The sequence below is a fragment of the Catellatospora sp. KI3 genome (assembly GCF_029948125.1).
Lineage (GTDB): Bacteria > Actinomycetota > Actinomycetes > Mycobacteriales > Micromonosporaceae > Catellatospora.
This window is the reverse complement of the sequence record NZ_JASAMB010000002.1, coordinates 1-56429: the sequence shown is the minus strand read 5'-3', so window position 1 is coordinate 56429 and position 56429 is coordinate 1. Positions and strand designations below refer to the sequence as shown.

The window sequence follows — 56429 nt, the reverse complement described above, 5'->3', positions numbered from 1 at the left end:
CGTGCCACTGGCCGGGGGCCGCGCCCGGGAAGGACTGCGGCGGCCACGCGATCGGCTGCGGCGCCTGCTGGGGGTACGGCCAGGGCTGCGTCACCGGCTGACCGGGCGCCCCCGCGGCGCCCGGTCCCGACAGCGGCTGGCTCGGAAGCTGCTGGCCCGGAACCTGCTGGGTCGGGATCTGCTGGGTCGGATACTCCGGCGCGGCCGGCTGGCCGTAACCGGGCTGCCCGTACGGCTGCTGCGGATACACCGGCTGCCCGTAGCCCGGCTGCGGGTACGTCGGCTGCCCGTAGGGCTGCTGCGGGTACACCGGCTGGCCGTACGCGGGCGCCGCCGGTTCGGCCTGCTGCGGCGCCGGCGGCACGGCCGGGTCCTGCGGGACGTACTGGACGGGCACGACCGGCGCCTGGGCGGCGGCGATCACGGCGTTGGGAGTGGGCTCCTCCCCGTCCAGGGGCAGGTGCCGCGTTTCCGATTCGTCGGGGACGGGCGGTTGATACGAAGAAGTCGCGTCCTCGGGCTGCACGCCCGTGGACGCTACCGTGCGCGGTCAAGCAGCGATGATCAGCCGATCAGTTACTTCTTCGACACCAGGGCGCGGGCGAAGAAGCCCAGGTTGGCGGGGCGCTCGGCGAGCCGTCGCATGAGGTAGCCGTACCACTGCGTGCCGTAGGGAACGTAGACGCGGACGGTGTGCCCGAGGCGGGCCAGGCGCTGCTGCTCGTCGGGGCGGATGCCGTACAGCATCTGGAACTCGAACTGGCTCGGGGCGCGGTCGAACCAGCGCGCCCGGTCCTGCCCGATCGCGATCAGCCGCGGGTCGTGCGTGGCCAGCATCGGGTAGCCCTCGCCCGCCATCAGGATGTTCATGCACCGCACGTACGACTTGTCGACCTCCAGCGTCGCCTGGTACGCCACGTGCTCGGGCTCCTTGTACGCCCCCTTGCACAGGCGCACCCGCGACCCGGCGGTGGCCAGCTCCCGGCAGTCGCCCTCGGTGCGCCGCAGGTACGCCTGCAGCACCGCCCCGGTGGCCGGGTAGTCGCGGCGCAGCCGGGACAGGATGTCCAAAGTCGAGTCGGTGGTGGTGTGGTCCTCCATGTCGAGGGTGACCGTCGTACCCACCGCCGCCGCGGCCTCGCAGATCTCGCGCGCGTTGCGCTCGGCCAGCTGCTCGTCGAAGGCCTGCCCCAGCGCGGACAGCTTCAGGCTCACCTCGGCCGTGGCGATCGTCTGCGCCCCGGTCGGCGCCCGGTCGGTGGTCAGGCCCGCCCCGCCCAGCGCCTTCAGCAGCTCCAGGTACGCCTGCTTGGTGGCCTCGGCCTGCTCCGGGGTCAGCGTGTCCTCGCCGAGGTTGTCGAGCGTGACGCACAGCCCCTGGTCGGCGAGTTCCGCCGTGGTGTCGAGGGCCTCTGGGGTGCCGGTGCCGGCGACGAAGCGCTTGACCACATCACGGCTGACCGGAGCGGTCTCCACGAGCCGCTCCACCTTGTGGGAGCGAGCGGCGGCAAGGATCACGGAGCGAAGCATGAGGGCAGCGTAACTCCCCTGCGGCCACCGCTCCGCGCCGACCACCTGACTCTGTATACAAGAACACCCTTCTATGTCTTGCGGTTCGGCGCGGTGGCTGTGCCGATCGTCACTGCCCCGCGCCCGCGCGTCACGGACCGTGGCCGTTGCGAAAGGACTGTGCCCGACTCGGAGCGCATGCCTCGCCGCCGTTCCGCGACGGCCCGCCGACGGCCGGTCCGACCACCGTCCGTGGCGCCGCCATCGCCCGAGCGCACCAGCATGATCACGCTCCGTCACCCCCGTCGGACCCCGGCTTATGTTGACACTGCACAATCGGCGCGGGTGCTCTACCTTTGTCGGGTGAACTTCGATGCGTACGCCCGAACGGCTGTTGATCTCATCAACGCGCCGCTGGACGACCTCATCCAGCTCCGCGCCATGCTGCCCGGCCCGGACTGGATGTGCGAAGACGCCACCGACCGTGACCTGCAGGTCTTCCGCAAGGCGCAGCGGCGGCTGCGCGAGGTGTTCGAGCACGGCGCCGCGGGCCGCGAGCGCGAGGCCGTCAACGAGCTGAACTCGATGCTCGAGGCGCACCCGGTGCACCCGCGCATCTCCGGCCACGAGTCCGGCAACTGGCACATCCACGTGACCAGCCGCGGCTCGGCGGTCAGCGCCGAATACCTGGCCGGCGCCGTCTGGGGCCTGTCGGTGTGGCTGTGCGAGTACGGCAGCGCCCGCTTCGGCGTCTGCGCCGACGACCGCTGCGGCAACGTCTACCTGGACACCTCGTCCAACAACTGCCGCCGCTTCTGCTCCGAGCGCTGCGCCACCCGCTCGCATGTGGCGGCGCACCGCGCCCGCAAGAAGGCCGCCAGCGCCGCCGCCCCGGCGGCCCCCGTCGCCCGCCTCCCCCAGCCCGCCGAGCGGGCTGAGTCTCCGGCGCCCGCCTTCGCGGGCGCGGGCTCCCGTCCCTGAAGCCTGTCGGCGGTCACCGCCTGGGTGGTCACGCGGGGGTGGTGACGGCCGGGCTGAGGTGCTTGCGGGCGAACTCCAGTGACTCCGCCAGGTCGGCTTCGCGCTCGGCGCGGCTGCCGGCCTTGCGGGTCGCCACCTCCAGCGCCACCGAACCGGTGAAGCCGCGTCCGGCCAGCGAGCGCAGCAGCGCCCCGCACGGCTGCCCGCCCCGGCCGGGCACCAGGTGCTCGTCGCGGCCCTCACCGGTGCCGTCGCCGAGGTGGACGTGGGCCAGCCCGGCCCCCATCTCGTCGGCCATGATCATGGCGTTGGAGCGCGAGGCCGCGCAGTGCGACAGATCCAGCGTGTACGAGTCGTAGCCGGTCTCGGTCGGGTCCCAGCCCGGGGCGTACGGCACGAACTGGCGGCGGCCCATGCGCACCGGGTACATGTTCTCCACCGCGACCCGGATGCCGGTGTGCCGGTGCGCCAGGTCGCCCACGGTGTCGGCGAACTGCCGGGCGTAGTCGCGCTGCCAGGTGAACGGCGGGTGCACCACCACCGTCGGGGCGCTCAGCGTGTCGGCGAGCACCACCGCGCGCCGCAGCCGCTCCTTCGGGTCCGAGCTCCACACCCGCTGGGTGACCAGCAGGCACGGCGCGTGCACCGAGAGCACGGGCACGCCGTAGTGGCGGGACAGACCGCGCAGCGCCCCCGCGTCCTGGCTGACCGCGTCGGTCCACACCATCACCTCGACGCCGTCGTACCCCAAAGACGCGGCCAGCTCGAAGGCGGCCGCGGTCGGCTCGGGAAAAACGGACGAACTGGACAGCAGTACGGGAATGGACACGCTGTCCAGGGTAGCCCCGATCACCTGCCGGTGAGCTGATCCAAGCGGTCGAGGATGACCCCCTCGCGTAGCGCCCAGGGGCAGATCCGCAGCTCGTCGATGCCCAGACGGCGCATGGTGGCCTCCGCCACCACGGCACCGGCGAGCAGCTGATGCGCCCGGCTCGCGCTCACCCCGTCCAGTTCGGCCAGCGCCCCCGACGCCATCCGCTGGATGAAGCCCCGCACCTGGTGCAGGCCCTGGCGCGTCATCGCGCGCGGCGACCACAGGCCGTCGCCGCTGGGCGCCGCCCCGGCCAGCCGGGCCAGCGAGCGGAACGTCTTCGAGGTCGCCGCGGCCATCCCCCAGCCGCGCAGCGCGGCCAGCTCCCGGTGCTGCAACTGCTCGTCCACGTACGACTCCAGCTGCGCCAGCTCCGCCGGCGTCGGCGGGTCGTTGCGGAAGAACCGCCTGGTCAGGCGACCCGCGCCCAGTGGCAGCGACACGGCCAGGGCGGGCTCCTCGTCGAGCCCGGCCGCGATCTCCAGGGAGCCGCCGCCGATGTCGAGCACCAGCAGCCGCCCGGCCGACCAGTCGAACCAGCGTCGTACCGCGAAGAAGGTCATCCGGGCCTCGTCCTCGCCGGAGAGGACCCGCAGCTCGACGCCGGTCTCCTCGCGCACCCGGCGCAGCACCTCGGCCGAGTTCGTCGCGTCGCGCACCGCCGAGGTCGCGAACGCCATCAGCTCGTCGACCTCCAGCTCCTTCGCCGCCCGACTCGCCTCCGCGCACGCCTTCACCAGGGCGTCCGCCCCGCCCCGGGTCAGCTCCCCGGCCTCGCCCAGCTGCTCGGCCAGCCGCAGCCGCTCCTTCTGCGAGTGCGCGGGCCACGGATGCGCCCCCCGGTGCGCGTCGACCACCAGCAGATGGACCGTGTTACTCCCGACATCCAACACCCCGAGCCGCATGCGCCCACTGTGTCATGGCGCCCGCCTTCGCGGGCGCGGGCTTCCGTCCCGAAAGCCGACGGCAGCAGCGCGTCGCTGCATCGCTGCGCGATGTCCCGCTCCTTTACGGCAACCACCGGCGGACGGAAGCGGGCGCGGCGGGGACAGCGCCCGCGAGCGCCGCCGTACCCTGGACGGATGGAGCACGAGGGCGAGACCCCGCTGGACTTCCCGCGCGAATGGCTCGAGTTCGCCGATCCGGCCGACCCCAAGCACGTGATCCGGGCCGACCTGACCTGGCTGCTGTCCCGCTGGACCTGCGTGTTCGGCAGCGCGTGCCGGGGCATCATCGTCGGCCGCGAGCGGGAGGGCTGCTGCTCGCACGGCGCCTTCTTCACCGACAACGACGACGTCAAGCGGGTCAAGGCGGCGGTGAAGCGGCTGGACCGCAGCACCTGGCAGCACCACGTACGCGGGTTCGAGAAGTGGACCGAGCTCGACGAACTGCACGACGAGAAGCCCGCCCGGCGTACCGCCACCCAGGGCGAGCACGGCCCGTGCGTCTTCCTCAACGACGACGACTTCCCGGGCGGCGGCGGCTGCGCGCTGCACGCCCAGGCACTGCGCGACGGGGTGCACCCGCTGCGCTACAAGCCCGACGTGTGCTGGCAGCTGCCCATCCGGCGCGACCAGCAGTGGACCAAGCGCCCCGACGACACCAAGATCCTGGTCTCCTCGGTCGGCGAGTTCGACCGGCGCGGCTGGGGCGCGGGCGGCCACGAACTGCACTGGTGGTGCACCTCCTCCCCGGACGCGCACACCGGCACCGAGGCGATGTACCTCAGCTACGCCCCCGAGCTGACCGAGCTCATCGGCGAGCAGGCGTACGCCCGCCTCGCCGAGCTGTGCGCTCAGCGCGAGAAGCACGGCCTGGTCGCCGAGCACCCGGCCACCGTCGCCGCCCGCGCGCGGGGCAATGGGGTTGCCCCCGGCGCTAGCCTCGAAGCATGAACGACGAGACCCGCCACCGCCCCGCCCCCCTCGACGAGGAGCGCCTCGCGGCGCTCGACGACGTCACCGAGACGTCCCTGGACGCCTCGCCCGAGGCGTTCGCGGCGGCGGTCGACGACATCGTCGCGCTGCACGGGGACCTGCTCGCGCGGCTCGCCCAGTGAGCGAGGTGTACGTCCCGTCGTACGCCGACGTCATGGCGATCGCGGCCCGGCTCGGCGTCGCCGTGCGCGACCCCGGCCTGGTCGAGTCGGCGGTGGCCCGGCCCCGCAGCACGGTGTTCGGCGCCGACGCGTACCCGGACCTGTGGACCAAGGCGGCGGCGCTGCTGCAGTCGCTGGTGCGCAACCACCCGTTCGTGGACGGCAACAAGCGCATCGGCTGGATCGCGGCGACGGCGTTCCTGACCGTCAACGGCGCGGTGACCCGCCGCCGTCTAGCCGCACTGGACCAGAACACGGCGTACGACCTGGTCATCGCGGTCTCCACCGGCGAGCTACGCGAAATCGACCAGATCGCCGACGCCCTCCGCGACCTCTACTGACCCACCCCTGCGCCTTCGGCGCCCCGCCTTCTATTGACGCTGGCCTATCTAGAAGACGATTTCACGAGATCCGTCTTCTAGATAGGCCAGCGTCGATGCCAGGTGCGGCGGCACAGCACCGCCCTCACCAGCTCACGGCTCGAACTTGTAGCCCAGGCCCCGGACGGTGACCAGGTAGCGCGGGGTCGACGGCTCCGGCTCGATCTTCGAGCGCAGCCGCTTGACGTGCACGTCCAGCGTCTTCGTGTCGCCGACGTAGTCGGCGCCCCACACCCGGTCGATGAGCTGCCCGCGGGTCAGCACCCGCCCCGCGTTGCGCAGCAGCAGCTCCAGCAGCTCGAACTCCTTGAGCGGCAGCTGCACCGGCGTACCCTCGACGGTCACCACGTGCCGCTCGACGTCCATCCGCACCGGTCCGGCCGCCAGCGTGCCCCCGGCCACCTCGACCACGTCCCCGGCCTGGCGGCGCAGCACGGCCCGGATGCGGGCGACGAGCTCGCGCGGCGAGTACGGCTTGGTCACGTAGTCGTCGGCCCCGATCTCCAGACCGACCACCTTGTCGATCTCGCTGTCGCGCGCGGTGACCATGATGATCGGCACGTGCGAGCGCTGCCGCAGCTGGCGGCACACCTCGGTGCCCGACATCTCCGGCAGCATCAGGTCCAGCAGCACGATGTCGGCGCCGGTCCGGTCGAACTCGGTGAGCGCGGCGGTGCCGGTGGCGGCGACGGAGACCTCGAATCCCTCCTTGCGCAGCATGTACGACAGCGCGTCGGAGAACGACTCCTCGTCCTCCACGACCAGTACGCGGGACATCTGGCCCACCTTTCCGAAGGTTGGTCAGCCGGCCGGGGCCGGATGCACAGGGTTTGCAGGGGGTACGGCGGCAGTCAGGTCGGCGTCGGCGGGCTGCGGGAGCACCGCCTCCGGCGGGCGGGCAGGCAGGCGCAGCGTGAACGTGGAGCCGCCGCCCAGGCGGCTGCGCACGTCGACGCGCCCGCCGTGGTTGGTCGCGATGTGCTTGACGATGGCCAGGCCCAGGCCGGTGCCGCCGGTGGCGCGCGAGCGGGCCTGGTCGGCCCGGTAGAAGCGCTCGAAGACCCGGTCCAGGTCCTCCGGCCCGATGCCGATGCCCTGGTCGGAGACGCTGATGTCGACCCGGTCGCCCTCGGCCAGGGCGCTGACGATCACCGCCGCGCCCTCGTGGGAGTAGGCCACGGCGTTCTCGACCAGGTTGCCCAGCGCGGTGGCGAACTGCGAGTCGCTGCCGAAGATGGTCAGCCCGCGCGTACCCACCACGACCAGCTCGATCTTCTTCGACAGCGCGGTGGTACGGGCCCGGTCCAGCGCCTCGGCGATCACCGCGTCGACGGCGACCGGCTCCGGGTCGGGCAGCCGCTCGGCACCCTGCAGGCGCGACAGTTCCAGCAGCTCCGAGACCAGGCGGCCCAGCCGGGTGCTCTCCCGCTGGATCCGCTCGGCGAACCGGCGGCTGGCCGCAACGTCCTCGGCGGCCTGCGCGGCGGCGGCCACCGGATCGTCGCCCTCATCCTCGGTACGCGGCTCGGTCGCGTCCAGCAGCGCCTCGGCCAGCAGCTGCAGCGCCCCGATCGGGGTCTTCAGCTCGTGGCTGACGTTGGCGACGAAGTCGCGGCGCACCCGCTCGACCCGGTGCGCGTCGGTGACGTCGGCCGCCTCGACGCAGACCAGCCCGCCGCCCACCGCCACGGCGCGCAGGTGCACGCCCAGCGACTGCGACTCGGCCAGCTCGCGGCCGCGCGGCAGGTCCAGCTCGACCTCCCGCGGCACGCCGGTGTGGCGCACCTGCGCGGCGAGCGTACGCAGGATCGGGTGGGCGGTGATGGCCCCCGGGATGGCGCTGGCGCGCAGCAGCCCCATGGCGCGGGCACCACGGTTGGCCAGCACGACCTGGTCCCCGGCGTCAAGCAGCACCACCCCGACCCGCAGCGAGTCCAGGCTCTTGCGGCCCAGCCCGGCCAGCGGGTCGTTCGGCCGCGGCGCGCCCAGGCCGCTCGGGCCGAGCGTGTTGACCGCCGAAGCCCGGCGCCTGTTCGCGCGGTACTGCGCCCAGGCCAGTCCGGCCAGCAGGCCCAGCACGACGCCGACGGCGATCGCGATACCGATCGAACCGTCGCTCGAAGCCGCAGCCAGTGCCTTCACGATGCCGATCGTAGGTCAGAACTTCCGACTCACGTTCTGGTACAAAGATGGGCTAAACGGTTCTTAACCGGCATTGGTTGCACAGTGTTCACCAGTGCGCCCGTCCTCGTTCACCATTGTTCACCTTCAGGACGCGTAGGCGACCTACCTTGGGCGCACCACACCGGGACAGCCGTCCCGCCCCCACCTCAGGAAGTGACGCATGCGCGAGGAGTTCCGGGCAGACCTGCTCGAGGTCGGCCGCCTGCTGGTGTCGATGGCCGAAGCGGTCCGCACCGCCATGAGCGCCGCCACCACCGCCCTGCTCAGCGCCGACAAGGAAGGTGCGGAGCGGGTCGTCCGCCGCGACGAGGAGATCAACGCCCTGTTCAAGCAGGTCGAGGAGAAGGTGCTGCGCCTGCTCGCGCAGCAGGCCCCGGTCGCCTCCGACCTGCGCATGGTCATCACCTCCCTGCACATCGGCACCGACCTCGAGCGCATGGGCGACCTCGCCGAGCACGTCGCCAAGGCGGCCCTGCGGCGCTACCCGGCGGTCTGCGTACCGGCCGAGCTGGCCCCCACCTTCGGCCAGATGGCCAACATCGCCGACCGCATTGCGGGCAAGATCACACTGGTGCTCGCCTCACGCGACATCGAGCGCGCCGCCGAGCTGGAGCGCGACGACGACGCCATGGACGAGCTGGAGAAGGCGCTGTTCGCCACCCTCCTCGGCTCGGACTGGTCGCACGGCGTCGAAGCCGCGGTCGACGCGGCCCTGCTGGCCCGCTTCTACGAGCGGTACGCCGACCACGCCGTCAACGCCGGCCGCCACGTCATCTACCTCGTAACCGGCGAATCCTGACCGACCGCCCACTTTCACCCATCCGCCCGCCCGCACACCCGCCCCACCCCGCCTTCTATTGACACTGGCCTATCTGGAACACGATTCGACGAAATCCGTCTTCCAGATAGGCCAGTGTCAATGCTAAGTACCGGCCCAGCCGCAGCTCAGAAGCGAGCACCCCCGCGCGGACACGTTCATCGCCCAGGCCGACGCACTGGCGTCCTCCGGCAGCACGTCACCGTCTGCGCCGATGCGCCTCCATGATCGACCGGACCTCCGCGCGCACCCTGGCGGGCTCCCGCCGCAGACGAGCCGACGTGAAACGCACCACCGTGAACCCGAGAGCCGTCAGCGCGGCATCCCGCCGCAGATCCCGTTCCCGATCCGGCGCACTCGCGTGCGTCGCGGCCCCGTCCAGCTCGATGTTCACGCCGGACGACTCGTCCAGCGCGTCCAGGTACACCCAGCGCTTGCCGATCCGGACCGGCACCTGCCACCGCAGTCCGGCGAACTCCGGACCTGAGAACACATGATCATGCCCCCACAGCTCGAGCATGCTGCGGCATCCCGCGTCCAGCAGGGCGATCAGCCGTGCCAGGTGGCGCCGCCCCGCGATCCTCGGGAAGCGGTCGAACACCTCGCGAATCCGACCGACCGTCGTCAGCCGTGTCGCCACGGCCACGATCGCAGGTGCGCGCTTGGCGTCCCCGTCGAGCAGCGGCCAGCTGTCGATGATCGCCGACTCCACCCTCGTCACCGGGATGTGCCGCCGCATCAGCACCTCCGGCGGCTCGATGGCGAAATCCTCGCGCCGGTGCACCCGGACACCGGGTACGCCGCGCAGATGGCGCCGGTCGTCAGTCATGAGGTGCACCCACGTCAGAGAGGGCGGGACGGGCAGTCCCCAGATCCGCAGCGCTGACAGGTGACTGGCGGCGACGGGGCCGCGGGAGTACGCGAGCGCCGCCCGCACGAGCGCTTCGTGCTCGCCGAGCAGACCAGGATCGATCAGCGTACGCGGCAGAGGGCGCGCCAGCTGCCCGGCCGCCACGGCGTACTCGACCACGTGGGGCGGCACTTCCTGCGTGGCGTCGAGCCGGTGGCAGACGCCTTCGCCATACTCCATCAGCTTCCGCAGTCGTGGATTCACCCGCGGAGCGTGGAGCCGGGGCCCCGGCCGGCACCAACGACGACGCCCCGCCTGTGGACGACACGCGGAGTCATCCACAGGCGGGGCATCCACCTAGCATTGACGCTGGCCTATCCAGTGGACGGATTTCGAAGAATCGTCCTCTAGATAGGCCAGCGTCAATATAAGGCGGGGTGTGGGACGCGGCACGCGGGGCTGCCGGGTCACCGGCCAGGGCCGGGGTTACTTGATGGTGGCGCTGGTCAGGCCCGCTTGGATCTGGCGGTTGAAGGCGAGGTACACGATCAGGATCGGCAGCATCGCCAGCGTCATGCCCGCGAACAGCCGTGCCCAGTCGGTCTCGTACTTCGAGTTGTTGGCCAGGTTCAGCAGCCCCTGCGTGATGACGAAGCGCTCCTTGTCGAACCCGCTCTGCGGGAACATCAGCAGCTTCGGCAGCAGGAACTGGTTCCACTGCCCGATGACGTTGAACAGGCCCACGCTGATCAGACCCGGCTTCGCCATCGGCAGCATGATCCTGAAGAACAGCTTGGTGTGGCTGGCCCCGTCCACCATGCCCGCCTCGGCGATCGCCGTCGGCAGCGTACGGAAGAACGCGTGCATGAAGAACACCGTGAACGGCAGCGAGTAGGCGACGTACACCAGCACCAGGCCGCCGAAGGTGTTCAGCCCGATCCAGTCGACGAACGCCAGTCCGGTGACGTTCTGCAGGATCGCGGCGACGTTCTGCACGGTGCGGTACAGCGGCACCAGGCCGAGGAAGATCGGCATGGTGAGGCCGACGACGAACAGGTAGTAGATGATCCGGTTGCCCCAGAAGGAGTACCGGGCCAGCACGTACGCGACCATCGAGCCGAGCAGCATGGTCAGCGTGAGGCTGAACGTCATCACGATGATCGTGTTGAGGAAGTACTCGCCGATGTGGCCCTTGGTCCAGGCGCGGCCGAAGGCGTCGATGCTCCAGTCGGCGGGCAGCGACAGCGGCTTGGTGAGGATCTCCCGGTCGCTCTTGAACGACTGGATGACCGCCCAGCCGAGCGGGACCGTCACCATGAGCGCCCACACGATCATGAATCCGTGCGAGAAGACGCCGAGGACCTTGCCGCCGGTGTCGGCCTGCTTGGGGGCGGCGGCCGCCGGTGTCGGCGCGGGTGCGGTGTGCCGGGTGGTAGTCGTGGTCGTCATCACAGCCCCCTCAGAACTCGATCTTGTCGCGGCTGCGGGTGACCCGCAGCTGGATCATGGTGAACAGCAGCGTGAACAGGGCGAGCGCGATACCCATGGCGCAGGCGTAGCCGAACTTGTCCATCCGGCCGGCGCTGAACGCCGTGTAGTACATCCAGGTGCTCATGACCTCGCTGGCGTGGTTCGCCTGCACGCCCACACTGGGCAGGGCGAACGCCAGGAGGAAGAAGTCGAGCGCGGCGATGCCGAGGTAGACCCAGGCGACGGAGATCTGCTCGCGCAGCAGCGGCAGCGTGACCTGGAAGAACGACTGCACCCGGCTGGAGCCGTCCAGCAGCGCGGCCTCGTAGATGTCGCGCGGGATCGACTGCATACCGGCGGAGAAGAGCACCAGGTAGAAGCCGACGCCGCCCCACACCGCGACCGCGATGAGGCACCAGAGCACGACCGGCGAGTCGAGGGTGATGTCGTCGCCGATGGAGAGGCCCTTGAAGGGCCACGAGTCGGTCTCGCCCAGGAACAGCTTCGGGTGGTCGTGGTCGATCAGGCCGAGCTTGAGCAGCAGCGAGTTGAGCAGACCGGTGTCGGCGCTGCTCTCGAAGACGCGGCTCCAGATGATCGCGACGATGGCGATCGAGAGGACCTGCGGGAAGAAGAACACGATCTTGTAGAAGGCCGAGCCCCGGACACCCGTGACGCCCGCCGTCTTGCCGCTGCCGCCGACGTTCAGCATGAAGGCGAAGAACAGCGCGATGCCGATCGTGATGATCGGGTACACCGTCAGGATCACGACGTTGTGGAACAGTGCCCGCAGGAAGACCTCGTCCTTGAACAGGTCCGTGTAGTTGCCGAACCCCGCGTACGGGATGTCCGGCGAGAAGCCGTTCCAGTCGGTGAACGAGTAGCCGAACGTCTGGAGGTACGGCCAGATCACATAGACCAGGTAGAGCACTACCGGGGCAACTAGGAAGCCCGCGATGAACGGGAGCCTGCGGTGCCTCATGATCGCAGTCCTTCGGTCGAGCGATAGCGGAGAAGTAGGGCGGAGCCGGTGACCGGCTCCGCCCCGCAAAACATCAGGCGGTGCGCTTCTGCTTCTTGACGTTCGGGTCGGCCGCGATCTTGTCGGCCGCCTTCTGCATCGCGTCGGTGAACTCGGCGGAGCCGCCCTTGCCCGACATGAGGTTGCTGATCGCGCCCTCGAAGGCCTTGTACAGGTCGGGGTACCAGCCGCCGAACTTCGTGCTGACGATGTTCGCGCCGGCCTCGGCCAGCACCTTGTTCGCCGAGGTGAACTGCGACGAGCCGGTGAGGCCGTCCGCGGCGCCCTTGACGACCGGCAGCGACTTGGTCAGCTCGGCGAACTTGCGCGCGTTGTCCTTCGACAGCATCACGCGCAGGAACTCCAGGCCACCGGCCTTGTTCTTGCCGCCGGACGGCACGATCCAGCCCTCACCCGCGGCGGCACGCACGGTGCCGTACGGGCTCGCGTCGGACGCGGTCAGGCTCCACTGCGCGGACACCTCGAGCTTGGTGTCCGGCTTGAGGGTCTTGGCCATCTCACCCTCGAGCCAGGTGCCGCACGGGATGAACAGCGCCTTGCCGTCGATGACGGCCTGCTGGGTGGTGGTGTGGTCCAGCTGGGCCGCACCCGGCTGCACGTAGCCCTTGTCCAGCATCTCCTTGATCTTGTCGATCACGGTGACGACGGCGGGGGCCTTCCACGCGTTGGCCTCGAGGTTGTCGATGGCGACGACGGCCGACTTGCCGCCCACCTTCCACACCCAGTCGATGATCACGTTGTTCATGTACCAGGGGTACTTGCCCTGGTGCGTGAACGCGGCGATGCCCTCCTTCTTGGCGGCCTCGGCCAGGGTGAGGAACTCCTCCCACGTCTTCGGGACGGTCCAGCCCTTGGCCGCGAACAGGGTCGCGTCGTGGAAGAAGCCGTACACGGTGAACGCGGCGTTCAGGGTGTAGGGCTTGTCGTTGTACAGGCCCTCGTCGATGACGCCCGCGAGCAGGGTGTCCTTGACCTTGACCTTCGCGTCGTCGACGCTGCCGGCCTCGAACAGCTGGGTCAGGTCCTCGACCTGGCTGTTGGCGACCAGCACGTCGATGCCGAGGGTCTTCGGCGACGAGTTGTTGATGACGTCCGGCGGGTTGTTGCCGGCGAAGCGCGGCTGAAGGTCCGTCTGGACCTCCTTCGACCACACGATGCCGACCTTCGAGCCGGAGTACTTCTTCTCGTAGGACGCCGCGTAGTACTTGGCGTACTCCTGGCCGAAGCCGCCGTCGAAGACGACCGCCTCGACGGGCTTGGCCGGGTCGACGCCGAACGGGTTGGACTCGCTGGTGGCGCCCTTGTCACCGGTGTCACCGGTGGTGTCGGTGCTGGCGCAGGCGGCCAGGATGCCGGCGGCGGGGGCGGCGAGCAGACCAGCGGCGGCAGCCCGGCGCAGCACGGTGCGGCGGTTCAGCTCCGACGGGCTGTCGGGGGTTACGGTCATGACAATCTCCTCGTACGAGATATGGCGGCGCGTCGGGTCCAGCCGGCGCGTCGCTGCACTTCGCTCTGGTGTTGCGCTTCCCCGGGGGCGCCGGGAAACGTCACGCCGCGTGGCGTGACCAGGTGCCGCAGCGGCACGTCCGAGCAGGACGTCGCCGCCTCTACCGGCGCTGCCGCGCCGGAGTCTGTAAAGGCCGGGGCCGGACGCGCGGCGCGCGGTGCGAGTGCGGTCAGCACGTCACACCACCTCCCGCAGGCGGTGGCCGGCGACGGCCTGGGCGGTGCGCTGGAAGGCCGCGTGCGCGCGCTCGTGCGTACGCTGCGCGACCGCGATGTACAGCAGGTCCAGCACCACCAGCTGGGGGTGGCGGGCCGACAGCGAGTCGGGCCGGAACGTGGTGGCCTGGGTGGCCGTGGTCAGCACGATGTCGGCGACGTCGGCCAGCGGCGAGCGGGGGAAGCTGGTCAGCGCGACGGTGGTCGCCCCCCGGCTGCCCGCCTCGGCGATCATCTCGATCGTCTCGCGGGTCTGGCCCGAGTGCGAGATGCCCAGCGCCACGTCGCCGTTGCGCAGCAGGGCGGCGCTGGCCAGACCGTTGTGCACGTCCGGCCAGGACCAGGCGGCGATCCCGATGCGGTGCAGCGAGAACTGCATCTCGGCACCGACCAGGGCCGAGCCGGAGGCGCCGTAGATGTCGACCCGCTCGGCGGCGGCGATCGCGTCGGCGGCCCGCTCGACCTCGGCCAGGTCGGTCATGGCGGCGGTGTCCTGCATGGCCTGGGTGTCGGCGGCCATGATCTGGCCGAGCACCCGCTCCAGCGGGTCGCCCGGCTGGATGGCCCGGCCGATGTCCACGGCCCACCCGGCGGAGCGGGCGGCGCGGCCGGTCTCGCCCGCGATGGCCAGCCGCAGATCGGCGTACCCCTCGAAGCCGACGGCCCGGCAGAACCGGGTAATCGTCGCCGGCGATGTATGCGAACGCTCCGCCAGCTCGACGATGGTCGCGCGGGACGCGCCGGCCGGATCGGTGAGCACCTGTTCGGCCACGCGGCGCAGGGCCCCGCTGAACTCGGGAAGCTTGGCGCGCAGCCGGGCGAGCACGCTGTCGGTGCCTGCCGCCGAGTGCCCGCCTCGTTCCACGATCGTCAACCTCTTTTAGGAAGGAGTGTTAACTGTATGTGGAAAGAATTCTTACTTAATTTGCCGCTGTGTCAACAGTCACGTGGGGGGTTTTCAAACCGTTACTTTGCGAGCTCATCCGAATAGACGAACATGCCCTCCACCGTTCGGTGGAGGGCATGTTGCGGTGTTATTAGCGCCGGATCACGGTCAGGCTGCGGCGGGCTCCGGAACGGCCGAAGTCGCGGCCGATTCGATCACTCTGATCTGGTCGGTACGCCGTTCGCGCGCCCGCGCCGCGACCAGATGTCCGCCCGCCGCAAGCATTCCCAGCAGTCCGCACCCGACCCAGTGCCACGCGCCGAGCTGCTGCAGGCTCCAGCCGCCCACGGTCGGCGCGACGAAACCCGCCGCCGGGAAGACCAGGAAGAACACGCCCTGGTACCGGCCGCGCAGCCCCGCCGGGGCCAGCTCGGCGATGATCGAGGCGTTGGGCGGGGCGGCCAGCATCTGCCCGACCGTCCACACCGACGCCGCCGCCAGGTACGTCCACAGCGGCCCGGCCAGCGCCACCGCCGAGTAGCCGAGCGCCAGCAGCGCGAACGCCCCCGCCAGCACGGTCGCGTGCCGGGCGCCCCGGATCAGCCGGGGCACGAACAGCTGCCCGACCACGATCATGGCCCCGCCCAGCGACACCACCGCCCCGTACGCCGTCGGCCGCAGCCCGTCGCCCTCCATCGCCAGCTGCAGGATCGACTGCCCCTGCACCGTCAGCAGCGCCAGCACGAACGTCAGCCCCACGAAGGTCAGGAACACCCGGTCCCGCAGCACGGTCCCGAGCCCCGCCCGCCGGCCCGGCTCGACGACGGTCGCCGCCTGCGCGGCCGCCCGCTCCCCCTCACCCCGAAGATCGCCGTCTGCGGTCAGGAGCTCGGTCGCCACCGCGTCGGAGGGCACGAAACCGCGATCATCGGCGCCCGGCGCGGCAGCGGCCGAGGTCGGCGCGGTGGCGGGGCGGCGCAGGGTCTCCGGGATCAGGCGCCAGACGGCGAGGGCGGTGGCGGCGGTCATGGCGCCGTCGATGAAGAACAGGGCGAGGAAGCTGGCCTCGGCGATCAGCCCGGCCAGCGACGCCGCGACCGCGCCGCCCATGTTGAACGCCCAGAACTGCAGGTTGAACGCGCGGGAGCGGTCCGCCTCGGGCAGCACGTCCACGATCGCGGCGACGGTGGCCGGGCCCGGTAGCGAGTGGGCCAGGCCGATGCCGCCCGCGAGCACCGCGATCAGCCATACCGGGCGGGCCAGGCCCATCGCCAGCATCAGCACCGAGGCGGTGCTGAGCCCGGCCAGGTACGTCGGTTTGCGGCCCCAGCGGTCGGCCAGCACCCCGCCGAGCAGGGTGCCGATCGCGCCGCCGGCGCCGTAGACGCCGGTGACCAGGCCCGCGACGGCCAGGGTGGTGCCCCGGGCGCTGGTCAGGTAGGTCGGCAGCAGCAGCAGGCCGAACGCGCCGAGCCGGTTGACCAGCATCACCGTGAACAGCATCCAGAAGATGCGCGGCAGCCCGCCCACGGTCTGGCGCAGGAAAGTCATCAGGCCCTCACAAGATCAGAGGCTCACATCGCCCGCAGCGCGGCGGCCCGCCGTTCCCGGGCCGGCCCGGCCCACAGCTGCGCCCCGGCGGCGACCGCGGCGACCAGCGCGCAGCCCAGCCACAGCACCTCGTCGCCGAGGTGCTGCTGCACCCAGCCGCCGAGCACCGGGGCGGCGAAACCCGCCACCGACCAGGACAGCGACATCATGCCCTGGTACCGCCCGCGCATCGCCGCCGGGGACAGGGCCGCGATCAGGGTCGAGTTGGACGGGGAGTTCAGCATCTCGCCGACGGTCCAGATGAGCACGGTCACGGCGTAGAACCCGGCCGAGTCCGCGAACGCGGTCAGGCCGAAGCCGAGGCCGATGATGAGGGAGGCGACGGCGAGCACCTTCGAGCGGTCGTACTCCTTGATCAGCCTGGGGATGAACAGCTGCCCGGCCACGATCAGGACGCCGTTGAGGGCGATGACCAGGCCGTACTGCTGCGGCGGGATGCCGTCGCGGGTCATCGCGATCGGCAGCGTGGACAGGTGCTGCATGAACACGAACGCGACCAGCACGTTGAGCAGCACGAACCCGATGAAGACCCGGTCGCGCAGGACCGCGCTCAGGCCGGGCTCGGGCCCGACCGGCACGTCGGCGACCGCGGCCGGACGGATCCGTCGCGGCTCGCGGATCTTGAACAGGATCAGCAGGAACGGCACGAGTGTGGTCGCCGCGTCCACCATGAAGATCAGCTTGGGGTCGGCCTTGGCGACCAACCCGGCCACGGTGGCCGCGACCGCGAACCCGACGTTGACCGCCCAGTACGTCAGCGTGAACGCCCGCAGCCGGTCCCGCTCGGGCACCACGTCGATCATCATCGCCTGGAACGCGGGCCGCGCCGACTCGGCGACCAGCCCGAACAGGAAGGTCAGGACGGCGATGGCCGCCAGCCCCTGGGCGAACGCCAGCGACACCAGCAGCCCGCACGCACCCAGGTGCGCCGCGAGCAGGCTCGGGCGCCGCCCGATCCGGTCCGCCGCGATACCGCCGATCATCGTGCCGACCGCGCCTCCCGCCGCCCACAGCCCGAGCACCAGGCCCGCCTCGGTCGAGCTGAAGTGCTGCACCGTGGTCAGGTAGATGGTCAGGTAGACCACCACGAACCCGCCCGCCCGGTTGATCAGCGTCCCGGTCCACAGGTACCAGTAGGTCGCAGGCAGTCCACCCGCGGTCTCACTGAGCCAACCGCGGATCCCCGCTCGCTCACGCAGCCAGGGCCGCATCCGCACGCACCCCCTCAGCCGGTCGGATCTGCGCGGCCTGCAGTGCCTGCACCCGGCGCTCGCGCGCCGGACCGCTCACCGCCTGGCCGATCGCGACCACCACGCCGAGCGCCGCCAGCACCAGCCAGAGCGTCGCGGGCGGGGCATGGTCGAGCAGCGCGCCGCCGATGATCGGCGCCACGAAGTTGGCGGCGGTGAAGCCCATCGAGGCCACGCCCTGGTACCGCCCGCGCATCGTCGGCCGGGACAGGTCCGCGATGTACGTCCCGTTCACCGGCGCGTTGATCATCTCGCCCGCGGTCCACACGACCACGGTCAGCATCAGCAGCGGCACCGTACCGGCGACCGCCACCGCGCCCATGCCCAGGCCGACCAGCAGCGCGGCGGCGCTGAGCACCCGGCTGCGGCTGCGCCCGGCCAGCAGGCGCGGCACGAACAGCTGCCCCACCACGATCATGATGCCGTTGACGGCGATGACGGTGCCGTAGTCGGTGGCGTCCATCCCGCGCTGGTGCATCGCGATCGGGATCAGCTTGCAGGCCTCGATGATGATCCACAGACCGAGGTTGAGCAGCACGAACGTCATGAACACCCGGTCGCGCAGCACCAGCCCGATGCTGCCCTCCGCCCTGGGCCGCCCCGTGACGGCGGTGACCGGCGTGGTCTCCGGTACGCGGAGGAAGACGATGGCGGCCATCACCAGCTGGCTGGCGGCGTTGAGCACGAAGACGGTCAGGTGCGGGGCGTGCGCGAGCACCCCGGCGAGCATCGCGGCGGCGGAGAAGCCCAGGTTGATGGCCCAGTAGTTCAGGTTCATGCCGCGCATGCGCAGGCTCGGGCCCAGCACGTCGACCATCGTCGCGGAGAAGGCGGGCCGGCCCAGCCCGTTCCAGAAGCCGTACACGGTGGCCAGGGCGGCCACGACCACGGGCTGGAAGGACAGGCCCAGGCCGATCGCGGTGACGGCCAGGGCGATGTTGGACAGCAGCAGCGTCGAGCGGCGGCCCCAGCGGTCGGCGAGCACGCCCCCGGCCAGCGAGCCGAGCGCCATGCCGCCGCCGAACAGGCCGAGCACCAGGCCGGCGAAGGAGGCGGTGAAGCCGTAGTCGTACACCATGTGGATCTCTAGGTAGAGCATGACGAAGGCACCCGTCCGGTTGATCAGGGTGCCGCTCCACAGGTACCAGAAAGTCTTGGGTAGTCCGCCCGCCGTCTGTTGCAGCCAGCCCCGCACGTCCGCCGCTCCCCTGTAATGCTCGAAATGGCCCTCAGCGCCTTACAACCTAAAGGCGGTCACCGACCCGAGTCACTCGCCTTTTCGCGTGACGGTCGCCACTGCGCCTGGTGGGGCCTGCTCACACGCGCTCGACCCGGATCGGGGAGGATGGCAGGCATGGTTGGAACACTGGTGCTGCTGCGGCATGGCTACAGCGAATGGAACGCCAAGAACCTCTTCACCGGTTGGGTCGACGTCGACCTCAACGCCCAGGGTGAGGCGGAGGCGCGCCGCGGCGGCGAACTGCTCAAGGAGCACGGCCTGCTGCCCGACGTGGTGCACACCAGCGTGCTGCGCCGCGCGATCCGCACCGCCGAGATCGCCCTGCACACGGCGGACCGGCACTGGATCCCCGTGTCGCGCAGCTGGCGGCTCAACGAGCGCCACTACGGCGCGCTGCAGGGCAAGGACAAGAAGCAGACCCTCGAGGCGTACGGCGAGGAGCAGTTCATGCTCTGGCGCCGGTCGTACGACACCCCGCCGCCGCCGATCGCCGACGACGACGAGTTCTCGCAGTTCGCCGACGCGCGCTACGCGGGCCTGCCGGACGAGCTGAAGCCGCGCACCGAGTGCCTCAAGGACGTGGTCGCGCGGATGCTGCCGTACTGGTACGACGCGATCATCCCCGACCTGCGCGACGGCAAGACCGTCCTGGTCACCGCGCACGGCAACTCGCTGCGCGCGCTGGTCAAGCACCTGGACGGGATCTCCGACGAGGCGATCGCCGCGCTCAACATCCCGACCGGCATCCCGCTGCGCTACGACCTGGACGAGAACCTGCGCCCGAGCACCCCCGGCGGCACCTACCTCGACCCGGCGGCCGCCGCCGAGGCCGCCGCCGCGGTCGCCAACCAGGGCCGCTGACCCGGCTTCCCGCCCGGAGCCCGTGCCGCGGGCAGCTCGCCCGACGCGCGGCGCGGCTCCCGCCTTACATAAACGCTGGCCCATCCAGTCGAGTTCGATCTACGCGGATTCGACGAGATAGGCCAGCGTTTATGTAAACGTCGCCGACGCCACCGGTGATCATGCAGGTTCGGGGAAAGGGCAGGAATCTTGGGCCGCTCTCGTGCAGTTTCCCGGAAACTGCACGCACCCGACCGCCCGATCCCGGACATGCCGGCGGCCGGCCCATGCGACGCTCACCCCCGTTAGCGTCGCCGGCCGGCCGACCGGTCTCAGGTGGCGGCCGTCCCCCAACGGCGTGGTGCCACCCATCCCCCGGCGCTTCGCTCGGCGCCACAGCCGAAAATCGATCAGCTGGGCCATCCCCCGGGTGTTTCATCGAGCGTTGCGCTTGTCCAAGACGCTACGCGCCTGTTCAGAGCAGCGTCCACCCATTTGCGAATCTCATTCGTAACATTTTGTAACTGCGTTCTCTACGCTTAGCTACCGTCACCCAACTTCTTGATCAACTCGATCCGGGTCCGTACGCCGAGCTTGCGGTAGATGCTCGCCAGGTGCGTCTCGACCGTCCGCTCGCCCAGGTACAGCGCCTCGGCGATCTCCCGGGCGGGCGTCCCGCGCAGTGCCCAGGCCAGCACCTCCCGCTCCCGCGCGGTCAGCCCGTCCGGCCCGCCCCGGCGCCCGCCGTACTCGCGCAGTGCCGCGTCGGCGGCCTCGGCCGCGCCAGGGTCGACCGCCACGCCGGCGCTCAGCGCGGCCGCGGCTGCCGCCTGGTCGAGGGTGCCGCGCAGCACCGCCAGCTCGGCCGTGGCGCGCAGGGCGTACCAGCGGACGAAGGCGGGCGGGCGGACGTCACGCGAGATCGTCCGGCCCAGGGCGGCGAGTTCGGTGAGCAGCTGCGCGGCGCGGGTGCGCTCCCCGGCGGCGACGGCGGCCGCGGCGGCGCGGTCGTACGCTCGGGACAGCAGCTCGGGGTCGTGCAGCGCGGCCGCCTCCCGTACCACCTGGTCGAGGTCTTGATCGGCGGCGAGCAGCGCCTCGGCCACCGCGCGCGGGTCCCCGCTCGCCCGCGCCACCTCCAGCGCGACCGCACCCGCGTTGGGAAGGGACCCTTCCACCTCGGAAAGCGATAAGAGGGGTCCCTTCCTTTCCTCGAGGGCGAGGCGGGCGGCGACGCGGGCGGCGGTCGAGCGCAGTTCGGGCGCAAGGGCGCCCGCGAGCGGGAGCAGGCTCGCGGCCTGGCGCAGGGCGTCCAGGCGGGCCGGGTCGGCGGGGGCGGCGCGGTCGCCCGCCAGCGCACCCAGGCTGGGGCGGGGGCCGAGGCCGAGGGCGGCCGCGCCGACCAGGCCGGGGTCACCGGCGCGCAGGCCGAGGCGGAGCGCGCCGAGCAGCGAGGCGCGGCCCGCCTCGCGGGCGCCCGCCGTGGTCGCCGCGCGCAGCCGGGCCGTGCCCCCGGCGGCCAGCAGCCGCCCGGACTGCCCCGGCGCCCAGCCGGCCCGCCCGGCGAACAGGGCGGCCTGGGCCAGGTAGCCGGCGGCCAGGTCGTGCGCGCCCTCGTCGGCGGCGGCCGCACCGGCGGCGGCCGAGGCGGCCACCGCGGCGTCGAGTCGCTCGGGGCCGCCCAGGGCGGCGGCCTCGGCGGTGTGCAGGGCCAGCTCCGGTACGGTCGCCGCGCGCGTGCCGCCCAGCGCCCCCAGCCGGACCAGCGCCGCGGCGACCCGCTCGTGCAGCGCGGCCCGCTGCCGGGTGCCCAGCGCCTCGTAGCAGACCTCGCGGTCCAGGGCCCGGACGAAGCCGAAGACCTGCCCGGCCAGCGGCCGCACCAGCCCGGCCTCCTCGGCCTCCTCCAGCCCGGTCGGCACGTCGGTGTCGGGGCAGGCGCCCTCCAGGATGGCCAGGTCGAACTCGCGCCCGATGACCGCGCCCGCGCCCGCCACGGCGCGGCCGTGCGGGCCGAGCGCCGCCAGCGCCGCCCGTACCGCCGCGACCTGCTCGGGCGGCCAGCGCAGCGGGATGCGGTGCAGCACGTCGCCGTCCGGGTCGACCTGGTCGGCCACGGCCGACAGCAGCGCCGGGTCGGCGTCGGTACGCCGCAGCAGCTGCTCGACCAGGCGCGGCGGCACGGGCCGCCCGACGCGCTCGGCCAGCAGCCGCGCGGCCTGCTCGTGGTCCACGGCCGTCTCCCCTCTCCGGGTCGGTACGCAGCGCCCCTCCCGGCAAAGTTACGTACTCGCCGCGATGTGCGCAGTCCCCTACCGGACCTAGCGTTGAGCGCACCACCCCCCGCCCGGGACACGACCGCCGCCCACGCGGTGCGCCGGGTCCGGAACCCGCCGAGGAGTCAGCAATGTCCCAGTTCCGCGATCTGATCGCACGGATGGCGGTGGACCCCGAGTTCGCTCGGCACGCCCGCGCCAACCCGGAGGCCGTCGCCGCACAGTACGGCCTCACGCCCGACGAGACCGAGCAGCTGCGCGGCCTGGCCGACGCGTCCGCCGGGGCCGGGCCCACCGCGCTCGGCGCCCGCCTGTCCAAGTCGGGCATCGGCACCGGCGGCCTGGCCGGCCTGCTGGAGACCCCGCACTTCGAACCGCCGGACCCGGGGCTCGACGTGATCCACCTGCCCCCGGGCGTCATCGTCGACCCGGTACACCCGGACCCGCCGATCCACCCGCTGTTCCCGATCGGCCCGATCGACCTGCACCCGATCGACATCCACCCGCTCGACCCGCCGACCGACGGCGGCGACCCCGAGCCGCTGCCACCGCCGCTGACGCACGACGACGGCGACTCCGGCGACCACGGGTCGAGCCACGGCTCCGACCACGGGTCGGACCACGGTTCGCACGGCTCCTCGCACAGCACCGACGCGCCCCCGCCGCCGCCGCTGCCCGACCCGGAGCCGGAGTCGGCCGTCGAGGTCGGTCCGCTGCAGACCGGCGAGGCGACCGGCGCGGACCCGGCCGCGGTGCAGCCGGTCGCGGCCGAGCAGGCCGACGGCGGCATCGGCACCACCGGCCTGCTGATCGGCGGCGCCGGGCTGGCCGCGGGCGTGGTCGCCGGCGGCATCGCCGGTGCGGTCGCGGGCCGGGCCGGCAAGAAGTCCGATGACGAGGGTACGGCCGCGGCCTGACCCGAAGACCCTGCCGGGCGGCGGGGAGTGTGTCCCCCGTCGCCTCCCCGTCGCCCGGCAGCAGTTCAGCAGCCCGGACCAGCTGATCGGTGAAGGGTCGTAAAGCAGTCAGCCGACCCCGTACACCCGTTCGGCCGCTTATGATCTGGCACGCCCCCACGAGGGTGGCCCGTCCGGCGCAGCACCCCTCCACGGAACTGCCGGGCGCGGGCCGACCTTCGTCGCCCCCGAGAGGCCGAAAGATGTTGTGCCACGCCTGCCACGTGCACCTGCGCCGGGACTACCCCTACTGCCTGCACTGCGGCACGCTGCGCAAGGGCGCCAAAGTGGAGGCTTTCGCCGCGCCTGAGCTGCGCTGGCGCACCCCGGACGGGCAGACCCGCACGGTGGAGCTGGTCAAGCCGGTGACCACGATCGGCCGCGGCGCCGACAACGACGTGGTGCTCGACGACGGCAGCGTCTCGCGCGCGCACGCCCGCGTCACCCGCACCCCGCACGGCTTCGAGATCGAGGACCTGAACTCCTTCAACGGCACCACCGTCGCCGGGCACACCATGCACGGCAACGCGATGCTGCTCACCGACGAGATCGAGCTGTACGTCGGCGACGTGCCGGTGCGCTTCGCCCAGCCGCGCAGCGCCGCGATCGGCTCCAAGACCATGGTGGCCGGGGTCGAGCACAGCATGCTGCTCCCGCCGCAGTCCGGCCAGCCGATGCTGCCCGAGCTCGCACCCACCGCGGGCGGGCCGCTGTCGGCGCGGCCGAAGCGGCGCAGCGGCTGGGCCCTCAAGCAGGTGCCGGACGTGCGCGGGGACCAGCAGTGGGTGCTGCGCAACACCCGCACCGGGCAGTACCTGCAGCTCGACGAGCGCGACGTGTTCCTGTGGCACCAGCTCGACGGCGAGAACACCGTGCGCGACCTGCTGTTCGCGTACGCGCAGGAGTTCGGTGAGCTGGCCCTGCCCCGCATCGAGCGGACCCTGCGCACGTTCGCCGCGCTGGAGCTGGTGCGCGGGGTGCACGGGCAGCAGGAACCCGAGAAGCCCCGGCTGCTGAAGCGGATCGGGCGCGCGGTGCTGAACGCGCTGCTGCGGATGGAGGTCTCCATCAGGGGGCTGGACGGCTTCTTCGGGCGGCTGTACCGGGCCTTCGGCTGGCGCTTCTTCACCCGTACCGGCGTGGCCCTGCTCTGGGCGGTGATCGCGGTCGGGCTGTACGCCACCGTGGTGGCGAGCGCCGACCAGAACCTGTTCGACCTCCAGGGTGCCGGTGTCGGCGGCGCGATCGCGGTCGGCCTGGGCTACCTGCTGGCGCTGGTGGTGCACGAGTCCGCGCACGCGCTGGCGGTGAAGTCGTACGGCCGCACCGTGACCCGGGGCGGGTTCATGCTGATGATGGGCATGCCGTTCGCGTTCGTGGACACCTCGGACATGTGGTTCGGCAGCCGCTGGTCGCGCATCGTGGTGACCCTGTCCGGGCCGCTGTCGACCGCGGCGATCGCCGGCATGTGCGCGATGACCGCCGCCTGGCTGCCCGAGCCGCACGTGGCCGGGGTCGCCTACCAGCTGGCCTTCGGCCTCTACCTGAACACGCTGTACAACCTCAATCCGCTGATGCCGCTGGACGGGTACCAGGCGCTCGCGGACGGGCTGCGCCTGCCGCGGCTGCGCGAGGAGGCGGCGGCCTACTTCACCAGGGGCATCTGGGCCGACCTGAAGGCCGGGCGCAGGCCGGGTCTGCGCCAGGTCGGCATGGCCGCGTACGGCTTCGCCGCCGTCGCCGGGACCGGCCTGTTCGTGCTGCTGGGCTTCCTGGCCTGGCGAGACCGCCTCGGCGGCCTGGTCGAGGAGTACCTGCCGCCCGGCATCGACGTCGTGGTCATCGTGCTGCTCATCGGCCTGATCATGTTCCCGGTCTGGTACCGGCTGCTGCGCAAGCTGGTCGGCTTCATCAAGTCCCGCCGCGGCGCGACGCCAGCGGAGGCGTCGGCATGAGCGGGCAAGGCTTTCCGGAAGGTATGAGGGGGACGGCATGAACATGCCGATGTGGACCGTGCCCGGGTACACCGAGGTGCGCGAGCTGGGCCGGGGGGCCTCGGGACTGGTCGTGCTCGCGCAGCACGACGCGACCGGGGTGAAGGTCGCCATCAAGTACCTGGCCGAGCACCTGCGCGGCGACGAGGAGTTCATCCGCGCGTTCCGGGCCGAGGCCCGGATCATGTCCGAGGTGGACTCCCCGGAGGTCGCCCGGCTGTACGAGTACGTCGAGTCGCCCGGCGGCGCCGCGATCGTGATGGAGCTGGTCGAAGGGGTGGCGCTGCGCGCCATCCTGCGCGAGCAGGGGCCGACCGAGCCGCAGGCCGCGCTGGTGGTGCTCAAGGGCTCGCTGCTGGGCCTGGCCGCCGCGCACGCCCGCGGCGTGGTGCACCGCGACTACAAGCCCGAGAACGTGCTGGTCGACGGCAACGGCCAGAGCAAGCTGGCCGACTTCGGCATCGCGGCGCGCAGCGGGCGGCAGGGGCCGCTGGCGGGCACGCCGTCGTACATGGCGCCGGAGCAGTGGGCCGGTGCCGCCGCGAGCCCCTCCACCGACATCTACGCCGCCACCGCCACGTTCTTCGAGTGCCTGGTCGGCCGGCCGCCGTTTCGGGCACCCGGTGACCTGGCCGGACTGCGCCGCCAGCACGAGCAGGCGCCGGTGCCCACCGACGACGTCCCCGAGGCGGTACGCGGGCTGGTGCGCCGGGGCCTGGCCAAGGATCCCCGCCAGCGCCCCCGCGACGCGGACACGTTCCTGCACGAGCTGGAGGCGGTGGCCGGTGCCGGGTACGGCCCGGACTGGGAGGAGGACGGCCGCGGCAAGCTGGCCCGGCGCGCGCTGCTGCTGGCGCTGCTGTTCCCCCTCGCGGGCATGCAGGCCGACGCCAGCGCCGTCGCCACCACCATCCTCGGTATGTCCAAACGCGCCTTCTGGGTGCTCACCGCGTGCGTGACCGTGCTGGTGCTCGGCGCGGGCGGCGCGGCCGGCGTCGCGCTCATGGGCGACCCGAAGCCGCCCGCCCCGGCGGTCTCCTCGCCCAGCCCTTCGCCGCTGCCGTCCCCGACTCCGTCGAGCGAGCCGTCTCCGTCCCCGTCACCCTCGGCGGAGCCGTCGCCCTCCCCGTCGGAGTCGCCGGAGCCGTCGCCGAGCCCGAGCAAGAAGCCCAGCCCCAAGCCGTCCCCCTCGCCGTCGCCGACCATCCCGATCGCGCCAGTGGACAGCCTGGCCCGGCCCAGCCTGTGCTGGTGGTACAAGGAGCAGTGTTTCCAGGATGCGATCGGCACGGAGGTCCGCGCCGCCGTCCTGGTGAAACTGGCGAACCCCGGTAAGTACACGCTGACGCTCCGCTTCGCCGTGACCAACTCCGACGGCACGGAGCTGACCCAGTACACGCCGAAGCTGGTCATCGTGCCGGTGGTATCCGAGGAGACGAGCACGACCTTCAACCACGTCGTGAACCTGTCCGGCATGACCCTGCCGTGCAACACATACCTGGAGATGTCCATCCGCAGCCAGTACGGCGGACCGGTAATTCCCACCAAGCTTTACCCTGCTCCCATCATCCCGAATCAGGGCTGCATCATCGGCTGAAAGGCGGCTCCGCGGTGGCGGACATGATCGGCGGTAAGTACACCGTGCGGGGGCAGGGGCGGGCCGGACGGCTCGGCACCTGGCACCTGCTGTCCACTGCGGACGGCAAGGTGCGCGGCGGGGTGCGGCTAGAGGAGCGCGCCCTGGCCGATCAGGCGACCGCCCAGCGGGTGGGCCAGGTGGTGCAGGCGGTGGCGGCGCTGCGCCTGCCCGGCCTGCTCAACGTGATCGAGCAGGTCGTCGACGGCCGGTACACCTGGCTGGTCACGTCGGCGTCGCCGACGCCGACGCTGGCGCAGGTGTTCGGCGCGAACGTCGCGATGCCGCCCGCCACCGCGCTGCTCATCGCCACGGACACCGCGCAGACGCTGCTGAAACTGCACCAGGCCGAGCTCGCCCACGGCGACCTGCAGCCGAACACGATCGTGCTCAGCGGCGCCGGGGCGGCCCTGCTCGCCGAGGTCGGCTACGCGCCCGCGCTCGCCGGGGACACCCCCGGTCCGGGCCACGACGCGACCGCCTGGGCCCGCCTGCTCAACGACCTGGCCGGGCGCAACGCCGACCCGGCCGTGGCGCAGCTGCTGCGCCAGGCGGCGCAGCGGGCCGAGGCGACCGGCGGCAGCGCCGGGCTTACCGCCGGGCTGGCCGTGCTGACCACGGGCGGGGCGAAGGTGGCCGGGTTCGGCGACCGCGAGCCGATCAAGGCGCTGGCCGCGAACGCGACCGCCGCGGCGGCCGGCGCGGTGGTGACGAAGGCCCCGCCGGTGGCGCTGCCGCCGGTGGCGCCCGGCAGCGAGGCGACGGTGCAGCTCATCGGCGGTTCGCACTCGGCTCCGGTACCGCCCCGGCAGGCGCCCGCCGGGGTGCCGCCGCAGGCTGCGGTCGTACCCCCGCAGCAGTCCGCGCCGCCCGCAGCCGCGCCGGTGCCGCCAGACGGGGCGACCCGCCTGGGCAATCGCGCCGCCGAGGAGCAGCGCCGCGTTGCCAGCCAGGAGCCGGGCGGCCCGGCGGCGTCGGCGCAGCCGGACGTCAACCTGCGCTTCGGGCAGGGCGTGCCGCCCGCGCCACCGGCCTGGCAGCTCGCGGCCGCCAACATCCCGCCCCGGCGCAGGCGGTCGGTGATGAACCGGATCGTCGCGTTCCTGAGCGCGCTGGCCCTGGTCGCGCTGCTGGTGGCGTTCGGGGTCATCGGCTGGCAGTGGTGGCAGTCGCAGCATGCCGAACCGCTGGCGGTCTCCAGCGTCACGGTGAAGCTGGCGCAGCCGATCGACGACAAGTGCGACGTGAAGGTGGACCTGGTCGGCACCATCCACACCGACGGCAGCGCGGGCAAGGTCACGTACGAGTGGGTGCGGATGGACGGGCAGAGCTCGGGCGTGCTGGAGCAGACGTTCCGCTCCGGTCAGAACAAGATCGACGTCCACCTGTACTGGGAATTCAAGGGTGTCGGGACCAAGAAGGCCAGCGCCACGCTGCGGGTGCTCGGCGCGCAGGTGGTCGAGGGCGCGACCGAGTTCACCTACAGCTGCAAGCGTTAAGCGGCTGCGCCTGGTCGGTTGTCCGGGTCACGATGTGCGGTGTAGCCGCACTTCCTGATCCGGAAAGCCGATCATGATCATCACTCTCGTCCAGGGCGACATCACCGCCCAGCAGGTGGACGCCATCGTCAACGCCGCCAACTCGTCGCTGCTTGGCGGCGGCGGGGTAGACGGCGCCATCCACCGCAAGGGCGGTCCCGAGATCCTGGCCGAGTGCCGCGCCCTGCGCGCCGCGAAGTACGGCCGCGGGCTGGGCACCGGTCAGGCCGTCGCCACCACCGCCGGACGGCTGCCCGCGCGCTGGGTGGTGCACACGGTCGGGCCGGTCTACAGCCCCACCGAGAACCGCGCTGAGCTGCTGCGCGACTGCTACCGCAACTCCCTGCGAATCGCCGGTGAACTGGGCGCGCGCACGGTCGCGTTCCCGCTGATCTCATCGGGCATCTACCGCTGGCCGGTCGACGACGCGGTCCGGCAGGCGCTGTCGGTGCTGCGCACCGCGTCGACGGGCGTCGAGCAGGCATACCTGGTGCTGTACGACGCCGCGACGTACCACCTCGCCGAGCAGGTCGCGGCCGCCGCGTGATCGCGGCCAGTCGCGACCGCCGCATGGTCGGCGCAGCTCGCGGCCGCTGCGTGATCGGCGTCAGTGGTCAGAACGCCCACTAAACGCGGCTGTTTTGACCACTGGTAGCGATCATCGCCGGGTGAGCCCTCCAAGATCGCGTCCTGCGGTCAGTTTCCGGGCGACAGGGAAGGCCGAAACCGAGTTTTCGACCACCGGCGGTGATCATGCAGCGAGGAACCCGCGCAAGATCGCTACTTATGGTCACTCGCCGGGCGAACGCAGCCCGATCCCGTGTCGGGCGGCCTGGCGCGTTCCGGCGGAGTCAACTCGCGGCGGGCTCGGGCGGGGTCGTCTCGCCGCTGGTGAACAGGTGCTGGAAGGCGCGGAGGTTGTCGGTGGGCTCGCCGCGGCTGACGCGCCACTGCCACTCGCGCTTGATGGCGGTGGAGAAGCCCAGCTCCAGCAGGGTGTCGAAGGAGTCGTCGGCGGCGGACAGCACCGCGCCGAGCAGCCGGTCGAGCTCTTCCTCGGTCAGCGCGGCCAGGGGCAGGCGCCCGGTCAGGTACACGTCGCCGACCGCGTCGATGGTGAACGCGACCCCGTAGAGCTTGGCGTTGCGGCGCAGCAGCCAGGCCCAGACCGCCTCGCGGTTCTCGTCCGGCTGGCGCACCACGAACGCCTCGATCCGCAGCGCCTGCTCGCCGACGATCAGGTTCACGTTGGTCTTCAGCTTGTGCGTGCCCGGCAGGGTCACCACGTACGACGTGGGCCCGGTGTGGTCCAGCGGCAGTTCGGCGCAGGCCCGCTCGATCAGCGCGCGCGCCTCGGCGACGGTCGGCACGCGACTACCAGCGCGCGCAGCCGGCGAGCTCCAGCTCGCGGCGGGCCCGGTGCTCCATCATCGCCTCACCATAGACGCCGAGCAGCCGCTCGGCCGTGCGGTCCCAGGAGAAGTCGTGCGCGTGCCGCAGCGCCCCGGCCGACAGCTCGGCCAGCCGCTTGGGCTCGGCGAGCAGCTTGTCCAGCACCCGGCCCCACCGGGCGGGGTCGTGGCCGTCGACGAGCACGCCGCTGATGCCGTCGCGGACCGCGGTGACCAGGCCGCCGACCGCGGCGGCGACCACGGGCGTGCCGCAGGCCTGCGCTTCGAGGGCGACGAGGCCGAACGACTCGTTGTGCGAGGGCACGGCGACCACGTCGGCGGCCCGGTACACGTCGGCGAGGCGGTCCCCGGCCTGCGGCGGCAGGAAGCGGACCCGATCGCGTACGCCGAGGGTGTCGGCGAGTTCGATCAGCGCCGTCGGCCGGTCGAGGCCGGAGCCGCTGGGCCCGCCGACGATCAGCGCGGTCACGTCGGTGGCGTCGGCCTCGGCCAGCGCGCGGATCAGCACGTCGGGGGCCTTGAGCGGCTGGATGCGGCCGACGAAGGCCACGATCCGGCCGCGCTCGGGCAGGCCGAGGCGGGCGCGGGCGGCGGCGCGGGCGCCGGGGCGGAAGCGCTGCAGGTCGACGCCGGGGGCGACGATGGCGACGCGCTCCAGCGGGGCGCCGTACAGGTCGATGAGTTCGCGGGCCTCGGTCGGAGTGTTGGCGATCAGCCGGTCGGCCTGCTCGACGACCTGCTCCTCCCCGACGACCCGGCCCATCGGCTCGGCCCGGTCCCCGGCCGCCAGCTGCAGGTTCTTGACCTTGGCGAGGGTGTGCGCGGTGTGCACCAGCGGCACGCCCCAGCGGTCCCGGGCCAGCCAGCCGACCTGGCCCGACAGCCAGTAGTGCGAGGCGATCAGGTCGTACCAGCCCGGCGGGCGGGCCGCCTCGACGCCCAGCACCCCGTGCGTGAACGCGCACAGCTGGGCGGGCAGGTCCTCCTTGGCCAGGCCCTCGAACGGGCCGGCGCTGAGATGGCGCACGGTCACCCCGGGGGCCAGCTCGGCGCACGGCGGCAGGTCCCGCCCGGTGGTCCGGGTGAAGACCTCGATCTCGACGCCGAGCCTGGCCAGGCGTTTGGACACCTCGACGATGTACACGTTCATGCCGCCCGCGTCACCGGTGCCCGGTTGGTGCAGGGGCGAGGTGTGGACCGAGAGCATCGCCATACGCCGAGGGAGGGATCGAGAGCTCACGAGGCGATCAACAGCTGGGAGCGCCCGACTCTTCCCGTTCGCGGCGTGACGTGGATCGCAGCCGGTCGCGGCGGTTCGGCCGCGGCTTAGGATCTGCTCATGTCGTACCAGAAGATCGCGGTCGTGTCCGGCGCCTCCAGCGGCATCGGGGCGGCCACCGCCCGCAGCCTGGCCCAGGCCGGCCACCACGTGTACGCGCTGGCCCGGCGCACCGAGCGGGTCGAGGCGCTGGCCAAGGAGATCAACGGTACGCCGGTGACCTGCGACGTCACCGACGACGCCGCGGTGGCGGCGTTCGCGGCGACGCTCGACCGGGTGGACCTGCTGGTCAACAACGCGGGCGGGGCGATCGGCGCCGACCCGGTCGCGACCGCCGAGGTCGCCGACTGGCAGGCGATGTACGACGTGAACGTGCTCGGCACCCTGCGCCTCACCAAGGCCCTGCTGCCCGCCCTGGTCGCCTCCGGCGCGGGCACCATCGTCACCGTCAGCTCCACCGCGGGCCTCATCGTGTACGAGGGCGGCGGCGGCTACGCGGCCGCCAAGCACGCCCAGACCGCCCTGGTCGAGACCCTCCGCCTGGAGCTGTGCGGCGAGCCGGTCCGCGTCGTCGAGATCGACCCCGGCATGGTCAAGACCGACGAGTTCGCCCTCAACCGCTTCTCCGGCGACACCACCCGCGCCGCCGCCGTCTACCAGGGCGTCGAACACCCCCTCACCGCCGACGACATCGCCACCTGCATCACCTGGACCGCCACCCTCCCCCACCACATCAACATCGACCGCATGGTCGTCCGCCCCCTCGCCCAAGCCGCCCAACACAAGGTCCACCGGGTCTGACCCGCCTTTTTCGCGTTGATCATGAACTTAAGGACGTGTTCGACGGTGTGTCCCCACCCCGGCACCGTGATCACCGAGGCGGGGCGGGGCCGGTGAAGGCGCAAGGGGAGATCACGCGGGGCACGACCAATCCGAACCGGTTGCGGCGGGTTGACCGGTGGATCGCGTGGTGGTGCGGGCGGGCGCTGGCCGACGCGGCGGAGCCGCTGGTGGTGGACCTGGGCTACGGGGCGACGCCGATCACGGCGGTGGAGCTGCGGGCGCGGCTCTCGCGCGTACGCCCGGATGTCCGGATCGTCGGCTTGGAGATCGACCCCGCCCGGGTCGCCGCGGCGCAGCCCGCGGCCGACCCGCCGGGCCTGACCTTCGCCCGGGGCGGCTTCGAGCTGGCCGGCCTGCGGCCCGTCGTGGTCCGGGCCTTCAACGTCCTGCGCCAGTACGACGAGAGCGCCGTCCCCGCGGCCTGGACCACCGTCACCGCCGCCCTCGCCCCCGGCGGCTGGCTCATCGAGGGCACCTGCGACGAACTCGGCCGCCTCGGCGCCTGGGTCGCCCTGCCCGCCGGCTCGGCCACCCCGACCACCCTCACGCTCGCCGCCAAGCTGTCCACGCTGGAGTCGCCGGCCACGTTCGCCGAGCGCCTGCCCAAGGCGCTGATCCACCGCAACGTCCCCGGCGAACCCGTGTACGACCTGCTCCGAGCCCTGGACGACGCCTGGCGCCACGCCGCCCCACTGGCCGTCTTCGGCCCCCGCCAACGCTGGCTCGACACGGTCTCCCGACTCCGCGACACCGGCTGGCCGATCCTCGACACCCACCACCGCTGGCGCCTCGGCGAACTCACCGTCCCCTGGCCCGGCCGCGCGGAGTGAGCGGGCGAAGCGCAGTTTCGGGGAAACTGCACGAAAGCGGACCAAGATTCGCGCAGTTTCCCCGAAACTGCGCCCTCCCGCTCACGACCGGGGCGCGGGTCAGTCGGAATGGTGGCGGCCGGCGAGGTACCAGCCGAGGGCGGCGCAGACCACGAACAGCAGGAGCGCCTTCGCGGGCGGCACCAGGTCCGTGCCGGGCGCGACCGCGACCGCCAGCGGGTCAGTCATTGGACGGTTCGCGGCGGCGTTCGCCCCAGCCCATCACGATCGCGGCGACGAGCAGGGCCAGCCCGAGCAGGATCAGGCCCGCGCCGAGGAACATGGACGTACTCATGGGGACGTCAAGCTGCTGGTAGTAGTCCACCAGCCCGGGGAGCTCCGCAATGTGGCTCATATCGGACGTAACGATCATCACGCCCGATAGGGATCATCAGAACTCGCAGCCCACCAGCACCGGCTCCGGCCGCAGCGTCACGCCGAACCGCTCGTGCACCCCGTCCCGGATCTCCGCCGCCAGCGCGAGCAGATCCGAGGTCAGGCCACCGCCCGGGTGGGTCAGCGCCAGCGCGTGCTTCGACGAGATCGCCACCGGCCCGCGCCGGTACCCCTTGCCGAACCCGGCCTGCTCGATCAGCCACGCGGCGCTCAACTTCACCACCCCGTCGGCCCCGGGCCAGTTCGGCGGCTCCAGGTCACCGGCGCGTTCGCGCAGCGCGGCGTACGCGTGCGCGCTCAGGATCGGGTTGACGAAGAACGACCCCACCGAGCGCGTATCGGGGTCGGCCGGGTCCAGCACCATGCCCTTGCTGCGGCGCAGCTGCAGCACCGCCTCGCGCACCTTGTCCAGCGGCGCCCGCTCGCCCAGCTCCACCCCGAGCACCCGGGCCAGCTCCGCGTACGCCACCGGCCCGGACAGGCCGTCCTGGCGCAGCCGGAACACCACGTCCAGCACCACCCAGCGGTCGGTGTACTTGAACACGCTGTTGCGGAACTCGAACCGGCACTCCTCCGGCGTGAACTGCCGGATCTCGCCCTCAGTACGGTCGTACACGGTGACGGACTCGATCGTCTGCGACACATCCTGCCCGTACGCCCCGACGTTCTGGATCGGCGTCGAGCCCGCGGCGCCCGGCACGCCGGACATCCCCTCGATGCCGGACCAGCCCGCGGCGACCGCCTGGGCGACCGCGTCGTCCCACGGGTGCCCGGCGGCCATGCGTACCGACACGTTGTCGCCGTCGCGGCCGGTCACGGTCACTCCGGACGAGCGGATCAGCACCACCGTCCCGGGGAAGCCGGCGTCGCCGACGACCACGTTGCTGCCCCCGGCCAGCAGCAGCACCGGCTCACCGGTGCGGCCCGCCTCGCGTACGGCCGCCACGATCTCGTCCGAACTGCCGGCCGTGACCAGCCTTCCGGCCGGACCGCCCAGCCCCAGGGTGGTCAGGTCGGCGAGCGCGTGGCGGGCGAGACTATTGTCAGACACGTCACCACACTAGTGCGGCCACGGACGCCGAGGTCGCGGGAGCGCCCAACGTCACCCACGACGTCTGCGGCGACCTGGTGCGGTGCGCTTCGACCCGGCGGTAGCGGACAGGATGAGGACGGCGGCATGAGGGCGCACGGCACCAAGGAGTTCTGGCTCGACTCGCTGCGCACGGACGCGGCGGCATTCCGTACGGTGGCGGCCGAGGCCGACCTCACCGCGATCGTCCCCACCTGCCCCGACTGGACCGTGCTGGACCTGGTGCACCACCTGGGCGGCGTCTACCGCTGGGTGCGCGGCTTCGCCGGGCGGGGCGTCACCACCGCCCCCGACAAGGGCTCGCGCCGCTACGACTTCCCGGGCGCCGACGCCACCCTGGCGTGGTTCGACGACGAGCTGAAGGCGCTGCTGGAGCTGCTGGAGGCGATCGACCCGCAGATGCCGGCGTACAACTGGGCGCCGCAGCCCAAGGTCGCGGGCTTCTGGCACCGCCGGATGGCGCAGGAGACCGCCGTGCACCGCTGGGACATCCAGATGGCGCAGGGCCTGGCCGAGCCGATCGAGGACCGCCTGGCCGCCGACGGCGTCACCGAGGTGCTGGACAGCCTCCTCCCGGCCGGTCGCCGCACCGGCCCCACCGACCGGTACGGCGTGGTCCAGCTCGTCGCCACCGACGAGCACCGCCAGGAGTGGTTCATCCGGCTGCGCGGCGAGGGCATCGCCCTGCTCGACACCGACACGCTGCTCGACGCCGAGGGCCCCGACACCCGGGTGGTCGCCGCGGGCCCGGCCAGCGACCTGCAGCTGGCGCTGTGGGGGCGGCTCGGCTTCGACAGCCTCGACGTCAGCGGCGACGAGTCGCTGCTGGCCGCGCTCCGAGTCGGCTGAGCGGCGGCGGCCATGGCCAGACCGACCCTCGAACAGGTGGCCCAGCGGGCCGGGGTGTCCCGCGCGACGGTGTCGCGCGTGGTGAACGGTTCGCCGACCGTCGCCGAGTCGATCCGCGCCGCCGTCCAGCGCGCCGTCGACGAACTCGGCTACGTGCCGAACCAGGCCGCCCGCAGCCTGGTCACCCAGCGCACCGACTCGTACGCGCTGGTCCTGCCGGAGAGCCCGTCCCGGGTCTTCTCCGACGACCAGTTCTTCCCCGGCATCATCCGCGGCGTCAGCCAGGAGCTCGACGCCGCCGACAAGCAGCTGGTACTGATGGTGGCCGGGTCGGCCGCCAGCCACGACCGGATCGAGCGCTACGCCATGGCCCGCCACATCGACGGCGTGCTCATCGCGTCGATGCACGGCGCCGACCCGCTGCCGGGCCAGCTGGCCCGGATGGGCATCCCGGTGCTGTGCGGCGGCCGCCCGCTGAGCCAGGTGCGGGTGCCGTACGTCGAGGTCGACAACGTCAACGGGGCCCGGCTGGCGGTCCGGCACCTGCTGGAGACCGGCCGCAACCGGATCGCCACCATCGCCGGGCCGCAGGACATGGTCGCCGGCATCGACCGGCTCACCGGGTACCGCGAGGAGCTGCGCGGATCGGACCGGCGCTCGATCGTGGCGGTCGGCGACTTCACCCGCGACTCGGGCACGGTCGCGATGCGGCAGCTGCTGGAGGACGACCCGGACCTCGACGCGGTCTTCGTCGCCTCGGACCTGATGGCGCACGGGGCGCTGCAGGCGCTGCAGGCTGCGGGGCGGCGGGTGCCCGACGACGTGGCCGTGATCGGGTTCGACGACATCGCGCTGGCGCGGTACACCGAGCCGCCGCTGACCACGGTCCGCCAGCCGATCGTCGGCCAGGGCCGGGAGATGGCCCGTCAGCTGCTGCGCCTCGCCGCGGGCGAGACCATCGCCGACAGCGTCATCCTCCCCACCGAACTCGTCATCCGCGGCACCGCCTGACCCTGTCTCCGCGCCTCCGCCTCCGCTCCTCCGCCTCCGCCTCCGCGCACAGCGCCGGGCCGCCTTCGGTGCCGGTGATCGGAGTCTGCGGTCGGAATCTGGGCTCCGGGCGCGGAAAGTGACCGCCGATACCGATCTTCACCCCGGATCGGATCACTCAGCCACCCAACCCGGACGCCACGAGGCCGCAGTTTCCGGGAAACTGCGGCCTCGATCTCGGGTCGGGGGTGGCGGTCAGCGGAGGCGGATGACAGCCAGGATCGGGAAGTGGTCGGAGGCGCGCACCTGGTTGAGGACGGCGAAGTCCAGGAACGCGACCTGCGGTGAGCCGAACATCCAGTCGACCCGGTTAGTCGGTACGTCCGTAGGCGAGGTCCACTCGTCGCTGTGCCCCGTGGCGTCCTGCGCCGACACCCACCCCGACCCGACGAACCGCTCCCGCTCGCTCCAGCTCGGCCAGAAGTTGAAGTCCCCCGCGACGACGGTGGGCCGGGTCGGGTCGACCCGGCGGAGGATCGCGTCGATCTGGGCCAGCCGGGTCGGCGTGTTCGGCTTGCGGTGCGTCAGGTGCGCGGTGAACACGTCCAGGCTCAGCCCGCTGTCCAGGGTCACCGTCGCCTTGAGCACCGAGCGCCACATCGGCCCCTGGCCGTACGGCAGGCGGGCGTAGCGGACGTCGCGCACCGGCAGCCGCGTCAGCAGCAGGTTGCCGAACTGCCCGTCGGCCGCCGGGGACCAGTAATAGCGCATGTTGAGCTCGCGCGACAGGTACTCGGCCACGTCCACCCCGCCGCCGATGGCCCAGCCCCGGCTCACCTCCTGCAGCAGCACCACGTCCGGGTAGGAGGCGCGGATCGCGGCGGCGAGCTGCCCGGGGTCGGCGGCGCCGGAGGCGTCGTCACGGCCGTACTTGATGTTCCAGCTCATGACGCGCAGGCCGAGCGCGGGGCGGGGCTGCTGGGGCGGCGGCGGCTGCGTGATGTGCATCAGCGCCGGCACGGCCATCGCCAGCGCCATCGACAGCCCGATCAGCGACGGCGGCGCGACCATGCCGCGTACGTCGAAGCGCCACGGGCCGCCGGGGTGGCCCGGTCGCCGCCCCATTCCGCCGAGGCCGGTCAGCACGGCCAGCCCGATCAGCAGCCACCGGTTGTCGAACGGCAGCGGCATGTCGTAGTGCACCTGGAACAGCAGCACGGGCAGCACCCAGATCAGGCCGTACGCCCAGGTCAAGCGGGTTGACGGCGATGCCAGCCCGCGCGCGGCGGTGACCGTGGCCGACAGCTGCGCCAGCACCACGCCGACCAGCGACAGCCATCCGGTGGTCCACCACGCCAGCGCGAGACCGCCGGCCAGCCCGGCGAGCGCGGCCGACCCGGCGATCCAGTGATCGGGTTCGGGGATGGCGTCGGTGCCCCCCGCGAGAGTCAGGCGGCGTACCAGCTCGACCGCGTTGAGCAGGACGAACATCGAGATGGCGAGGCACAGCTGCAGCGCCACGCCCGACTGCGACGCCATGAACGCCGGGTTGCCGACGGTGGTGGTCCAGACCGCCAGGTAGCCGCCGAGGACCCAGGTGCGGCCGGTGCCGTCCATGGGCGCGAGCTGGTCGCGTACCACGAAGGACAGCACGACCACGACCGCCAGCCCCACGGTCAGCACGCCCAGCGCGGTGATCGGCAGCCAGCCGGCGCCGTCGGGGCTCCAGAGCGGGTCCCAGCTGACGGTGGCGGAGCGCACCATCAGGTCGAGGCCGCCACCGGCGAGCAGCCCGATGGTGACGCCCACCGGGTCGCCGAAGCAGCGGGCCGCCAGGCCCAGGGAGGTCATGCCGCACACGGCGGCGGCCGCGACGAGCAGCAGGCCGGGCCGGTCGGCCCACAGCGCCAGCGCCCAGAGCAGCGTGAAGAGGGAGGTACACGCGGCCAGCGCGTACCCGCCCGCGAACTGGCCCGTCTGCTGCCCGTCGCCGTCGTCGACCAGCTCGCCCACCGCACCGTCCGGCGCCTGCCCTTCCTCGCCGGGCCCCGCCGCACCGGTGGCCGCGGTCGGCTCGACCCCGTCTCCACCAGGCTGCTCAGCCGACCCGGCGCGTCCAGCCGACCCGGCGCGCTCGGCGGATCCGGCCTGCTCGGCGCGCTCGGCAGTTTCAGTCGGCTCGGCGGGTTCGGTCGACTCGACGCGCTCGGCGGGTTCGGTCGGCGCGGCCGAGTCGGCGGGTTCGGCCGGTCGGACTGGGGCGGCATCGGGGATGCGGGCGTCGATGCGCGCCGGGAGGCTCCGGGCCGCGCTGAAGACTGTGTGGGTCTCGAACTGCTGAGTCTCGGGGGGCATGTCGTCGTGCTGCGCTGCCGTCCGGTCTTCGGCCTGCGCGGCCTCGATCACGGGACCCTGCTCACGCCGCTGGTGCGGGAGCCTCCCGTCCAGGTCGGCTGAGCTGCCGACTTCCGCACTCCCGGCCGAACCGGACCGCACGGCTTCCGACTGCGCGCCGTCCAGACCGGCGCCGTTCGGACCGGTGCCGTCCAGACCTGAGCCGTTCGGACCCGAGCCGTCCTGGTCGGTGCCGTCCGGGTGGGCGCCGTCCGGGTGGGCGCCGTCCGGCGTGCCGTCAGCGGTGGTGGAGCGGGAGCCGCGGCGCAGGCGGGCGCCGGCCCGCCGGAACAGCGCAGGGGCGGCGGGTTCCCGCCGGTACAGGCGGCCGAGCAGGTGCAGGACCATTCCGGGTACGGCGAAGACGCCCAGTGCGATCAGGGCGGCGTTCACGATGCCGACCGGGCCGGCGACCTGGTCGAGCAGCGGGCCGCTGGCTCGCAGCAGCTGCACTGTCACGGCGAACAGCAGCGCGACGACAGCGATCGTGGTACGGCGCATGGCCGCAGACGCTAGCGCCTCCGCCCGCCGCCCCACCAGCGGGCACCCGGCCGAACCTGCCCGACCTCCCGCCGCCCGGCGGCCCGGCGTCCCGGCGTCAAGAAGGGCCCTTTCACCTCGGAGCGAGCCGAGCTGCTGCTCGTCACGCTTCGCGTACCGGCGAAGAGGCCCCTTCCTCGGCTCGGGCTACTGGGTGGGGAGGTTGAAGGAGCGGCGGGCCAGCAGGGTGCCGCCGGCGACCGCGGCGGGCATCAGCAGCACCGCCCCGAGCGGGATCAGGAACGTGCAGAACACCGCCACCCCGAAGCCCAGCGCGGCGGCCCGGTCCTGGCGCAGCGCGCGGCGCCGGTCCGGCAGGCGCAGCCCGCGCCGGTTGTACGCCACCCCGACCAGCTCCAGCGCCAGGAACCAGCCGCCGACGAACGCCCCGAGCACCGGCACCACGGTCTGCCCCACGACCGGGATGAACCCGCCCGCGAACAGCGGGATCGCGATCAGCACCGACACCAGCAGCAGCCGCAGCGCGTCGAAGATGCTGCGCCGCAGCTCCAGGTACCAGGGCAGGTCGACGGCGTTGGGCACGCCGCCGAGGCTCTCCTCGATCGACTCGGCGATCTTCTCGTAGAACGGGTCCCCGATCAGCAGCGTCACCGCGGTGTACGACAGCACCGCCAGCAGGCCCGAGGCCCCGACGACGGCGACCCCGGCGAACAGCCGGACGGTGTCGCGGGCGCCCTCGGCCCAGTCCCGGGCGAACCAGGTGACGGAGTCGGTGATGTCGCCCATGAAGTAGAACAGCAGCGCGAACAGACCGGTGAACAGCAGCAGGCTCAGGAACGCGGGGATGAGTCCGAGCAGGACCAGCCGGGGGCTGCGGGCGTACCGGGCCAGGCCGCGTCCGTAGAGGCGGATGCCGGTGAAGAAGTTCGAGAGGGTCTGACCTGCCACGCCTGGCGAGCCTACTGGCAGCGTCAACCGTTGAGGAAGGAGGAGATTCGTTCGCGCAGGTCAGCGCGCTCATGCCAGAGCACGGCCGGGCGGTTGTAGATGTGCAGCGACACGTCGGGCAGCACGGCGGCCAGCTCCTCGGCGATCGAGGACGGGTGCAGGTCGTCGCCGATGCAGCCGATGACCAGCGCCTGGGCGCTGACGTCGCGCAGCAGGTTGACGTCGGGCACCGCCACCTGGTCGGGCAGGGTGAGCAGGCCGCTGCTCAGCCCGGTGTTCATCAGGGTGCTGAGCCGCTGGCGCACGTATGCCCAGCCGGAGGCGCCGTTGCGGGCCGAGGGCGGGATCTCCTCGACCACGGCGTTGGCGACTGTCGGCAGGTCGCCGCTGTTGATCGCCTCCAGCAGGTTGACCAGCCGCTTGCGGGCGGCGTCGGGCCGGGGGCGGTCGAGCACCGCGGGCAGGAAGAAGACGACCTTCTCGAACCGGTCGGGGGTCTCGGCCAGCAGGCGGCACAGCGCGCCCGCGCCGAGGCTGACCCCCAGCGCCCGGGTGGCGCCGGTCATGTCGGCGACCGCGCGCAGATCGCGGGCCAGGTCGCCGTAGTCCCAGGCGCCGCGCGGGGAGCTGGACTCACCGTGGCCCCGGAACTGGAAGAAGACCCGCTTGCCGCCGACGGCGCTGCCCAGCGGACGGGTCTCGGCGATGCCGTGGCCCAGGCCGTGCGCGAACACCGTCACCGGCGCGCCGACCCCGGTGATCAGCCGCTCCAGCTGCACGCCGTGCGGGGTGTCGACGATCTCCGTCGGCAGCGCGGGCGGGGCCGGACGCCCGGTGTTCGGGGCGGAGTTGCGCGGCTTGCCCAGACGGCGTGGGAATCCGTCCGGCGGAGGCGGCCAGCGCAGGTCGTTTATCACTGATCGTCACCAGGGTCCGTCGGCGGCTTCGCGCAGGCCGCGCCGGACCTCGAGCAGGTAGAAGGCGGCCACGAAGCTGCTGAGCCAGGCCAGGAAGTCGAAGTCCCAGGAGCGCAGGAACTTGAACACCATGATCAGGGCGGCTACGCCGACGATCAGCAGCCACACCGTCTTCTGGAGGGTGCCCACGGCGACGAACGCGTCGGCACGCCGCATCGCGCAGTCGACGAACGCCCAGAGCAGCAGGGCGGCGACCACGAGGACGAGCACCTTGTCGATGACGGATTCCACCAGGAAGGCGAAGGGCAGGGCAGCGACCATGGGTCACAGCTTAGAACGCGCGGGCCGCGCAGCCCACCGCAGACATGGCGCCCGCGGGTCCGCGGGCGCCATGTTCTCGCGTCACTTGGCCTTGGGCGCGGTGCGCTTGGCGGCGGGCTTGGCCGCCGGGGGTACGTCCTCGGCTCCGGTCTCGGCCGCGTCCGACTCGGCCGTGCGGCTCTCGGCCTTCGGCGCGGCCGGCTGCTGGGCGAACGCCTGCTCGCCCCGGGCGACCAGGGTGTCGTAGAACTTGGTGGCCTTCTCGGCGGCCTGCTGGGTGCCCGAGACGATGCTGTCGCGGATCACCGCCGGGTCGACCTTGCCGGTCAGCTCGGCGGCCTTGCTGGTGGCCAGCGCGCCGTACTCGTTGGCCTTGGCCTTCCACTGCGGGGCGGAGGTGCTGGCGGCACGGTCGGCGAACTCGGCGGCCTTGTCGCGCAGCCGGTCGGCCACCTCCGGCAGCTTGCGCAGCTGCTGGTAGGCGAGGTCGCCGACACCGGCGGCGGCGTAGAACGCGCTCGGGTAGGTGCGCTCGTCGGTCTTGCTCGTCGTCTGGGTCATGGTCACTGCTCCTCCTGTGCCTTCTTACGCCCGGACTTCTTCGCGGCCGCCTTCTTCGCCACCGGTGCGGCCGACTCCTGCTTCGGTGCGGAGTCGGCGGGTGGCGCGGGGTCGGGCGCGGGATCGTCGGTGCGGGCGTTCTCGCGTACGAACGTCTCGTAGATCTGCGTCAGCGACTGCTTCTGCGCGACGGTCAGCAGCGGGTCGGCCGCGATCGCGGTCGGCACGCTGTGGCCTTCGTGGTCGGAGCCGAGCAGCCCGGCCTTGAGGTACATGACCGGGGTGGAGACCCGCAGCGCCGCCGCGAGCTGGGCCAGGACCTCGGCGGACGGCTTGCGCAGGCCGCGTTCGATCTGGCTCAGGTACGGGTTGCTGATGTTCGCCTGCTCGGCGAGCTGGCGCAGGGAGATGCGGGCGTTCTCCCGCAAGTCCTTGATGAAGGCGCCGATGTCGGGACTCTGCACGCACCCCAAGCTACCCAGCGGTGCTAACAGTTGCAAGCATAATGCTTGCTCTCGCTAGCGACCTCCACCACACCGCGCTGCGGCGTGCCGCGTTCCTGCAGTTTCACGGAAAGTGCTGGAATCTCGGCGCGCATTCGTGCAACTTCCCTGAAGCTGCACGCCGCCCTCCAGGCGCGCCCTGACGCGCTATAGACGCTGGCCTATCACGTAGGAACGGAGTCCACGTGATAGGCCAGCGTCTATGGAAAAGGCGGCGCCCGCGCTCACGCCGCACGCCACTCGTGCGGCCGCGCGGATGCCGTGGTCTTCAGAGGCCCGGGTGGGGCAGGGGTCACCAGAGCCCGTGGAGGGCGCCCACGCGGCGGCCGCCGCCGAGGAGGCCGGGCTCGGCGAGGTTGGGCAGGTCGGGGGTGAGGCCGAGGCGGCGCAGGGCCGAGAGCATGACGGGGCCCCGGGCGCGGGCCGCACCGTCGTCGATCTTCAGGGCGACCGCGCCGACCCCGGGGATCGCCGCGGCCCACACTCCCTCGGCGCCGACCTTGCACACCAGGCCCGGTACGGCGCGCATGAGCTGCGCGTCCTCGCGGTCGGTGCCGCTGACCAGCTCGGGGTAGGCGCGCATGGCGTCGGCGACGGTCCGCTCCAGCGAGCCGGGCTCGCCCTCGGCGATGCGCCGGAACGCGGTGGCCAGGCCGGTGAGCGAGGTGGCGAGCACGGGTGCACCGCAGCCGTCGACACCGGTCGCGGCGGCGGACTCGCCCGCGAACTCCTCGATCGTGGCGGACAGGCGCTGCTGCAGCGGGTGGTCGGCCTGGAAGTAGTCCTCGGTGTTCCAGCCCGCGGCGACGCAGGTGAGCAGCATGCCGGAGTGCTTGCCGGAGCAGTTCATGAAGATCCGCTGCCGGACGCCGCCCACGGCGATCTTGGCGGCGTCGTCCAGCGGGAGGTCGGGCGGGCAGCGCAGGGCCGCCTCGGTGAGCCCGCCGCTGCGCAGCAGGGCCCGCACCCGGGCGAGGTGGAAGTCCTCGCCGTAGTGGCTGGAGCAGACCAGGGCCAGGTCGGCCGGGTCGGCCAGGCGCAGGCCGGCGCGCAGCATGCCGATGGCCTGCATGGGCTTGTTCGACGAGCGCGCGAAGACCGGCCCCGTCACGTCGCCCGCTGTGGCCACAGGTGTGCCGGACGCGTCCAGCACGATCACGGAGCCGCGGTGGCTCCCCTCGACGAATCCGCTGCGTTCGACCTCGACGAGGGCCACGCCGCCCTCATAAAGCTTGCCCATGTAAGGAACGCTACCGGGCTTTCACATTTCAGCTCACGCGGATGCCCAGGAGGTTGCGTGCCTCACCCGGGGTCAGCGGCGGCCGCTGGGCGAGCCGGGCGAACGCCGAGGCGCGGGCGACGAGCTGGGCGTTGGACTCCACCGGCTGGCCCTTGGCGTACGTGACGGTGTCCTCCATGCCGACCCGCAGGTGGCCGCCCGCGCCGAGCGAGGTGAGAAGCACCGGCAGCGTGGCCCGGCCGATGCCGGTGGCCGAGAACGTGGTGCCCTCGGGCAGGTCGCGCAGGGCCTGCTGGCAGGCGATCAGGGCGGCGGCGGTGCCGGGCATCCCGCCGGGGACGCCCATCACGAAGTCGACGTGCACGTGGCCGCCGGCGGGCAGGCCGTACTTGTCGAGCAGGCGGGCCAGCGACCACAGGTGGCCCAGGTCGAAGATCTCGTACTCGGGGACGATGCCGCGTTCCTGCATGCGGGTGTGCAGGTCGACGATGAACTCCCAGCGGTTGAGGAAGACGTCCTCACCGAAGTTGACCGTGCCCATGGTGCAGCTGGCCATGTCGGGGGCGGCGTCGAGCACGGCCAGCCGGGCCGACTCGGGGTCGTGCACCGAGCCGCCGCTGGACAGCTGGACGATCAGGTCGGTGCCCGCCCGGATCGCGGCGACGGTGTCGCGCAGGCGGCCCGGGTCGAGGCTGGGCCGGGCGTTCTCGTCACGGATGTGCACGTGCACCACGCTCGCGCCGACCGCCTCGCACTCCTTGGCGGTGGCGACCAGCTCGTCCAGGGTCACCGGCAGCGCGGGGACGTCAGCCTTGGCGGACTCCGCGCCCGTGGGCGCGACGGTGATCAGGGTGCCGTTGCTCATGGGCGCATCTTTCCACAAGACCTTCAGTCAGGGTCAATAGCCGCCGTAGATTCTCCGGCGGACAGGGGGGTCTCGCCGGAGATATTGCGCTTCATGACCGCGAGCGCGATCGGGCCGAGTTCGGCGTGCCGGGCCGCGGTGCCGACGAATCCGACGGTACGCCCGTCGGCGGTCACCTCGGTCCCCTTCGCCGGCAGCTCGTCGGTGCCGATCCCGTCCAGGTGCAGCAGCCGCAGCGCGCGGGGCGGCCGCCCCAGGTGGTGCACCCTGGCCACCGTCTCCTGGCCCCGGTAGCAGCCCTTCTCCAGGTGCACCGCGACGGCGGTCAGGTCGACCTCGGACGGCAGCGTCCGGTGGTCGGTGTCGACGCCGACCCGGGCCTGCTTCGCGGCTGCCCGCACCGCCTCGTACGCCCACAGCCCGGCCCGGGGCAGGTCCAGCTCCGCCAGGGTCTGCTCGGCGGTGGCGCGCGGCAGCAGCAGGTCGACGACGGGAGTGTCGCCGAGGCTGCGGCGGCGCAGGAAGCCGCCGCCGGGGAGGGGGCGCAGGCCGTACACACTGGTGGGGCGGGGTGGCACGGAGCCGGTGTGGAACTTGGCCTCGGGCACCGGGAGCACGTCGGGCTCGGCCGGGACCGCCACGCCCAGGCGGACCACCGCGGCGAGCGCGCCCGGCCCGACCACGCTGTACAGCGCGAGGTCGGCGGGTTTGATCTCCACCTGGGTGAAGAAGCGCATCCTGGTGAGGAAGCCGACCAGGTCGTCGGCGGTGCCCGGCTCGACGTCGGCCCAGAGCGTGCCGTCGAGTTCGGACAGCCACAGCTCGTGCTCGATGTGCCCGTGCGGCGACAGCACCAGGGTGCGGGTGCCCTGCCCGTCGGCCAGCGAGGTCAGGTGCTGCGTGGTCAGGTTGTGCAGGAAGCTCAGCCGCTCCGGGCCGGTCAGCGCCAGCACGCCGCGGTGCGAGCGGTCCACCACCGCGGCACCGGTGAGCAGGGTGCGCTGCTCGCGCAGCGGGTCGCCCAGGTGCGCCGCGACGGGCGCGTCCGGCGAGGCCGGGTCGAGCTGGCCGACGGTGGTCGGGGTGCCCATCACACACATCCTCCGCACAGCCCGAACAGGGCCACGTGTCCCAGGTCCATCCGGAAGCCGCGCTCGGTCAGCAGCCGCTCGGCCAGCGGGGCCAGCTCCGACTGCTCCAGCTCGGTCACCGTCTCGCAGTTGCGGCACACCAGGTGCACATGCCTGCTGGCCGCCGCGTCGTGGTACGTCGGGGCGCCGTGCGACAGGTGCACGTGGGTGACCAGCCCCAGCTCCTCCAGCAGCTCCAGCGTGCGGTACACGGTGGTGATGTTGACCCCCGGGTTGACCTGGCTCACCGCGGCGTGCACCTGCTCGGGCGTCGAGTGTTCGAGCTGGCGCACCGCGTCGAGGACGAGCTGGCGCTGAGGGGTGAGGCGCAGGCCGCGATCGCGTAGGAGGTTCGCGAGTTCGGCGGAGCCACGATCCGGCATCGTCCGATCATAGTTCGCGGGTGGGCGTAGCATTCCGGCCTGTGGCAGAGCCTGTGTTGGTAGTGCTGGGCCGGGGCGTGGTGCCGGCCGACACCCCCGTCCTACGCGCCGATGATCTCGGGGTGCTGCGCGGTGACGGCATCTTCGAGACGATGCACGTACGCGACGGCGCCGACGGCCTCCCCCACCCGTGGCTGCTCGACGAGCACCTGGCCCGGATGGCCCGCTCGGCCGCGCGGATGGACCTGGCCCTGCCCGAGGCGCGGGTGCTGCGCGAGCTGGCCGCGCTGGCCTGCGAGCAGTGGCCCGCCGGGACCGAGGGCGCGGTGCGGCTGGTGTGCACGCGCGGCGCCGAATCGGCCGCCGCCACCGGCGGCCCGGTGACCTGCTTCGCCACGGTCAACCCGGTCGGGCCGTCGTCGCTGGCCGCCCGCCGGGACGGGGTGGCGGTCGCGGCCCTGACCCTGGGCTTCCCCGCCGCGGCGCGCACGCCGGCGCCGTGGCTGCTGGGCGGCGTCAAGTCGCTGTCGTACGCGGTGAACATGGCCTCGCTGCGCTGGGCCGCCGCGCACGGCGTCGACGACGTGCTGTGGGTGTCGGAGGACGGCTTCGCGCTGGAGGCGCCGACGTCCACGCTGGTCTGGCTGGAAGGCGACACGCTGTACACGGTGCCGGTGGCCGAGACCGGCATCCTGCCCGGGACCACCGCCGCGCACCTGCTGGCTACCGCGGGTCAGCTGGGGCTGTCCGCCGGGCAGCGGATGGTCACCCCGGCCGAGCTGCGCGGGACCGACGGGGCCTGGCTGCTGTCGAGCGTGCGCGGCATCGCGGAGATCCGCACCGTCGACGGCGCCACGCTGCCGCCGTCGGCGCTGACCGGCAAGCTGCGCGAGCACCTCGGCTTCTCGGCGTAGCGGCCCGGCCCCGCCCGGCCCGGCCCCGCTCTGCTCGCTCCGCACTTGGCATTGACGCTGGCCTATCCAGAGGACGGATTCCGCGATCGGCTCCTCCAGATAGGCCAGCGTCGATGCTAAGTGGGCCGCCCACACCCAGCCGGTCCGGGCTACTGAACGATCGATCAGGTGACGTAGGGTTCGGGGCATGACCTCGCACGCGTACCTTCTCGACGCGGTCCGGACCCCGTTCGGCCGGCACAAGGGCGGCCTGTCCGGCGTACGCGCCGACGACCTGGCCGCCGCGCCCCTGATCGCGCTGCTCAAACGCCACCCCGAGCTGGACCCGGCGCTGGTGGAGGACGTGATCCTCGGCGACGCCAACGGCGCGGGCGAGGACAACCGCAACGTGGCCCGCATGGCGGCGCTGCTGGCCGGCCTGCCGGTGACGGTGCCGGGCGCGACGGTCAACCGCCTGTGCGCCGCCGGGGCCGAGGCCATCGTGCAGGCGTCCCGGGCCGTACGCTCCGGCGACGCCGACCTGATCATGGCCGGTGGCGTGGAGAGCATGAGCCGGGCCCCGTTCGTCATGCCCAAGCCCGACGTGCCCTTCCCCGCCGAGGCGAAGCTGTGGAACACGCAGCTCGGCTGGCGCATGGTCAACCCGAAGTTCTCCGACGCCTGGACCGTGCCGCTGGGCGTCGCCGCCGAGCAGGTCGCCAAGGACCTGGGCATCGGCCGCGAGGAGCAGGACGCCTGGGCGCTGCGTTCGCACCAGCGCGCCGCGGCGGCCTGGGACGCGGGCCGGTTCGACGACCGGATCGTCGAGGTCGCCGGGGTGACCCGGGACGAGTCGGTCCGCCCGGACACCTCGCTGGCGGCGCTGGCCAAGCTCAAGCCCGCGTTCAGCCGCGACGGCGCGGTGACGGCGGGCAACTCCTCGCCGGTCAACGACGGCGCGAGCGCCGCCCTAGTCGGCTCCGAGGCCGCGGCCCGGCGCCTGGGTGTCGAGCCGCTCGGTCGCATCGTGGCCAGCGCCGTGGTCGGCGTCTCGCCCGAGCGCTTCTCCGTCGGCCCGGTGCCCGCGATCCGCGCGCTGCTGGCCAGGACGAACCTGTCGGTCGGCGACATCGCGCTGTGGGAGCTGAACGAGGCGTTCGCCGCGATGGTGCTCAGCTGCCTGCACGACCTCCCGGAGCTGGACCGCGACCTGGTGAACGTGGACGGCGGCGCCATCGCGTACGGCCACCCGCTGGGCGCCTCCGCCCCGCGCGTGCTGTTCGACCTGTGCCACAGCCTGCGCCGCCGCGGCGGCGGCTACGGCATCGCGGCGGCCTGCATCGGCGTCGGCCAGGGACAGGCGGTGCTGGTCCATGTCGAGTGACGCGCCGGCCGGCCCGGCCCTGCCCGAGGACCCGTTCTCGCTGCTGCCGCCCGAGCACCGGGAACGCTTCGTGACCCTGTCGCAGGAGTTCGCCGCCTCCGGCCGCGAGCCCGCCGCCCCGCGCGACGCCGCGACGGTGGTGCTGATCCGCCCCGACCGGACCGTGTTCCTGATGCAGCGGCTGCGCAGCCTCGCCTTCGGCGGCCTGTGGACCTTCCCGGGCGGTGCGCTGGAGCCGGGCGAGACCCCCGCCGAGGCGGCGGTCCGCGAGATCTTCGAAGAGACGGGGGTACGGCTGGAGCCCGGCGCCCTGGTCGCCTGGGACCGCTGGCTCACCCCGCTGTTCGAGCCCCGCCGCTACGACACCTGGTTCTTCCTCGCCGCGATGCCCGACGGCCAGGAGGCCGCGCTGCCGGAGTTCGAGGCCGACCGCGTCCGCTGGGTCACCCCCGAGGACGCCCTGGCCGAGTTCGCCGCCGGCGAGCTCCCCATGATCCCCCCGACCCTGGTCACCCTGCGCAGCCTCACCGCCCACCCCGACGTGCCCGCCATGCTGGCCACCCCCCGCGACGTCTCCACCCCCTACATGCCCACCCTCTGACCGAGACCCTGTTGGAGTTGCCGGGCAATCAGGCGTATCTTGCGAGGTCATTGCCCCGCTTGCCGGGCAACTTGAACGATCGCGGGGACGGAGAAGCCCGCGTCGGCGGGTGCCGACGCGGGCTTCTCGAGCGGGGGTTCGCGGATCAGCCGAAGCGGCCGGTGATGTAGTCCTCGGTGCGCTTGTCGCCCGGGTTGGTGAAGATCCGGCCGGTCTCGTTGAACTCGACCAGGCGGCCGTGGCGCACCCCGGCCTCGTCCAGCTCCGCGGTGAAGAACGCGGTGTGGTGGCTGACGCGGGCGGCCTGCTGCATGTTGTGGGTGACGATCACGATGGTGTACGTCCCGGCGAGGTCGTGCATCAGGTCCTCGATCTTGCCGGTGGCGATCGGGTCGAGCGCGGAGCACGGCTCGTCCATCAGGATCACCTCGGGTCGTACCGCGATGGCGCGGGCGATGCAGAGCCGCTGCTGCTGACCGCCGGACAGGGCCAGGCCGCTCGCCTTCAGCTTGTCCTTGACCTCGTCCCACAGGGCCGCGCCGCGCAAGGCCTGCTCGACCCGGTCGTCGAGGTTGTCCTTGATCCCGTTGATCTTCATGCCGTACGCCACGTTGTCGTAGATCGACTTCGGGAACGGGTTCGGCTTCTGGAACACCATGCCGATCCGGCGGCGCACCTGGATCGGGTCGACGTCGGCGGCGTAGAGGTCCTGCCCGTGGAAGGTGACCTTGCCAGCCACCCGGGCGCCCGGCACCAGGTCGTTCATCCGGTTCAGCGAGCGCAGCACGGTGCTCTTGCCGCAGCCGGAGGGGCCGATGAGCGCGGTGATCTGGTGCTCGCGCACGGCCATGGTCGTGTTGCGTACGGCTTCGTAGTTGCCGTAGAAGACGCTGACGTCCTCCAGTTGCATCACCGGCTTGGCGGACGCGGTCGGCATGGCTGGCGCGGCTCCCGGGAGAAGGGTCGACAGGGTGAAGTCGGTGCTGGTCATCATGGGTACCTCAACGTTCCTTGATCGCGAAGCGGCTGGAGATCAGGCGGGCGACGACCGTGAACAGCAGCACGATCACCATCAGCGTGAGCGCGGCGCCCCATGCACGCAGCTCCGCGCCCGGGTAGGGCTCGGTCGCGTTGTTGAAGATCTGCGCGGGCAGCGCCGTGTTCTGGCCGGAGAGGCTCCAGTTCACCTCGAAGGTGATGCCCATGACCACGATGAGCGGCGCGGTCTCACCGGCCGCGCGAGCGATGGCGAGCATGACGCCGCTGACGATGCCCGAGATCGCGGCGGGCAGCACCACCGAGACGGTGGTCTTCCAGCGCCGGGCCCCCAGCGCGGCGCTGGCCTGGCGCAGTTCGTCCGGGACCAGACGCAGCATCTCCTCGGTGCTGCGGATGATCACGGGGAGCATCAGGCAGGCCAGGGCCAGCGCTCCGGCGAAGGCGGACTTCTCCTTCACGTTGAGCACCCAGATCACCAGGATGAACAGGCCCATGACGATCGAGGGCACACCGGTCATGACGTCGGCCATGGTGCGCACGAGCCGCGCCAGCGGCCGCTGCTTGCCGTACTCGTTCAGGTAGATCGCACCGAGTACGCCGAGCGGGATGGCCATCGCCGCCGCGGTGCCGGTGGTCAGCAGGGTGCCGACGATGGCGGGGGCCATGCCGCCGCCCAGGCGCCGCGCCGAGCGCGGGATGTCGGAGGTCAGGAAGTCCCCGTCGAGGACGCCGCCGCCCTTGCGGATGACGTAGTACACGACCAGCCCCAGCGGGATGACCGCGATCAGCAGGGCCAGCATCATCAGGACCTTGCTGAAGTTGTCGACCAGCCGCCGGCGCAGCGGCAGCGAGGAGCGACGCAGGTCGAGTGGGGCCGACGCGGCCGCCGTGGGGCGGCTGGCGGTGGAGACGCTCATGCCCCGGCTCCCTTCATCCGGATCTCGGCGCGCCGGACGACGACCCGGGCGAGCAGGTTCACGGCGACGGTGAGGAGGAACAGGACCACGCCCATGCCGATCAGTGACGCGCGCAGGTCGCCGGAGGCCTCACCGAAGAGGTTGACGATCACGGCCGGCAGCGCGTAACCGCTCTGGAAGAGGTTGGGCGTGATCTGCACGGCGCTTCCGATGACCAGGGCGACCGCGATGGTCTCGCCCATGGCCCGGCCGAGGCCGAGGATCACCGCGCCGACGACACCGCCGAAGCTGTGCGGCAGCACCGCACCCTTGATCATCTCCCAGCGGGTGGCGCCGAGGGCGTACGCGGCCTGCTTGTCCGAGTTCGGGACGGTCGCGAACACCTCGCGGCTGATCGAGGTGATGATCGGAATGATCATGATGGCGACGATCAGGCCCGCCGTCATGAAGTTGCGGCCGCTGGTGACCGTCTCGCCGAAGAGGGAGCCGACCACGGGGATGCCGCCGAGCGTGTCGTGCAGCCACTCGTACACCGGGACCAGCGCGGGCGCGGCGACGAGGATGCCCCACAGGCCGAACACCACCGAGGGCACCGCCGCGAGCAGGTCGATCAGCAGGACGACGGAGCCGCGGACCCGGCGCGGGGCCAGCTCGGTCAGGAACAGCGCGATGCCGATCGACACCGGCACGGCCACCAGGAGCGCGATCACCGAGACGATGACGGTGCCGTAGAGGAACGTCAGGGAGCCGTACTGGGGGTGCAGTGGACCGGCCTCGTCCGGGTCGTTCGGGACCCAGGTCGAGCTGGTGAAGAACTCCTTGGTCAGCGCCGGCAGCGCCTGCTGCAGCATGCTCGCCAGGATCAGCCCGAGGATCACCAGGACGGCGAGCCCCGCGGAAACGCACAAAGCCCAGAAGAGCCGGTCGGCGTGGCGGCCGGGATCCTTCCGGGTCAGGGTGGCGGTTTTGTCTACGACAGTCATCTCTTCTCCGAGGGGTGGCCGTGGCCGATGGGAGCGGGCTCCGGGTGGAGCCCGCTCCCATCAGGTCAAGCTCGGATCAGCTTCAGCTGATCTTGTCCAGCTGGGCGAGCGCCTTGGCCTGCAGCTCGGCGGGCAGCACCGCGTAGTGCAGCTCGGCGGCCAGGGCCTTGCCGTCGGTCAGGACGTACTTCACGAACGCCTTGACCAGCGCGGCCTTCTTCGGGTCGTCGTACTTCGGCTTGACCAGGATGTAGGTCGGCGCCGTGATCGGGTACGCGGCGGCACCGGCGGCGTTCAGCGGGTTGTACGACAGGTCGTCCTTGATCTCGGCACCGGCGAGCGCGGCGGTGGCGCCCTCCAGGGTCGGGGCCACGAACTGGCCGTCCTTGTTCTTGATCGAGGCGAACTTCAGGCCCGAGTCGGTCGCGTCGGCGAGGTCGACGTAGCCGATGCCGCCGTCGGCGGCCTTGATCAGCTGCGCCACACCGGTGTTCTTCTGCCCGGCCTGGGTGTCGGCGGCCCACGCGACGGTGTCGCCCGAGCCGAGCTTCCAGGTGGTGGGCGCCGCGGCGGCCAGGTACTTGGTGAAGTTGCTGGTGGTGCCCGAGGCGTCGCCGCGGTGCGCGACGGTGATCGCGGTGGCCGGCAGGGTCACGCCCGGGTTGTCCGTGGCGATCTCCGGCGCGTTCCAGACCTTGATCTCACGCTGGAAGATCTTGGCCAGGGTGTCGGCCGACAGCTGGAGCTTGTCGAGGCCCTTGACGTTGTACGACACCGTGATCGGCGCCGCGACGGTCGGGACGTACAGGAACGAGCCGGCGGCCACGCCGTCGGTGTCCTTGACCGAGCTGTCGGTGCCCGCGAAGTCGGTCAGGCCCTGCCCGAACTCCTTCTTGCCGGCACCCGAGCCGATCGAGTTATAGGTGACCGTGAGGCCCTTGGCCTCGTCCTTGAGCTGGGTGATGACTTCCTGGTAGTAGGTGTTCGGGAAGCTGGCGCCCGAACCCTTCAGCTCACCGGTGAGGGCGGCTACTCCACCCGCGTTGGCGCTTGCGGACGGATCGGTGGCGGGGTCGTCCTTCGACGAGCAACCGGCAAGAGCGAGCGCAGCGACCGCGACGCCAGCAAGAACGCGCCGGGAGAGCACGATACGGTTCACTTCAGGGGTGCCTTCCTAGTCGGGATGCAGGCCGTCGCCGGCCCGACCCCGACGATGCACGCCCCAGGTGGACGGGCGGTCGGCCCCAGGTGAACATAGGGTGAACAGGCAAAACAACGCCGATGTCGCGCGACTCAGCACGGCGTAGCCAGGAAGTGAACGGGTCCGTTTCGTACCGGCCCAACGCCCTCTCTAGGCGGCCAGCCACTTCTCGAACGATGACCGCTCATAGACGCCGGGTGGCCAGCCACGGCCTTCTTGCCGCAGTCTCTGCAGATACGACCAGGCGGTGTCCGCATCCACCATCCCCGAGCGGCAGGCCGCTCGGAGCAGTTCGAAGGTGGTGACGATCCTGATCCCCTGCTCACGAGCGATCACCGAGACCGCCCTGTCATCACTGACGAAGATGCCGCGCAAAGACCGGCTTGCCATGATCGCCAAGGTCTCGGACTCGCCGAGGTGGCGGAACGGTCCGTCGCCGGGTCGGGCCAGCCGGGTCCGGAAGGCCCGAGTCATGACGTGCTCGGTAGGGCTCTGCGGCCTCAGCGGATCACCGAAAATGCCATGGGCATCCGCCAACGACTCCAGGCCAGGAACTTTCGCCGACTGATCGCACTCCGAGGCCACCGTCGCACACCACGCGCCGTTGTCCTTGACGAGTTTTGCCAGCAGGTCCATGCGGTTGAGAAGCGCGAAGTTGATCAGAACCGTATTGTCGGGTAGCACCAGCAGCGAAGACACCGGACTCCTACAGGCCCAGTGCGCTGGTGAGCGCATCCGCTGACATGGGTGCCGATGGCGCCGGTTCATCGATCTCCAACGTGCTCTCCGGTACCCCGAGCATCCAGGCCAGTGTCGCCTTCGGCAGCACGCCCCTGGCGATCAGCGTTACGTGGGCCTGCTGCAACGCCAGCGGAAACCGCCGCGTCGCCGCATCCTCCATCCGCCTTGTAACCGGATCGCTGAACTGATCATGATCCCAGTGCTGCCGGATCAACCGCTGCGTCGGCTGGTTCCTCCATTCTTCGACGACGCGCGGCACTGGGATGTGCAGGCTTCGCAGCCGGTTCGCCAGCGCACTAGTGGAGATGCCCCGCTCCCAGATCGCGTCGGCCAGCGCCTCGACCGTGCTCTCGGCCCAACCCCGCGCCCGCATCTGCGCCTCAGGCAGCAGCAGTTCGGCCGCGAAGGCGTTCGCGGCTTCTTCATGGCGATCCCGCTCACTGCCGGAGGTCTCCGGGTCAGTGTGCCCCTGCGACAGGTGCCCCAGTTCGTGAGCCAAGGACCAGTTCTGGCGAAACCAGTTCCCGTCTGCGGGTACCAGGATCACTCCCCTTCCAGAGAGCGTGAAACTGTACGACGTCGACAATCCGGGTAGCCGGACGACGTCGACACCGAGCCTCTCCTCCAAGCGACTGATGAACGGCCTGACGAACCCCTCGCCGAGGGCATCGGACACGTCGGTGACTCTTGAGGGGATGCGTGAAGACGACAGAGCCGCGTTCGAAACCTGGCGATAGGCAAGCGCCACATCGTCGAGAACGTCTTGATCACCGCTGGCCCCACTCACCTGGTGTCGACCTGTCGCCAGGTCGAAGTCATGCCGGGCAACCATGCGCAGGCGCAGTGGGTCGCCCTCTCCCGTGATCAAGTAGTGGACGTCGACACCAAGATATATCGCGATGCGAGCTACTTCGATCGCAGAAAATCCGCGCTGGCCACTGAGAGAACGCGAGAAGGCGTCTGGCGTCATCTCGACGCTCGCGGCGACTTCCCGATGCGTCCGGTCAGTCGGTAGCAGCGCTCGAACTCGCTCCCCGATGCTGTCTGCCATACCCTGCAGGGTAGCGCCGCCGTTGGTAAATTCCCAACGTCATCAAAAGGTCAGACAGTACTTGTCCGTCACATACTCACAACTCTTCTCCTCCGTTTTCACCAAGTGACGCCTAACCGCCGTAGAACATCCGGCAGAGGGCGGCGACCAGGGCGAATCCGACCAGCCCGGCGCCGATCAGCAGGCGCCGCCGCGAGGTCGACTTGGCCCGCTCCCACAGCAGCGCGGCCTCGTCGCCCACGGTCAGCGTCTTCGCGTACGACGGCTGCGGCAGCTCCGGCACCGGCAGCGCCCGGTCGAGGTCCAGCCGGATGTCGCGCACTCCCGCGTCGGCGGCCTCCCGGTCGAACAGCTGCCGCAGGTAGCGGTCCGCGGCGGTGCCGGCGGGCTCGCCCCGGCGGGTGTCGGTCCGGCGCAGCCGCGGCCACCGCGCGGCGACCACGGTCAGCAGCTCGCGCGCCATGCTCTGGCCGGCCTGCTCCTCGCCCTCCAGCAGGCGGGCGCCGCGCTCCAGGGGCCGCAACCGGCGCTCCACCCAGGCGGTGAAGTCGGCGGGCACGGCCCACGGGTCCCGGGGTTCGGTATCTGCCACGTCCTAGATGGTGGACCGTGGCGCCCCGGTGCGGAACCCTCAGATCCGTTGGAACAGAACGTCTGTCGACCACCGGGCGAAGCCGAGCCGGGTGTACAGGGCGACCGCGGCGTGGTTGGACTCGTCCACATACAGCATGACCTGGTCCAGGCCGTGCGAGCGCAGGTGCCGCAGCCCGGCGGAGGTCAGCGCGCGGCCCAGCCCGCTGCCGTGCTCGGCCGGGTCCACGCCCAGCACGTACACCTCGCCGATCGGGTCGTGGTGGTGCGGGTGCTCGCCGCCCTCGCCCCGCAGCTCCCCGTGCACCTTGGTCCAGTGGAACCCGACCAGCCTGCCCTCCCGTTCGGCCAGCAGGAACCCGGCCGGGTCGAACCACGGCTCGGCCATCCGCACCCGCAGGTCCGCCGGGGTCCACCGCCCCTGCTCGGGATGGTCGGCGAAGGCGCGGGCGTTCAGCGCGAGCCACTGCTCCTCGTCGGCGCCCGGCCGGAACGGTCGCAGCACCACCCCGTCGGGCAGCACCGGCGCCGGCATCTCGGCGTACAGCGAGCGGCGCAGCTGCCACAGCACCCGGGCCCGCCGGAAGTTCAGCGACAGCGCCAGCGCGCTGGCCGACGGATGGTCGCCGTGCGCCCACAGCCGCAGCCGCCCCGCCGGATCCGCTTCGCCGGCGGCCGCGAGCGCCGCCAGCACCAGCGCACGCCCCAGCCCGTGCCGCCGCCCCATCGGATGCACCACCAGCTCCGCAGACGGCCCGTCGACCACGTCAGTGGTATCGACATGGGCATACCCCGCGAGCCGCCCACCCCGCTCCCGGGCGATCAGATGCACCGAAGGAACGTCACCCCCGTGCCGCAGGTGCAGCACAGTGTGCTCGGACAACGGAAAAGCGCCATCGGTGTCCCCGGCCGCGCTGGCAAGCTCCAGCACCGTCCCCACCTCGTCGGCGCTGAGCCTGACCCGCCGCTCTACCTGGCACGACTCGCTGGACATGCCCGAAGCCTAGCCGTGCACTGTTAAAGCCCTTCGACACCGACCCGCACCAAACCGATCGCCGCCCACCGCCATGTCCTTGGGATACCGACCCGCACTAAACCGATCGCCGCCCACCGCCATGTCCTTGGGACACCGACCCGCGACAAGCGATCGGCCGCCGACCGCATCGGTAAAGGCGCGTGACATCGCCGAAGGCGATGCAGCGCCGCGCCGATGCGGTCGGCTGAGAGGCCGATCGCCGCGCCCGCGGAGGCGGGCGCCAGCAGCGGAGGCGGGCGCCAGCAGCAGAGCCGGGCGCCAGCAGCTCAGTAGAGGTCGGCGAGGAGCTGGTCGGCGAGGGCGTTCTCGCGGTCGGCCAGGGACTGGCGCGACGACGGGACGACGAACTTGTAGCCGACCTGGCGTACGGTGCCGATCATGGCTTCGTAC

55 protein-coding genes and 2 pseudogenes (1 of these 57 running past the window's edge) are annotated in these 56429 nt (G+C 71.9%); 18 read left to right on the top strand and 39 right to left on the bottom strand.

Going from position 1 to position 56429, the window contains the following annotated elements; genetic code table 11:
* Both QEZ54_RS04030 and QEZ54_RS04025 read right to left on the bottom strand, forming a co-directional pair.
* A protein-coding gene (locus QEZ54_RS04030) for a hypothetical protein (RefSeq protein WP_281303103.1) crosses the window boundary here: on the bottom strand, positions 1–424 show its start. 1295 nt of this gene lie to the left of the window's left edge; 424 of the gene's 1719 nt are visible here — the first part of the coding sequence; its start codon is at positions 422–424; the stop codon falls past the left edge of the window.
* Between the two features lie 152 nt (positions 425–576).
* Positions 577–1530: a proline dehydrogenase family protein gene (locus QEZ54_RS04025; protein WP_281303102.1), complete on the bottom strand. Its 954-nt coding sequence runs from the start codon at positions 1528–1530 to the stop codon at positions 577–579.
* A gap of 342 nt (positions 1531–1872) precedes the next feature.
* Between QEZ54_RS04025 and QEZ54_RS04020 the strand changes: the two genes are divergently transcribed.
* Positions 1873–2490: a CGNR zinc finger domain-containing protein gene (locus QEZ54_RS04020; protein ID WP_281303101.1), complete on the top strand. Its 618-nt coding sequence runs from the start codon at positions 1873–1875 to the stop codon at positions 2488–2490.
* Between the two features lie 28 nt (positions 2491–2518).
* Here QEZ54_RS04020 and QEZ54_RS04015 read toward each other — a convergent pair whose 3' ends face one another.
* Positions 2519–3340: a sugar phosphate isomerase/epimerase gene (locus QEZ54_RS04015; protein WP_281303539.1), complete on the bottom strand. Its 822-nt coding sequence runs from the start codon at positions 3338–3340 to the stop codon at positions 2519–2521.
* Complete coding sequence (locus QEZ54_RS04010; protein WP_281303100.1) at positions 3340–4266, bottom strand: Ppx/GppA phosphatase family protein; 927 nt, start codon at positions 4264–4266, stop codon at positions 3340–3342. Before QEZ54_RS04010 ends, QEZ54_RS04015 begins: the two co-directional genes overlap by 1 nt.
* A 177-nt stretch (positions 4267–4443) precedes the next feature.
* Here QEZ54_RS04010 and QEZ54_RS04005 point away from each other — a divergent pair, with 177 nt between their 5' ends.
* Genes QEZ54_RS04005 through QEZ54_RS03995 form a run of 3 tightly spaced genes read left to right on the top strand, consistent with a single transcriptional unit; the run spans position 4444 to position 5800 of the window.
* Positions 4444–5256 carry a hypothetical protein gene (locus tag QEZ54_RS04005; RefSeq protein ID WP_281303099.1) on the top strand — a complete coding sequence of 271 codons (813 nt, stop codon included), beginning with the start codon at positions 4444–4446 and terminating at the stop codon, positions 5254–5256.
* Positions 5253–5420, top strand: coding sequence for a hypothetical protein (locus QEZ54_RS04000; protein WP_281303098.1), 168 nt, complete (start codon positions 5253–5255; stop codon positions 5418–5420). The genes QEZ54_RS04005 and QEZ54_RS04000 overlap by 4 nt, the downstream gene beginning before the upstream one ends.
* Complete coding sequence (locus tag QEZ54_RS03995) at positions 5417–5800, top strand: type II toxin-antitoxin system death-on-curing family toxin (protein WP_281303097.1); 384 nt, start codon at positions 5417–5419, stop codon at positions 5798–5800. Before QEZ54_RS04000 ends, QEZ54_RS03995 begins: the two co-directional genes overlap by 4 nt.
* Positions 5801–5932: 132 nt before the next feature.
* On the opposite strand, the gene QEZ54_RS03990 is transcribed toward QEZ54_RS03995, so the two are convergent.
* Positions 5933–6616, bottom strand: coding sequence for a response regulator transcription factor (locus QEZ54_RS03990; RefSeq protein ID WP_212827902.1), 684 nt, complete (start codon positions 6614–6616; stop codon positions 5933–5935).
* A 24-nt stretch (positions 6617–6640) separates the two neighbouring features.
* The gene (locus QEZ54_RS03985; protein WP_281303538.1) at positions 6641–7945 is read right to left on the bottom strand and encodes an ATP-binding protein; all 1305 of its coding nucleotides are present in this window, start codon (positions 7943–7945) and stop codon (positions 6641–6643) included.
* 238 nt (positions 7946–8183) lie between these two features.
* Between QEZ54_RS03985 and phoU the strand changes: the two genes are divergently transcribed.
* Positions 8184–8822 (top strand): phosphate signaling complex protein PhoU, encoded by a 639-nt coding sequence (gene phoU, locus QEZ54_RS03980; RefSeq protein ID WP_281303096.1) that lies wholly within the window; start codon positions 8184–8186, stop codon positions 8820–8822.
* A 217-nt stretch (positions 8823–9039) separates the two neighbouring features.
* Here the strand turns inward: phoU and QEZ54_RS03975 are convergent, their stop codons facing one another.
* The 8 genes from QEZ54_RS03975 to QEZ54_RS03940 form a co-directional block, all read right to left on the bottom strand.
* Positions 9040–9870, bottom strand: coding sequence for a DUF559 domain-containing protein (locus tag QEZ54_RS03975; RefSeq protein WP_281303095.1), 831 nt, complete (start codon positions 9868–9870; stop codon positions 9040–9042).
* Between the two features lie 306 nt (positions 9871–10176).
* Positions 10177–11025, bottom strand: a complete 849-nt coding sequence (locus tag QEZ54_RS03970; RefSeq protein WP_348650515.1) for a carbohydrate ABC transporter permease — start codon at positions 11023–11025, stop codon at positions 10177–10179.
* A 124-nt stretch (positions 11026–11149) separates the two neighbouring features.
* Positions 11150–12142 (bottom strand): sugar ABC transporter permease, encoded by a 993-nt coding sequence (locus QEZ54_RS03965; RefSeq protein ID WP_281303093.1) that lies wholly within the window; start codon positions 12140–12142, stop codon positions 11150–11152.
* Positions 12143–12215: 73 nt separating this feature from the next.
* The gene (gene ngcE / locus QEZ54_RS03960) at positions 12216–13649 is read right to left on the bottom strand and encodes an N-acetylglucosamine/diacetylchitobiose ABC transporter substrate-binding protein (protein ID WP_281303092.1); all 1434 of its coding nucleotides are present in this window, start codon (positions 13647–13649) and stop codon (positions 12216–12218) included.
* Positions 13650–13886: 237 nt separating this feature from the next.
* Complete coding sequence (locus QEZ54_RS03955) at positions 13887–14789, bottom strand: MurR/RpiR family transcriptional regulator (protein WP_281303091.1); 903 nt, start codon at positions 14787–14789, stop codon at positions 13887–13889.
* 189 nt (positions 14790–14978) lie between these two features.
* The gene (locus QEZ54_RS03950) at positions 14979–16361 is read right to left on the bottom strand and encodes an MFS transporter (protein WP_281303090.1); all 1383 of its coding nucleotides are present in this window, start codon (positions 16359–16361) and stop codon (positions 14979–14981) included.
* Positions 16362–16384: 23 nt separating this feature from the next.
* Positions 16385–17632 carry an MFS transporter gene (locus tag QEZ54_RS03945; RefSeq protein WP_281303089.1) on the bottom strand — a complete coding sequence of 416 codons (1248 nt, stop codon included), beginning with the start codon at positions 17630–17632 and terminating at the stop codon, positions 16385–16387.
* On the bottom strand, positions 17613–18866 hold the full coding sequence (locus QEZ54_RS03940; protein WP_281303088.1) for an MFS transporter: 1254 nt from the start codon (positions 18864–18866) through the stop codon (positions 17613–17615). Before QEZ54_RS03940 ends, QEZ54_RS03945 begins: the two co-directional genes overlap by 20 nt.
* A 159-nt stretch (positions 18867–19025) precedes the next feature.
* On the opposite strand from QEZ54_RS03940, the gene QEZ54_RS03935 reads away from it, so the two are divergent.
* Entirely contained in the window at positions 19026–19772 is a 747-nt protein-coding gene (locus QEZ54_RS03935; RefSeq protein ID WP_348650509.1) for a phosphoglyceromutase, read from the top strand.
* A 518-nt stretch (positions 19773–20290) separates the two neighbouring features.
* Here the strand turns inward: QEZ54_RS03935 and QEZ54_RS03930 are convergent.
* Positions 20291–21985 (bottom strand): LuxR family transcriptional regulator, encoded by a 1695-nt coding sequence (locus tag QEZ54_RS03930; protein ID WP_281303086.1) that lies wholly within the window; start codon positions 21983–21985, stop codon positions 20291–20293.
* A 173-nt stretch (positions 21986–22158) separates the two neighbouring features.
* Between QEZ54_RS03930 and QEZ54_RS03925 the strand changes: the two genes are divergently transcribed.
* The 5 genes from QEZ54_RS03925 to QEZ54_RS03905 all read left to right on the top strand — a co-directional run bounded on the left by QEZ54_RS03925 (position 22159) and on the right by QEZ54_RS03905 (position 28698).
* Positions 22159–22944 carry a hypothetical protein gene (locus QEZ54_RS03925; protein WP_281303085.1) on the top strand — a complete coding sequence of 262 codons (786 nt, stop codon included), beginning with the start codon at positions 22159–22161 and terminating at the stop codon, positions 22942–22944.
* 263 nt (positions 22945–23207) lie between these two features.
* Positions 23208–24938 (top strand): FHA domain-containing protein, encoded by a 1731-nt coding sequence (locus tag QEZ54_RS03920; protein WP_281303084.1) that lies wholly within the window; start codon positions 23208–23210, stop codon positions 24936–24938.
* 37 nt (positions 24939–24975) lie between these two features.
* Entirely contained in the window at positions 24976–26574 is a 1599-nt protein-coding gene (locus tag QEZ54_RS03915; protein WP_281303083.1) for a serine/threonine-protein kinase, read from the top strand.
* A gap of 23 nt (positions 26575–26597) precedes the next feature.
* Positions 26598–28112 carry a hypothetical protein gene (locus QEZ54_RS03910; RefSeq protein ID WP_281303082.1) on the top strand — a complete coding sequence of 505 codons (1515 nt, stop codon included), beginning with the start codon at positions 26598–26600 and terminating at the stop codon, positions 28110–28112.
* Positions 28113–28185: 73 nt separating this feature from the next.
* Positions 28186–28698 carry an O-acetyl-ADP-ribose deacetylase gene (locus QEZ54_RS03905; protein WP_281303081.1) on the top strand — a complete coding sequence of 171 codons (513 nt, stop codon included), beginning with the start codon at positions 28186–28188 and terminating at the stop codon, positions 28696–28698.
* A gap of 304 nt (positions 28699–29002) precedes the next feature.
* On the opposite strand, the gene QEZ54_RS03900 is transcribed toward QEZ54_RS03905, so the two are convergent.
* Positions 29003–29521, bottom strand: coding sequence for a YbjN domain-containing protein (locus QEZ54_RS03900; RefSeq protein WP_281303080.1), 519 nt, complete (start codon positions 29519–29521; stop codon positions 29003–29005).
* 4 nt (positions 29522–29525) lie between these two features.
* Positions 29526–30776: a D-inositol-3-phosphate glycosyltransferase gene (gene mshA, locus QEZ54_RS03895; RefSeq protein ID WP_281303079.1), complete on the bottom strand. Its 1251-nt coding sequence runs from the start codon at positions 30774–30776 to the stop codon at positions 29526–29528.
* A 126-nt stretch (positions 30777–30902) separates the two neighbouring features.
* Between mshA and QEZ54_RS03890 the strand changes: the two genes are divergently transcribed.
* Together QEZ54_RS03890 and QEZ54_RS03885 are read left to right on the top strand one after the other, a co-directional pair.
* The gene (locus tag QEZ54_RS03890) at positions 30903–31643 is read left to right on the top strand and encodes an SDR family NAD(P)-dependent oxidoreductase (RefSeq protein ID WP_281303078.1); all 741 of its coding nucleotides are present in this window, start codon (positions 30903–30905) and stop codon (positions 31641–31643) included.
* 92 nt (positions 31644–31735) lie between these two features.
* Positions 31736–32515 (top strand): class I SAM-dependent methyltransferase, encoded by a 780-nt coding sequence (locus tag QEZ54_RS03885; RefSeq protein ID WP_281303077.1) that lies wholly within the window; start codon positions 31736–31738, stop codon positions 32513–32515.
* Between the two features lie 99 nt (positions 32516–32614).
* Here QEZ54_RS03885 and QEZ54_RS03880 read toward each other — a convergent pair whose 3' ends face one another.
* The 3 genes from QEZ54_RS03880 to QEZ54_RS03870 are packed head-to-tail and all read right to left on the bottom strand — an operon-like array spanning position 32615 to position 34001.
* On the bottom strand, positions 32615–32743 hold the full coding sequence (locus QEZ54_RS03880) for a hypothetical protein (RefSeq protein ID WP_281303076.1): 129 nt from the start codon (positions 32741–32743) through the stop codon (positions 32615–32617).
* Complete coding sequence (locus tag QEZ54_RS03875) at positions 32736–32909, bottom strand: hypothetical protein (protein WP_281303075.1); 174 nt, start codon at positions 32907–32909, stop codon at positions 32736–32738. Before QEZ54_RS03875 ends, QEZ54_RS03880 begins: the two co-directional genes overlap by 8 nt.
* A 36-nt stretch (positions 32910–32945) precedes the next feature.
* Positions 32946–34001, bottom strand: a complete 1056-nt coding sequence (locus tag QEZ54_RS03870; protein ID WP_281303074.1) for a UDP-N-acetylmuramate dehydrogenase — start codon at positions 33999–34001, stop codon at positions 32946–32948.
* 126 nt (positions 34002–34127) lie between these two features.
* On the opposite strand from QEZ54_RS03870, the gene QEZ54_RS03865 reads away from it, so the two are divergent.
* A complete protein-coding gene (locus tag QEZ54_RS03865) occupies positions 34128–34889 on the top strand; it encodes a maleylpyruvate isomerase family mycothiol-dependent enzyme (RefSeq protein ID WP_281303073.1) in 762 nt (253 codons plus the stop codon).
* Positions 34890–34901: 12 nt separating this feature from the next.
* A complete protein-coding gene (locus tag QEZ54_RS03860; RefSeq protein WP_281303072.1) occupies positions 34902–35900 on the top strand; it encodes a LacI family DNA-binding transcriptional regulator in 999 nt (332 codons plus the stop codon).
* Positions 35901–36134: 234 nt separating this feature from the next.
* Here QEZ54_RS03860 and QEZ54_RS03855 read toward each other — a convergent pair whose 3' ends face one another.
* The 10 genes and pseudogenes from QEZ54_RS03855 to QEZ54_RS03810 all read right to left on the bottom strand — a co-directional run bounded on the left by QEZ54_RS03855 (position 36135) and on the right by QEZ54_RS03810 (position 45642).
* Entirely contained in the window at positions 36135–38774 is a 2640-nt protein-coding gene (locus tag QEZ54_RS03855; protein WP_281303071.1) for an endonuclease/exonuclease/phosphatase family protein, read from the bottom strand.
* 186 nt (positions 38775–38960) lie between these two features.
* Positions 38961–39722 carry an EI24 domain-containing protein gene (locus QEZ54_RS03850; RefSeq protein ID WP_281303070.1) on the bottom strand — a complete coding sequence of 254 codons (762 nt, stop codon included), beginning with the start codon at positions 39720–39722 and terminating at the stop codon, positions 38961–38963.
* 23 nt (positions 39723–39745) lie between these two features.
* Positions 39746–40636, bottom strand: a complete 891-nt coding sequence (locus QEZ54_RS03845) for an alpha/beta hydrolase (protein ID WP_281303537.1) — start codon at positions 40634–40636, stop codon at positions 39746–39748.
* A 9-nt stretch (positions 40637–40645) separates the two neighbouring features.
* Positions 40646–40960 (bottom strand): DUF2516 family protein, encoded by a 315-nt coding sequence (locus QEZ54_RS03840; protein WP_281303069.1) that lies wholly within the window; start codon positions 40958–40960, stop codon positions 40646–40648.
* 81 nt (positions 40961–41041) lie between these two features.
* Positions 41042–41521 (bottom strand): hypothetical protein, encoded by a 480-nt coding sequence (locus QEZ54_RS03835; RefSeq protein WP_281303068.1) that lies wholly within the window; start codon positions 41519–41521, stop codon positions 41042–41044.
* 131 nt (positions 41522–41652) lie between these two features.
* A pseudogene (locus QEZ54_RS03830) lies at positions 41653–41994 on the bottom strand (helix-turn-helix transcriptional regulator); the annotation flags it as partial.
* A gap of 322 nt (positions 41995–42316) precedes the next feature.
* On the bottom strand, positions 42317–43264 hold the full coding sequence (locus QEZ54_RS03825) for an asparaginase (RefSeq protein ID WP_281303066.1): 948 nt from the start codon (positions 43262–43264) through the stop codon (positions 42317–42319).
* A gap of 28 nt (positions 43265–43292) precedes the next feature.
* Entirely contained in the window at positions 43293–44129 is an 837-nt protein-coding gene (locus QEZ54_RS03820; RefSeq protein ID WP_281303065.1) for a 3-keto-5-aminohexanoate cleavage protein, read from the bottom strand.
* Positions 44130–44152: 23 nt separating this feature from the next.
* The gene (locus QEZ54_RS03815) at positions 44153–45220 is read right to left on the bottom strand and encodes a folate-binding protein (protein WP_281303064.1); all 1068 of its coding nucleotides are present in this window, start codon (positions 45218–45220) and stop codon (positions 44153–44155) included.
* On the bottom strand, positions 45220–45642 hold the full coding sequence (locus tag QEZ54_RS03810) for a transcriptional repressor (RefSeq protein WP_281303063.1): 423 nt from the start codon (positions 45640–45642) through the stop codon (positions 45220–45222). Before QEZ54_RS03810 ends, QEZ54_RS03815 begins: the two co-directional genes overlap by 1 nt.
* Positions 45643–45683: 41 nt before the next feature.
* Here QEZ54_RS03810 and QEZ54_RS03805 point away from each other — a divergent pair, with 41 nt between their 5' ends.
* From QEZ54_RS03805 to QEZ54_RS03795, 3 genes are all read left to right on the top strand, one after another.
* A complete protein-coding gene (locus QEZ54_RS03805; RefSeq protein ID WP_281303062.1) occupies positions 45684–46556 on the top strand; it encodes an aminotransferase class IV in 873 nt (290 codons plus the stop codon).
* Positions 46557–46743: 187 nt separating this feature from the next.
* On the top strand, positions 46744–47919 hold the full coding sequence (locus QEZ54_RS03800) for a thiolase family protein (protein ID WP_281303061.1): 1176 nt from the start codon (positions 46744–46746) through the stop codon (positions 47917–47919).
* Positions 47909–48520, top strand: coding sequence for an NUDIX hydrolase (locus QEZ54_RS03795; protein ID WP_281303060.1), 612 nt, complete (start codon positions 47909–47911; stop codon positions 48518–48520). Before QEZ54_RS03800 ends, QEZ54_RS03795 begins: the two co-directional genes overlap by 11 nt.
* Before the next feature lie 145 nt (positions 48521–48665).
* On the opposite strand, the gene pstB is transcribed toward QEZ54_RS03795, so the two are convergent.
* The 9 genes and pseudogenes from pstB to QEZ54_RS03750 all read right to left on the bottom strand — a co-directional run.
* Complete coding sequence (gene pstB / locus QEZ54_RS03790) at positions 48666–49457, bottom strand: phosphate ABC transporter ATP-binding protein PstB (protein ID WP_281303536.1); 792 nt, start codon at positions 49455–49457, stop codon at positions 48666–48668.
* A gap of 64 nt (positions 49458–49521) precedes the next feature.
* Positions 49522–50436 (bottom strand): phosphate ABC transporter permease PstA, encoded by a 915-nt coding sequence (gene pstA, locus QEZ54_RS03785; RefSeq protein ID WP_281303059.1) that lies wholly within the window; start codon positions 50434–50436, stop codon positions 49522–49524.
* Complete coding sequence (pstC, locus tag QEZ54_RS03780; RefSeq protein ID WP_281303058.1) at positions 50433–51419, bottom strand: phosphate ABC transporter permease subunit PstC; 987 nt, start codon at positions 51417–51419, stop codon at positions 50433–50435. The genes pstA and pstC overlap by 4 nt, the downstream gene beginning before the upstream one ends.
* 82 nt (positions 51420–51501) lie before the next feature.
* Complete coding sequence (pstS, locus tag QEZ54_RS03775) at positions 51502–52578, bottom strand: phosphate ABC transporter substrate-binding protein PstS (protein WP_281303057.1); 1077 nt, start codon at positions 52576–52578, stop codon at positions 51502–51504.
* Positions 52579–52770: 192 nt separating this feature from the next.
* Positions 52771–53319: a hypothetical protein gene (locus QEZ54_RS03770; protein WP_281303056.1), complete on the bottom strand. Its 549-nt coding sequence runs from the start codon at positions 53317–53319 to the stop codon at positions 52771–52773.
* A 7-nt stretch (positions 53320–53326) separates the two neighbouring features.
* Positions 53327–54412 (bottom strand): ImmA/IrrE family metallo-endopeptidase, encoded by a 1086-nt coding sequence (locus QEZ54_RS03765; protein WP_281303055.1) that lies wholly within the window; start codon positions 54410–54412, stop codon positions 53327–53329.
* A gap of 112 nt (positions 54413–54524) precedes the next feature.
* Positions 54525–55004 (bottom strand): hypothetical protein, encoded by a 480-nt coding sequence (locus tag QEZ54_RS03760; RefSeq protein ID WP_281303054.1) that lies wholly within the window; start codon positions 55002–55004, stop codon positions 54525–54527.
* Positions 55005–55043: 39 nt separating this feature from the next.
* Complete coding sequence (mshD, locus tag QEZ54_RS03755; RefSeq protein ID WP_281303053.1) at positions 55044–55997, bottom strand: mycothiol synthase; 954 nt, start codon at positions 55995–55997, stop codon at positions 55044–55046.
* Positions 55998–56305: 308 nt separating this feature from the next.
* Positions 56306–56429 (bottom strand): annotated as a pseudogene (locus QEZ54_RS03750) (DNA-binding response regulator); the annotation flags it as partial.

Coding starts and splice junctions, on each gene's coding strand:
- QEZ54_RS04025 (WP_281303102.1), bottom strand. CDS start 1,530: ATGCTTCGCTCCGTGATCCTTGCCGCCGCTCGCTCCCACAAGGTGGAG.
- QEZ54_RS04010 (WP_281303100.1), bottom strand. CDS start 4,266: ATGCGGCTCGGGGTGTTGGATGTCGGGAGTAACACGGTCCATCTGCTG.
- QEZ54_RS04005 (WP_281303099.1), top strand. CDS start 4,444: ATGGAGCACGAGGGCGAGACCCCGCTGGACTTCCCGCGCGAATGGCTC.
- QEZ54_RS04000 (WP_281303098.1), top strand. CDS start 5,253: ATGAACGACGAGACCCGCCACCGCCCCGCCCCCCTCGACGAGGAGCGC.
- QEZ54_RS03990 (WP_212827902.1), bottom strand. CDS start 6,616: ATGTCCCGCGTACTGGTCGTGGAGGACGAGGAGTCGTTCTCCGACGCG.
- phoU (WP_281303096.1), top strand. CDS start 8,184: ATGCGCGAGGAGTTCCGGGCAGACCTGCTCGAGGTCGGCCGCCTGCTG.
- QEZ54_RS03970 (WP_348650515.1), bottom strand. CDS start 11,025: ATGATCGTGTGGGCGCTCATGGTGACGGTCCCGCTCGGCTGGGCGGTC.
- QEZ54_RS03965 (WP_281303093.1), bottom strand. CDS start 12,142: ATGAGGCACCGCAGGCTCCCGTTCATCGCGGGCTTCCTAGTTGCCCCG.
- ngcE (WP_281303092.1), bottom strand. CDS start 13,649: ATGACCGTAACCCCCGACAGCCCGTCGGAGCTGAACCGCCGCACCGTG.
- QEZ54_RS03950 (WP_281303090.1), bottom strand. CDS start 16,361: ATGACTTTCCTGCGCCAGACCGTGGGCGGGCTGCCGCGCATCTTCTGG.
- QEZ54_RS03945 (WP_281303089.1), bottom strand. CDS start 17,632: ATGCGGCCCTGGCTGCGTGAGCGAGCGGGGATCCGCGGTTGGCTCAGT.
- QEZ54_RS03935 (WP_348650509.1), top strand. CDS start 19,026: ATGGTTGGAACACTGGTGCTGCTGCGGCATGGCTACAGCGAATGGAAC.
- QEZ54_RS03925 (WP_281303085.1), top strand. CDS start 22,159: ATGTCCCAGTTCCGCGATCTGATCGCACGGATGGCGGTGGACCCCGAG.
- QEZ54_RS03915 (WP_281303083.1), top strand. CDS start 24,976: ATGAACATGCCGATGTGGACCGTGCCCGGGTACACCGAGGTGCGCGAG.
- QEZ54_RS03910 (WP_281303082.1), top strand. CDS start 26,598: ATGATCGGCGGTAAGTACACCGTGCGGGGGCAGGGGCGGGCCGGACGG.
- QEZ54_RS03905 (WP_281303081.1), top strand. CDS start 28,186: ATGATCATCACTCTCGTCCAGGGCGACATCACCGCCCAGCAGGTGGAC.
- mshA (WP_281303079.1), bottom strand. CDS start 30,776: ATGGCGATGCTCTCGGTCCACACCTCGCCCCTGCACCAACCGGGCACC.
- QEZ54_RS03890 (WP_281303078.1), top strand. CDS start 30,903: ATGTCGTACCAGAAGATCGCGGTCGTGTCCGGCGCCTCCAGCGGCATC.
- QEZ54_RS03880 (WP_281303076.1), bottom strand. CDS start 32,743: ATGACTGACCCGCTGGCGGTCGCGGTCGCGCCCGGCACGGACCTGGTG.
- QEZ54_RS03875 (WP_281303075.1), bottom strand. CDS start 32,909: ATGAGCCACATTGCGGAGCTCCCCGGGCTGGTGGACTACTACCAGCAG.
- QEZ54_RS03865 (WP_281303073.1), top strand. CDS start 34,128: ATGAGGGCGCACGGCACCAAGGAGTTCTGGCTCGACTCGCTGCGCACG.
- QEZ54_RS03860 (WP_281303072.1), top strand. CDS start 34,902: ATGGCCAGACCGACCCTCGAACAGGTGGCCCAGCGGGCCGGGGTGTCC.
- QEZ54_RS03855 (WP_281303071.1), bottom strand. CDS start 38,774: ATGCGCCGTACCACGATCGCTGTCGTCGCGCTGCTGTTCGCCGTGACA.
- QEZ54_RS03840 (WP_281303069.1), bottom strand. CDS start 40,960: ATGGTCGCTGCCCTGCCCTTCGCCTTCCTGGTGGAATCCGTCATCGAC.
- QEZ54_RS03835 (WP_281303068.1), bottom strand. CDS start 41,521: ATGACCCAGACGACGAGCAAGACCGACGAGCGCACCTACCCGAGCGCG.
- QEZ54_RS03825 (WP_281303066.1), bottom strand. CDS start 43,264: ATGGGCAAGCTTTATGAGGGCGGCGTGGCCCTCGTCGAGGTCGAACGC.
- QEZ54_RS03820 (WP_281303065.1), bottom strand. CDS start 44,129: ATGAGCAACGGCACCCTGATCACCGTCGCGCCCACGGGCGCGGAGTCC.
- QEZ54_RS03815 (WP_281303064.1), bottom strand. CDS start 45,220: ATGGGCACCCCGACCACCGTCGGCCAGCTCGACCCGGCCTCGCCGGAC.
- QEZ54_RS03810 (WP_281303063.1), bottom strand. CDS start 45,642: ATGCCGGATCGTGGCTCCGCCGAACTCGCGAACCTCCTACGCGATCGC.
- QEZ54_RS03800 (WP_281303061.1), top strand. CDS start 46,744: ATGACCTCGCACGCGTACCTTCTCGACGCGGTCCGGACCCCGTTCGGC.
- QEZ54_RS03795 (WP_281303060.1), top strand. CDS start 47,909: ATGTCGAGTGACGCGCCGGCCGGCCCGGCCCTGCCCGAGGACCCGTTC.
- pstB (WP_281303536.1), bottom strand. CDS start 49,457: ATGCCGACCGCGTCCGCCAAGCCGGTGATGCAACTGGAGGACGTCAGC.
- pstA (WP_281303059.1), bottom strand. CDS start 50,436: ATGAGCGTCTCCACCGCCAGCCGCCCCACGGCGGCCGCGTCGGCCCCA.
- pstC (WP_281303058.1), bottom strand. CDS start 51,419: ATGACTGTCGTAGACAAAACCGCCACCCTGACCCGGAAGGATCCCGGC.
- QEZ54_RS03765 (WP_281303055.1), bottom strand. CDS start 54,412: ATGGCAGACAGCATCGGGGAGCGAGTTCGAGCGCTGCTACCGACTGAC.
- mshD (WP_281303053.1), bottom strand. CDS start 55,997: ATGTCCAGCGAGTCGTGCCAGGTAGAGCGGCGGGTCAGGCTCAGCGCC.